At 58.3% G+C, this 57,671-nt stretch carries 43 protein-coding genes and 4 pseudogenes (1 of these 47 running past the window's edge); 26 read left to right on the forward strand and 21 right to left on the reverse strand.

Annotated features, from left to right (window positions below; translation table 11 throughout):
- Positions 1-62: 62 nt before the first annotated feature.
- Positions 63-293 carry a helix-turn-helix domain-containing protein gene (locus tag QSV46_RS41440; RefSeq protein ID WP_409997200.1) on the reverse strand — a complete coding sequence of 77 codons (231 nt, stop codon included), beginning with the start codon at positions 291-293 and terminating at the stop codon, positions 63-65.
- Positions 294-380: 87 nt separating this feature from the next.
- Positions 381-713 carry an autoinducer binding domain-containing protein gene (locus tag QSV46_RS23510; RefSeq protein ID WP_314957275.1) on the reverse strand — a complete coding sequence of 111 codons (333 nt, stop codon included), beginning with the start codon at positions 711-713 and terminating at the stop codon, positions 381-383.
- Between the two features lie 380 nt (positions 714-1,093).
- Between QSV46_RS23510 and ald the strand changes: the two genes are divergently transcribed.
- Complete coding sequence (gene ald, locus QSV46_RS23515; RefSeq protein WP_314957277.1) at positions 1,094-2,206, forward strand: alanine dehydrogenase; 1,113 nt, start codon at positions 1,094-1,096, stop codon at positions 2,204-2,206.
- Positions 2,207-2,513: 307 nt separating this feature from the next.
- Here the strand turns inward: ald and QSV46_RS23520 are convergent, their stop codons facing one another.
- From QSV46_RS23520 to QSV46_RS23540, 4 genes are all read right to left on the reverse strand, one after another.
- The gene (locus QSV46_RS23520) at positions 2,514-4,199 is read right to left on the reverse strand and encodes an MFS transporter (protein ID WP_314957280.1); all 1,686 of its coding nucleotides are present in this window, start codon (positions 4,197-4,199) and stop codon (positions 2,514-2,516) included.
- 552 nt (positions 4,200-4,751) lie between these two features.
- Complete coding sequence (locus QSV46_RS23525; RefSeq protein ID WP_314957283.1) at positions 4,752-5,093, reverse strand: hypothetical protein; 342 nt, start codon at positions 5,091-5,093, stop codon at positions 4,752-4,754.
- Between the two features lie 43 nt (positions 5,094-5,136).
- The gene (locus QSV46_RS23530) at positions 5,137-6,150 is read right to left on the reverse strand and encodes an IS30 family transposase (RefSeq protein ID WP_314957286.1); all 1,014 of its coding nucleotides are present in this window, start codon (positions 6,148-6,150) and stop codon (positions 5,137-5,139) included.
- A gap of 1,005 nt (positions 6,151-7,155) precedes the next feature.
- Positions 7,156-7,632 carry an Lrp/AsnC family transcriptional regulator gene (locus QSV46_RS23540; RefSeq protein ID WP_314957289.1) on the reverse strand — a complete coding sequence of 159 codons (477 nt, stop codon included), beginning with the start codon at positions 7,630-7,632 and terminating at the stop codon, positions 7,156-7,158.
- A 188-nt stretch (positions 7,633-7,820) separates the two neighbouring features.
- Here QSV46_RS23540 and QSV46_RS23545 point away from each other — a divergent pair, with 188 nt between their 5' ends.
- The 16 genes and pseudogenes from QSV46_RS23545 to QSV46_RS23620 all read left to right on the forward strand — a co-directional run bounded on the left by QSV46_RS23545 (position 7,821) and on the right by QSV46_RS23620 (position 31,041).
- On the forward strand, positions 7,821-9,299 hold the full coding sequence (locus QSV46_RS23545) for an NAD-dependent succinate-semialdehyde dehydrogenase (RefSeq protein WP_314957426.1): 1,479 nt from the start codon (positions 7,821-7,823) through the stop codon (positions 9,297-9,299).
- 10 nt (positions 9,300-9,309) lie between these two features.
- Positions 9,310-10,695 carry an aminotransferase gene (locus QSV46_RS23550; protein WP_314957292.1) on the forward strand — a complete coding sequence of 462 codons (1,386 nt, stop codon included), beginning with the start codon at positions 9,310-9,312 and terminating at the stop codon, positions 10,693-10,695.
- Between the two features lie 457 nt (positions 10,696-11,152).
- Positions 11,153-12,253 carry a hypothetical protein gene (locus tag QSV46_RS23555; RefSeq protein WP_314957294.1) on the forward strand — a complete coding sequence of 367 codons (1,101 nt, stop codon included), beginning with the start codon at positions 11,153-11,155 and terminating at the stop codon, positions 12,251-12,253.
- A 507-nt stretch (positions 12,254-12,760) separates the two neighbouring features.
- Positions 12,761-13,900, forward strand: coding sequence for an ABC transporter substrate-binding protein (locus QSV46_RS23560; protein ID WP_314957297.1), 1,140 nt, complete (start codon positions 12,761-12,763; stop codon positions 13,898-13,900).
- The gene (locus QSV46_RS23565) at positions 13,885-15,657 is read left to right on the forward strand and encodes an ABC transporter permease subunit (RefSeq protein WP_314957298.1); all 1,773 of its coding nucleotides are present in this window, start codon (positions 13,885-13,887) and stop codon (positions 15,655-15,657) included. Before QSV46_RS23560 ends, QSV46_RS23565 begins: the two co-directional genes overlap by 16 nt.
- Before the next feature lie 48 nt (positions 15,658-15,705).
- Entirely contained in the window at positions 15,706-16,794 is a 1,089-nt protein-coding gene (locus QSV46_RS23570; protein WP_314957300.1) for an ABC transporter ATP-binding protein, read from the forward strand.
- A gap of 130 nt (positions 16,795-16,924) precedes the next feature.
- Complete coding sequence (locus tag QSV46_RS23575; RefSeq protein WP_314957301.1) at positions 16,925-17,887, forward strand: D-2-hydroxyacid dehydrogenase; 963 nt, start codon at positions 16,925-16,927, stop codon at positions 17,885-17,887.
- Positions 17,888-18,152: 265 nt separating this feature from the next.
- Complete coding sequence (locus tag QSV46_RS23580; RefSeq protein WP_314957304.1) at positions 18,153-19,580, forward strand: FAD-binding oxidoreductase; 1,428 nt, start codon at positions 18,153-18,155, stop codon at positions 19,578-19,580.
- A 531-nt stretch (positions 19,581-20,111) separates the two neighbouring features.
- Positions 20,112-21,308: a M20 aminoacylase family protein gene (locus QSV46_RS23585; RefSeq protein WP_314957307.1), complete on the forward strand. Its 1,197-nt coding sequence runs from the start codon at positions 20,112-20,114 to the stop codon at positions 21,306-21,308.
- 786 nt (positions 21,309-22,094) lie between these two features.
- Positions 22,095-22,709 carry a hypothetical protein gene (locus tag QSV46_RS23590; protein ID WP_314957309.1) on the forward strand — a complete coding sequence of 205 codons (615 nt, stop codon included), beginning with the start codon at positions 22,095-22,097 and terminating at the stop codon, positions 22,707-22,709.
- Between the two features lie 453 nt (positions 22,710-23,162).
- Positions 23,163-24,344: a M20 family metallopeptidase gene (locus tag QSV46_RS23595; RefSeq protein WP_314957311.1), complete on the forward strand. Its 1,182-nt coding sequence runs from the start codon at positions 23,163-23,165 to the stop codon at positions 24,342-24,344.
- Positions 24,345-24,765: 421 nt separating this feature from the next.
- Positions 24,766-26,028 (forward strand): annotated as a pseudogene (locus QSV46_RS23600) (Glu/Leu/Phe/Val family dehydrogenase).
- 1,100 nt (positions 26,029-27,128) lie between these two features.
- Positions 27,129-28,184 (forward strand): extracellular solute-binding protein, encoded by a 1,056-nt coding sequence (locus QSV46_RS23605; RefSeq protein ID WP_314957313.1) that lies wholly within the window; start codon positions 27,129-27,131, stop codon positions 28,182-28,184.
- A gap of 142 nt (positions 28,185-28,326) precedes the next feature.
- Positions 28,327-29,151: an ABC transporter permease gene (locus QSV46_RS23610; protein WP_314957317.1), complete on the forward strand. Its 825-nt coding sequence runs from the start codon at positions 28,327-28,329 to the stop codon at positions 29,149-29,151.
- Positions 29,141-29,941 carry an ABC transporter permease gene (locus QSV46_RS23615; protein WP_314957318.1) on the forward strand — a complete coding sequence of 267 codons (801 nt, stop codon included), beginning with the start codon at positions 29,141-29,143 and terminating at the stop codon, positions 29,939-29,941. The genes QSV46_RS23610 and QSV46_RS23615 overlap by 11 nt, the downstream gene beginning before the upstream one ends.
- A gap of 11 nt (positions 29,942-29,952) precedes the next feature.
- Positions 29,953-31,041 (forward strand): ABC transporter ATP-binding protein, encoded by a 1,089-nt coding sequence (locus QSV46_RS23620; RefSeq protein WP_314957321.1) that lies wholly within the window; start codon positions 29,953-29,955, stop codon positions 31,039-31,041.
- A gap of 370 nt (positions 31,042-31,411) precedes the next feature.
- Here QSV46_RS23620 and QSV46_RS23625 read toward each other — a convergent pair whose 3' ends face one another.
- The 7 genes from QSV46_RS23625 to QSV46_RS23655 form a co-directional block, all read right to left on the reverse strand.
- Positions 31,412-32,683, reverse strand: a complete 1,272-nt coding sequence (locus QSV46_RS23625; RefSeq protein WP_314957323.1) for a M20/M25/M40 family metallo-hydrolase — start codon at positions 32,681-32,683, stop codon at positions 31,412-31,414.
- A gap of 54 nt (positions 32,684-32,737) precedes the next feature.
- Complete coding sequence (locus QSV46_RS23630) at positions 32,738-33,484, reverse strand: ABC transporter ATP-binding protein (protein ID WP_314957325.1); 747 nt, start codon at positions 33,482-33,484, stop codon at positions 32,738-32,740.
- The gene (locus tag QSV46_RS23635) at positions 33,448-33,777 is read right to left on the reverse strand and encodes an ATP-binding cassette domain-containing protein (RefSeq protein ID WP_314957327.1); all 330 of its coding nucleotides are present in this window, start codon (positions 33,775-33,777) and stop codon (positions 33,448-33,450) included. Before QSV46_RS23635 ends, QSV46_RS23630 begins: the two co-directional genes overlap by 37 nt.
- Positions 33,774-34,451: an ABC transporter permease gene (locus tag QSV46_RS23640; protein WP_314957329.1), complete on the reverse strand. Its 678-nt coding sequence runs from the start codon at positions 34,449-34,451 to the stop codon at positions 33,774-33,776. Before QSV46_RS23640 ends, QSV46_RS23635 begins: the two co-directional genes overlap by 4 nt.
- A gap of 114 nt (positions 34,452-34,565) precedes the next feature.
- Complete coding sequence (locus QSV46_RS23645) at positions 34,566-35,411, reverse strand: ABC transporter permease (protein ID WP_314957331.1); 846 nt, start codon at positions 35,409-35,411, stop codon at positions 34,566-34,568.
- Between the two features lie 32 nt (positions 35,412-35,443).
- On the reverse strand, positions 35,444-35,722 hold the full coding sequence (locus QSV46_RS23650; RefSeq protein WP_314957333.1) for a hypothetical protein: 279 nt from the start codon (positions 35,720-35,722) through the stop codon (positions 35,444-35,446).
- Positions 35,723-35,761: 39 nt separating this feature from the next.
- Positions 35,762-36,598 carry an extracellular solute-binding protein gene (locus QSV46_RS23655; protein ID WP_314957335.1) on the reverse strand — a complete coding sequence of 279 codons (837 nt, stop codon included), beginning with the start codon at positions 36,596-36,598 and terminating at the stop codon, positions 35,762-35,764.
- A 169-nt stretch (positions 36,599-36,767) separates the two neighbouring features.
- Here QSV46_RS23655 and QSV46_RS23660 point away from each other — a divergent pair, with 169 nt between their 5' ends.
- Positions 36,768-37,520, forward strand: a complete 753-nt coding sequence (locus QSV46_RS23660) for a GntR family transcriptional regulator (protein ID WP_314957338.1) — start codon at positions 36,768-36,770, stop codon at positions 37,518-37,520.
- A gap of 434 nt (positions 37,521-37,954) precedes the next feature.
- Here the strand turns inward: QSV46_RS23660 and QSV46_RS23665 are convergent, their stop codons facing one another.
- Positions 37,955-39,142 (reverse strand): Xaa-Pro peptidase family protein, encoded by a 1,188-nt coding sequence (locus QSV46_RS23665; protein WP_314957340.1) that lies wholly within the window; start codon positions 39,140-39,142, stop codon positions 37,955-37,957.
- 1,420 nt (positions 39,143-40,562) lie between these two features.
- Here QSV46_RS23665 and QSV46_RS23670 point away from each other — a divergent pair.
- Positions 40,563-41,513, forward strand: coding sequence for a TauD/TfdA dioxygenase family protein (locus QSV46_RS23670; protein WP_314957342.1), 951 nt, complete (start codon positions 40,563-40,565; stop codon positions 41,511-41,513).
- A 91-nt stretch (positions 41,514-41,604) separates the two neighbouring features.
- Here the strand turns inward: QSV46_RS23670 and QSV46_RS23675 are convergent, their stop codons facing one another.
- Positions 41,605-42,519 (reverse strand): polysaccharide deacetylase, encoded by a 915-nt coding sequence (locus tag QSV46_RS23675; protein ID WP_314957345.1) that lies wholly within the window; start codon positions 42,517-42,519, stop codon positions 41,605-41,607.
- A 128-nt stretch (positions 42,520-42,647) separates the two neighbouring features.
- Positions 42,648-43,403, reverse strand: a complete 756-nt coding sequence (locus tag QSV46_RS23680; protein WP_314957348.1) for an SDR family oxidoreductase — start codon at positions 43,401-43,403, stop codon at positions 42,648-42,650.
- Between the two features lie 1,195 nt (positions 43,404-44,598).
- On the opposite strand from QSV46_RS23680, the pseudogene QSV46_RS23685 reads away from it, so the two are divergent.
- A pseudogene (locus tag QSV46_RS23685) lies at positions 44,599-44,879 on the forward strand (hypothetical protein).
- Between the two features lie 880 nt (positions 44,880-45,759).
- Here QSV46_RS23685 and QSV46_RS23690 read toward each other — a convergent pair.
- Positions 45,760-46,831 (reverse strand): annotated as a pseudogene (locus tag QSV46_RS23690) (diaminopropionate ammonia-lyase).
- A 1,213-nt stretch (positions 46,832-48,044) separates the two neighbouring features.
- Here QSV46_RS23690 and panD point away from each other — a divergent pair.
- The 4 genes and pseudogenes from panD (at position 48,045) to panC (ending at position 51,812) form a co-directional block, all read left to right on the forward strand.
- Positions 48,045-48,419 carry an aspartate 1-decarboxylase gene (gene panD, locus QSV46_RS23695; RefSeq protein WP_314957350.1) on the forward strand — a complete coding sequence of 125 codons (375 nt, stop codon included), beginning with the start codon at positions 48,045-48,047 and terminating at the stop codon, positions 48,417-48,419.
- A 112-nt stretch (positions 48,420-48,531) separates the two neighbouring features.
- Positions 48,532-49,641 carry an 8-amino-7-oxononanoate synthase gene (locus tag QSV46_RS23700; RefSeq protein ID WP_314957428.1) on the forward strand — a complete coding sequence of 370 codons (1,110 nt, stop codon included), beginning with the start codon at positions 48,532-48,534 and terminating at the stop codon, positions 49,639-49,641.
- 446 nt (positions 49,642-50,087) lie between these two features.
- A pseudogene (gene panB, locus QSV46_RS23705) lies at positions 50,088-50,995 on the forward strand (3-methyl-2-oxobutanoate hydroxymethyltransferase).
- Positions 50,970-51,812: a pantoate--beta-alanine ligase gene (gene panC, locus QSV46_RS23710; RefSeq protein WP_314957352.1), complete on the forward strand. Its 843-nt coding sequence runs from the start codon at positions 50,970-50,972 to the stop codon at positions 51,810-51,812. The pseudogene panB and the gene panC overlap by 26 nt, the downstream one beginning before the upstream one ends.
- Before the next feature lie 311 nt (positions 51,813-52,123).
- On the opposite strand, the gene QSV46_RS23715 is transcribed toward panC, so the two are convergent.
- The 4 genes from QSV46_RS23715 to QSV46_RS23730 all read right to left on the reverse strand — a co-directional run bounded on the left by QSV46_RS23715 (position 52,124) and on the right by QSV46_RS23730 (position 55,362).
- On the reverse strand, positions 52,124-52,702 hold the full coding sequence (locus tag QSV46_RS23715) for an aminodeoxychorismate/anthranilate synthase component II (protein ID WP_314957354.1): 579 nt from the start codon (positions 52,700-52,702) through the stop codon (positions 52,124-52,126).
- On the reverse strand, positions 52,699-54,093 hold the full coding sequence (pabB, locus tag QSV46_RS23720) for an aminodeoxychorismate synthase component I (protein ID WP_314957359.1): 1,395 nt from the start codon (positions 54,091-54,093) through the stop codon (positions 52,699-52,701). The genes QSV46_RS23715 and pabB overlap by 4 nt, the downstream gene beginning before the upstream one ends.
- 116 nt (positions 54,094-54,209) lie before the next feature.
- Positions 54,210-54,569: a Dabb family protein gene (locus tag QSV46_RS23725; RefSeq protein ID WP_314957362.1), complete on the reverse strand. Its 360-nt coding sequence runs from the start codon at positions 54,567-54,569 to the stop codon at positions 54,210-54,212.
- Between the two features lie 145 nt (positions 54,570-54,714).
- Positions 54,715-55,362 (reverse strand): GntR family transcriptional regulator, encoded by a 648-nt coding sequence (locus QSV46_RS23730; protein ID WP_314957364.1) that lies wholly within the window; start codon positions 55,360-55,362, stop codon positions 54,715-54,717.
- 118 nt (positions 55,363-55,480) lie between these two features.
- Here QSV46_RS23730 and bioB point away from each other — a divergent pair, with 118 nt between their 5' ends.
- Both bioB and QSV46_RS23740 read left to right on the forward strand, forming a co-directional pair.
- On the forward strand, positions 55,481-56,479 hold the full coding sequence (bioB, locus tag QSV46_RS23735) for a biotin synthase BioB (RefSeq protein WP_314957367.1): 999 nt from the start codon (positions 55,481-55,483) through the stop codon (positions 56,477-56,479).
- A 385-nt stretch (positions 56,480-56,864) separates the two neighbouring features.
- Positions 56,865-57,671 carry the 5' portion of an 8-amino-7-oxononanoate synthase gene (locus QSV46_RS23740; protein WP_314957369.1) on the forward strand. It continues 348 nt past the right edge of the window, so the window shows 807 of its 1,155 coding nt (coding positions 1-807); it begins with the start codon at positions 56,865-56,867; its stop codon lies beyond the right edge, outside the window.

Below are 57,671 nucleotides of genomic sequence, written 5' to 3' on the forward strand. Positions count from 1 at the left end.
AGCAATGGGGGCAACGCAAGCGCACCTGTGCAGTTGCACAGGTGTCTATAGCGGCCGGCGCTTTATTTTCGAGATTTTGATTCGGTTAGCAGCACGATGGAAGCGGCTGACCCCGAGCTTCGACGGGCGTTGTCCAGGTGAAATCCCGCCGTTCGCTCGGCTATACCGAGAATGATCCCGATCTCTGCGGCAGATTTACCGCGCGCGGACCATTCGAGACATTCGTACTCGCGAGGAGAGAGCACCACCCCCGACCATGCGATCAATCGTCCAAAACCGCTTCGCGTGTGCATGGAAAAACCACGCAATGAGCCGCAGGGTTTGGGTGTGCTCGATTAACGAGCGGTCGAAAGCCATCCGATGCTCGTCCGTCGCGAAGCTCAACGCGGCGATCGCGTCTGGCCATCGTGGATTGGGAATGTAATCCGCAGCGAATTGCAAATTTGGCGGCCTCTTCGAACAACGTGCGTTCTGAATCCGACCGATTTTACCTCGATTCCAAGGCCCCATCGAAACGGTTTAGGCTGGCGGATCGCCCGGCGTACCACCGGATGGACAGAGTCGTACCCACGCTGCAGATAAAGAGCGATCCAGGAAGATGGATACGCCGAGATTACGTTCGGGGCGTCGCCGGACCTGCTGGCTAAAGCAAGATATGCGAAACAAGACAATCTCAGCGCCGCGGTGACATCGGCCATACTGCTGAGCTTCATTTGGGTGTGAGCATTCGCTCAATCGCTCAGCAAACTTTGAAAAACCCGATCCATCGTTGACGAACCCGAGGGCCTCCCTGAAAGCGCTATTCGCAGCATTGAACCGAGCATCGCTGCGAATGAGGCAAAACAACGAAGAAGTCGGCGCATTCGAGCGGAGATCAATGTGGATTGCGAGTGCCTCTGACTAGCGGTGTGATTAGCCGAGATCCCGGCGGCCACTCTGGTATGCCTGGCGATCGAGCTGTCCCCGCGGCCATTGTTCGAAATCCTGCAAACGAGCCGAGAAGATTGCCGGATTACTGCGCTGTTTGGCGTTCCGGGTTGCAGGTTTGCACCGCTCTTCCGACTAAAAGAGCCGCTCACGAAGGAGATGGCAAATGAAGGTCGGTGTTCCCAAGGAAATCAAGACCCACGAATATCGCGTGGGCCTGACGCCCGGAGCCGTCCGCGAGTATGTCGCCGCCGGCCACAGTGTAGCGATCGAGACCAATGCAGGGGCTGGCATTGGCGCCACCGACGAAGACTATCGCAAAGCTGGTGCAATACTCCTGGGCTCCGCTAGCGAGGTATTCGGGTCAAGCGAGATGATCGTAAAGGTCAAGGAGCCCCAGCCTTCCGAATGGACCCAGCTTCGAGAGAATCAGATTCTGTTCACGTACTTGCACTTGGCGCCGGACGCTGAGCAGGCCAAGGGGCTTTTGAAATCCGGATGTACCGCAATCGCCTACGAAACGGTGACAGATGTATATGGCGGACTTCCACTACTTGCGCCGATGAGTGAGGTTGCAGGTAGGCTTTCGATTGAAGCAGCCGGTGCAGCCCTGAAGCGGTATGCAGGTGGTCGGGGGCTGTTGATCGGCGGTGTGCCGGGTGTGCAGCCGGCGCGCATCGTGGTGATCGGAGGCGGCGTTGTCGGTACCCATGCCGCCCGCATCGCCGTTGGTTTGGGAGCCGAGGTTACAATGCTTGACCGGTCGATTGCTCGCCTGCGCGTGCTGGATGAGCTGTTCGGTGGCAGGGTTCGTACCAGGTTTTCGACGATAGATGCTGTTGAGGAAGAGGTATTTGCCGCGGACGTCGTGGTCGGGGCGGTGCTCGTTCCTGGAGCGAGTGCGCCTAGGCTGGTTACTCGCAAGATGTTGAGCTCGATGCGAAAGGGGGCCGTCATCGTTGACGTTGCGATCGATCAGGGTGGATGCTTCGAGACATCTCGTCCGACGACACACGCCGAACCAACCTATGAGCTAGATGGAATAATTCATTACTGCGTCGCCAACATGCCCGGGGCTGTCCCGCTCACCTCCAGCCACGCTCTGAATAACGCTACACTGCCGTTTGGACTGGCTCTCGCCAACAAGGGATTTACAGCCGTCCTCGAGAACCAGCATCTGCGAGCGGGCCTCAACGTCTATCGTGGCCGGCTAACTTACAAGGCCGTCGCCGAAAGTCTTGGCCTGCCATACTCACCGATCGATCAGGCTGCGGCCTGATCCCCGAGGCCTCCCATGGGGGCATTTCCTCCCTGACTTGGCGGGCCACTCCTTCGGGGGTGGCCCCTTTTTCAGAACCATGTGCGATTCGGCAGGAGAAGTTGACTAGAGCCAGGAAGCGCAATCGAGCGCCTCGACCGGCTGAGAAAAAGCGCCGCCGTCGGCGGGGCGCTTCTGGTAAGTTCATCCTTTGCTCTTTTCAGCTACCGGGCCGCCTGGCTCCTGCGGGAGTTCGTGGTATGTGTCCCGAGCAGGTCGGAACTGGGCTGATGCCATCTCTGCAGCGGGGCCGACATCTTACCTGCAATTAGCTCAATACGCCGTGCTCGTGCTTGCTCTCTAAGTCCTTGGCCGCAGCGCGATCGGGCGCGTCTTCCTTCCAGCGTACGGATCCGAACGGGCGCTCGAGCATGCGCCGCACACGCACAGGCTCTGGACCGATGTGGAAGGCCGTTGCCCGCTGATCCAGCGCGCGCTCCGATTTAGTCGCGCGGTTGCGCTGGCGCAAATAGTCGAGCCACGTTGGACAGTGATAACGCTCTGTCCACAGTTCCGGATCTGCAATATCTCGGGCGATCGACCAGCCATAGGCTCCGTTACGCTGGCGGAAGAGTTGAATGTCTTGCATCAAATTATGGAAAGAGCGGGCGTTCTCCTGCCCGACCCGATATTCTATCTCTACGACGAGCGGTCCACTGCGTCCGCTCAGTGCCAGACGCACTTTCGGATCGTCGAGCATCTCTGGTTCTTCGCCCCGTGCGCTGACGCGTGGCATGGGCAGCCAAAACCCGAGCAGCGGAGAGACAGCCAGCAAAGCGGCCGCCAATAGGAGCGCAACATTTACTCCGGCGATGTCAGTCACATGGCCCCACGCCCAGCTTCCGACCGCGATCCCGCCGGAACTGGCCGCCTGGTAGGCCGCAAGCGCTCGCCCTGTCACCCAGCGCGGCGCTGACAATTGCACGCCAATGCTGAAAAGTACCCACGCCATCATCCATACCGCCCCAGCCAAAACCAGCGCGACGGCCGTCAGAAGTGGTTCGCGGCTTATCGCTACCGCCACAAGAGCACCGCCCATCGAAAGAGCGCAGGCCCGAATGGCGGCCTCCCCCGTCATACGCTTGCGTACCTCTGTGACGCTGAGCGCACCGATCACGGCGCCCAGACCGAAGGCACTGAGAATAATGCCATAGGTTTCGGCACCTCCGTGCAGGAGATCGCGGGCGACCAGCGGCATCAGAGCAATGATTGCGCCCCCGAACAAGCCCATGGCCATGGCGCGAATCAACACAATCTTAATCGATGGCGCATTCATGATGTAGCGAACGCCCGAAACGATAGCGCGATGGAGGCTTTCGGGTGGCACACGCGATGGCTCGGGGGCGCGCTTCCACAGAAATAGAGCAAACATCAATGGCAGATACAACAGGGCGTTAATAGCAAATGCGGCCACTATGCCGGCGGCTGCCACGACAATCCCTCCGAGCGCAGGTCCAACGCTTCGCGCGAGGTTGTAGCTGATGCCGTTTAATGCTATCGCCGCAGGCAAAGCGTCAGAGGGGACTTGCTCGCTTACGGAGGACTGCCAAGCGGGGTCCAATAGCGCCACAGCGGTACCTACCAGAAAGCACAGTGCCAGCAAGAGATTTGGCGTCACGAGATCGAGCCAGGCGAGCGTTGTCAACGCAGTCGCGCCCGTCAACGCGATCCCAAGCGAATATAGGATAATCCTGCGCCGGTCATACATGTCGGCAATCGCTCCGGCCGGCATCGAGATTAGCATAACCGGCAGCATCAGCGCAGTCTGTACAAGTGCCACCATGTCCGCTGACGATGTCATCTGCATCATCGCCCAAGCTGCGCCGACTCCCCGGATCAAAGCGCCAAGATTGGACAGCAAACTTGCGAGCCAAATACGACGGAAGGTGGCATGTCGGAATGGCGCGGTGATACCGTCGGCGTCGAACGTCCGGGGCTTGGGCATGTCCGTCATATCGTTTTTGGCTTACCTCCTAGGCGTCCAGACCAAAATGACTCACTAACTCCCAGCGTCCGGACGCCTGTGGTGAAGAGCGTTTTCAAACGCGTCTGCCCCGCGCACAGTCTAAATCGTCGATGCTGGCTTTTCGAGATGTACCGGGAATTGACTTATTCCTAGCGCGTGCGCGAAGCGCCGCTTCTCGGACCAGCGGGCCAAAAGGCGGCGATCCGCCGCGCCTTAGTATCTTGATAGAGGTAGAAGCGTCACTCAGTCGATCGGACGCGGGGGCTCGAATCGCCTGATTAGAATTCACCGCTGTGATATCTGACATAACTCGCTCACCGGCGATGATTCAGCAACTGATACCGGTCACGTACCGCGTCGATATTGAATGATGTCAGACGAGGTGGGGTTCTTCAGCCAACCCTCAGACGAACCTCCTGAGACCGGAGTCACCGCACATCGGCTCGTCTCGCCAGAGAGCAAAATTCGCGCGACCGAACGATAGAAGGTTCGTTGTCTCGGTCTTGTTTCGACGAATGGTCGGATAAGCACTTTCTCGCCTCAAATATCGACTGCAAAAGAGAATAAGCAGATGAAAGCGGCGATTGTGCGCGTTATGTGCAAGTAAGCGATGAAAAAGAGCGCGAACGCAGACTCGGCGAGTGAGGATGCGATCACTATTCGGCTGGCGGCACTCATTGGGACCACAACAGCCACGGTCATCCTCTTCACGTCGCCAGCATCGGGCGCACTGGAGCGGAGGACCCCGATGTCGCATCCGCGTGTCCTTGTGTCGGCCGTGCCAATAGAATGAGCGGAGCGGTCGACGAACACCAATTGCCCTTTGCTTCTCATCCCGAGAAAAAACTGGGGCGAGATTGCCAACGAAGCATTGAGCGCCATCGAGACATTTGTTCCCCGACCGAATAAAGCCGGCCCGGAGTTATCAGTGCCACTCGGACGCGAGGGTGGTGGATTCACACTCGAAGTGCAACAGTTGAGAGGAGAAGGCCTCTGCCGGGGTTCTGAAGTCAAGGCATTTGCGCGGGGTGTTGTTGTAGGCGGCAATGGACTGACGGAAGCGCTTGGTTGGGAGCTTTTCGAGGTCGGTCTTTCGGGGGATGAAGCGGCGCAAGCGGCCGATGGCGTTCTCGATGCCGCCCTTTTGCCACGGCGCGTGCGGGTCGCAGAAGAAGGTCTTCATCAAGAGGCTCTGCAAGGAAAGGTGAGCGGCGAACTCGGTGCCGTTGTCGAAGGTGACGGTACGGCGCAGTGCCTCCGGTACGGCTTTGAACAGGCGTACGAGATGGCCAGCGACACCGGCAGCGAACTTGCGTTCGATGGGAACGGCGAGCAGCAGGCGCGAGGTTCGCTCGTGGACGGCCAGGATGGCCTGCCGGTATTTGGAGAACATCATCAGATCGGCTTCCCAGTGGCCCGGGACTTTGCGATCGGCGACCTCGGCAGGCCGTTCTGCCAGCGAAACACGGCCTTCGATGAAGCTTGCGGGGCTCCCGCCTCGTTTGCCGCGGTGGCCTCGCTTGCTCTTGCCCCGAGGCAGATAGCGCCGCCAGGTGAAGTCCGTCGTGCGTGTGATCTGGGCGTAGATGAAGCGGTAGATGCTCTCGTAGGAGATCACCCTACGGCCACGTTCCCGGGCCAGCCTGCCTGCGACCTGTTCGGGTGACCAACCGCGGCTCAAGCCTGCCAAGACCTCGCGGCGCAAGCTGGCGTCCCGCTCGAGGCGAGAGCCCTTCCAGCGCCGCGCCCGGGTCTGCTGCTGAGCATAGCTTGGCTTGTAGCCGACTTGCCTGCCACGGTTCCGCCTCAGCTCCCGAGAGATCGTTGATGGCGGCCGATCCAAAGCTGCCGCGATTTGCCCGACCGAGCCGCCATTGGCCGAAAGGCGGGCAATCTCGCATCGATCGTCAAGGGAGAGCTGTTTGTAAGTCCGCCCCATGGCAACACCTCCAGATGGAAGTGTTGCACTTCGTTTGTGAACTCAGGGGGTAGATCAAAAATTAGCAACAAATCCGACGTGGTAAGATCGAAGGGATCGAGCGCAGTCAAAAGCTACCGCGCGCAAAAGGAGATCGGGCGAGCATTCAGCGGTACAGTACGGCGGTCATACAACTTCCAAACGCACCGACATCTTCATCATAGCGCAGGTCAACATTGCACCTTGGATCGAAATGCCAACATTTCGACAAAACGCTTACCAGCTCGATGCGCGGGAACGTGCAATAGCGCAGCGGAGCGATGATACCCTTGACGCCGAATTCTCCGCCTGGATGGCTTAGTCCATCGGTCCCTCGTTGCCTGCGACGATCGATCGTCGCGATTCTCGAAGCTTGATCTCTGACAATTGGGACAGCGATTTCAGCCCTGTTCCGACTACAGCGTGAAGGCATTGGGGTCGATGCCTGCATTTCCGAGCTAGTTCGCGCATTCTTCGGGGGGAATGCTGTCATGGGTTCATCGACGGCGGCGTAGACCGCATCGACAGTTCGGGCGGCGCTCCTCGGAGCAGATGTTTAAGCTTGGGAAGACCCGTTCAATCGGGGTGTTCTGGTTGGGCGAGTAGTTTGGCAGGAAAAACAGTTTGGCGTCGGCGGACCGCATGAGCTGGCGCCCGACTTTGCTTTTCGGCTGCCCAGAGTGTCCGTCACCACGATATCGCCGGGCCGAAGCGCCGGCAGAAGAAACTTCTCGATGCAAGTCCGAACGCCCGCGCCATCGAGTGATCCCTCCGTGAACCATAGCGCGTCAATCACAGAGCGGCCAGGAAGGTCGCAGGCGAACGTCAGCGAAGCGGCTCGCGGCTTTGATTTTTGTTCGAGCTCCAAACAATGATAGCCAAAAAGAGTGGTGGAACGAGAATCGAATTTGTCGCGTTCTATGCGAGTGAACCAAGAGAACTAGCGCAGATGTGGGTGATGGTCGAGAGGCACCAGAGCTTGTCCTGTCACTCCTCGTCGGGAATTTCTACAGGAATCGCAAAACCCGACTTCACGCGGTCTATCACCACCATCGTCTTAAACCCTTTGATATCCGAGTTCTCATAGAAGAAGCGGCGGGTGAACTGCTCGTAATCTTCCATCGTGCGCGCGGTGACGTATAGGACGAAATCGGCGTCGCCAGTGATGTAAAATCCATTGACGACTTCAGCCGAGCCTTTGATGGCCTTCTTGAACTTGTCGATGATGTCCGAGCGCTCGCGTTCTAAAGTCACCATAACCAGCATCTGTATGGGCCTTCCCACCGCTTTCGCCGAAACGATCGACACATCGGCCTCGATGACACCTTCCGAACGAAGTCTCTTCAGTCGTCGTTGACACGCGGTAGCAGAAAGACCAGCCATTTCGCCGATCACCTCTGAGGTCAGACGATTATTTTTTTGAACGATCTCAAGGATGCGGGCGTCCGTTCTGTCGTATTGCATTATCGCGGCTCCGGGTGAATTTCGTCGCAGAATGCCGCGGCGGTGCAGGAAACACAACGATCCCCGGCAAAATGCGATGCAAATCGGTTGGCAACATTAGTATCCTGAATGCTTGGTGGATTTCAACAAGCGACCGCGCAGGACTTTAACAGATGGCCTTTCAAGCTGCCCGGACCATTCATCCGGAGATGGTCGGGATCGCTGCAACATGCCTTCGGAGGCTGCGTCGCCGCGACTTTGTTGCGGGGGCCGCGCTCGTTGATGGTCGCTGGATTACGGGCAACCAAAGAGACGTCGTGATGGATCCCGCTACGGGCGAGGTTATTGCGGACGTTGCTCGTTGCAGTGCCGCGGACATGACGCTCGCAATTGACGCGGCTGAACGGGCCTTTCCGGCTTGGCGAAGCTTATTGCCGGCAAAGCGCGGAGCTGTTCTCAGAGGTTGGGCGTCATTGATGCGCGACCATTCAGAAGACCTTGCCACGTTGGTGGCAAGCGAGCAGGGCAAGCCGCTGGCGGAAGCGCGTTACGAGGTTGAGTACGGTGCTGCATTCCTCGAGTGGTTCGCCGCAGAAGGGGAGCGTGCATACGGAGAGACGATTCCGAGTCATAAGGTTGACAGTCTGCTTCAGGTGCGGATGCAGCCGATCGGGATCGCGGCAGCGGTAACTCCGTGGAACTTCCCCATCGCAATGATCACACGGAAGGCGGGCGCCGCTCTTGCGGCAGGCTGTACGATCATCGTGAAGCCGGCGCCGGAGACGCCGCTGTCCGCTATTGCCCTGGCCAGATTGGCGGAGGAGGCCGGCCTTCCCGTCGGCGTGTTTCAAACGCTAGTGGGCGAGCCCATCGAGCTATCAACGCCTCTGTTGCGCGACACCAGAATACGAGCCCTCTCGTTTACGGGATCTACCCAGGTCGGCCGCTTGCTTCTGGAGGGGGCGGCCCAGACCATCAAGAAAGTCTCGCTCGAGCTCGGAGGACATGCTCCCTTCCTGATCTTTGATGACGTCGACCTCGAGAAGGCCGTGAAAGGTGTGATGGCGGCGAAGTTCGCGACTTCGGGTCAAGACTGTCTCGCGGCAAATCGCATTTACGTACAAAGGGGTATCCACGATCCGTTCGTGGAAACGCTTAGCGCGGCAATGGCTAAGCTCAAGGTCGGTCACGGCTTGAATCCTGGTACCGATATCGGGCCAATGACGAAGCTTTCGGTGGCCGAGAAGTGCCGGGCGCAAATCGTCGATGCGGTCGTAAAGGGGGCGCAAGTCATCACCGCGAAGAAAGATGACAGTTTGGGCCCGAACTTCGTTCTTCCAACTCTGCTCACTCAAGTCACCGACGACATGCTCATCGCGCGTGAAGAAACGTTTGGGCCGGTAGCTGCGGTATTACCTTTCGACTCGGAAGAAGAGGTCATCACTCGAGCCAATTCGGGCGAAATGGGCTTGGCCGGGTACGTGTACACCGACAACCTGCGTCGAGCGCTCCGGCTCTCTGAGAGAATCGAGTGCGGCATGCTCGGTATCAACACTGCTTCCTTTACAGGTCCGCCCATTCCGTTCGGTGGATGGAAGCAGTCAGGACTGGGACGCGAAGGCTCTCGGCACGGTCTATCGGAATACATGGAACTGAAGTACGTGTGCTTCGGCGACTTGGCGGCTTAGGAGGAAATGAATGAACAAGATAAAGACTATCGCTGAACAAGATCGCTCGACTGTTCTCCATCCTTTCACTCAGCTCAAAGACTTCGCCACCGGCAAGATTGGTGATCCGACGATCATCACTGGAGGAAAAGGTATCCGCATCGAAGATGCGCAGGGACACAGTTATATCGACGGCTTTGCGGGACTCTACTGCGTAAATATCGGATACGGCCGGACCGAAGTGGCTGAAGCCATTGCGCGACAGGCTTACCAACTCGCCTACTACCATACGTATGCGGCGCACACCACCGAGGAGCTCGCCACTTTGTCGCACCGTCTCGTGCGAATGGCCCCCGGTAAGCCCAGCAAGGTATTCTACGGTCTGTCGGGATCGGATGCGAACGAAACCCAGGCGAAGCTTGTCTGGTATTACAACAACCTTCGTGGCCAGCCTAAGAAGAAAAAGATCATCTCACGCGAGCGGGGCTATCACGGTTGCTCAGTTATCTCTGGCTCAATGACCGGCATGTCGTTTTACCACGATCATATGGATCTTCCCTTTCCGGGTATTGTGCATACGGGCGCGCCGCACCACTACTGGGGAGCCGAGCCGGGCGAGACGGAAGAGTCGTTTTCTCGTCGGCGGGCGGCGGAGCTTGAAGAGCTAATCGTTAGGGAAGGTCCAGAAACGATCGGCGCGTTTATTGCCGAGCCCGTGCTTGGTACGGGAGGGATCACGCCCCCGCCCGCCGGGTACTGGCGCGAGGTTCAGGCCGTCCTTAGGCGCTATGATGTTCTTCTGATCGCAGATGAGGTTATTTGCGGTTTCGGTCGAACCGGCGCTGATTTCGGCAGCACGCTTTACGAGATGGAACCGGATCTGGTCACGGTCGCAAAAGGCCTGACGTCCGGCTACGTCCCGCTCTCGGCTGCCATTATTGGCGAGAAAGTATATGCCGTCATGGAGGAGGCGGCGGATCGGGTCGGAGCATTTTCTCACGGCTACACCTATTCCGGCCATCCGATTGCGGCGGCGGCTGCCAATGCGGTCCTTGATATCGTCGAGCGGGAGCGTCTCAGCGACCGCGCCAAGACCGTCGGCGCGCATTTCCAGAAGCGGCTCAAGGAAAAATTTGCACAGCTGGAGATCGTAGGCGAAGTTCGCGGTGTAGGCTTGCTCGGCGCGGTAGAGTTTGTTGCCGACCGTCAGACAAAGCGCCGATTTGATCCAGAACTCAAGGTGGGAGCGCGGATCTCCAAGGCTGCTCGCGATCGAGGGCTCATTGCACGAGCTATGCCACACGGAGACATCCTTGGATTTGCTCCTCCTCTGGTGGTATCTGAAGCTGAAATCGATGAGATCGTTGATCTGGCTTACAAGGCTACCAAGCAAGTGATGGATGAGCTCGCGAAGTAAGCCGGCTCGCAACTAGAAAATGTGCTCTTATGTGGAGCCTCGCTGTTTGTTCGTTCTTGGACAGGCAGGTCGGCCAGCGTCACATAGGCATGCGCGTTACGCCATCAGTGTTGTTCTTGCTGAGGCACTCGCGCGGTTCGCGTTCATGACGAAGCTCGTTCCCCTCGCTACCACATATCGGTAAGCTCTTAAACTCAGCCGGCGCCACTCGGCGAAAGCACCCTGCGAAAATATGCAGGTTATCGCTATCAGGCGCAGAATTTCGAGTTTGCCAAGGGCTAGATCGCGGAACTTCGACTTTAGTGGTCCCGTAATATTTTTTAAAATTAGGATGAGCAGAAGCCAAAGTTGACTTCTTTGCCAATGCAGTTGCTGCGGCTCCTGTCCTCTCCAAATGGAGTCAAATAGCTGACGAACCTCGCGCGAGTGGGGCCCAGCTCCGAGGGGGACCGATTGCATGGAGTACACTACTCGCTGTCATAAAGGGGGGGATCTTTCGTCAGTAAGGCGACGTGCCGCAGCCTTTCTAGACAACGTAACTGGAGCGCAAGACCAGGGATGTACGACTCGCCAGAGCTGGATTACCAAGTGGACGACACTCGGCGATGAACAATGTATCATCGGTGATTTGCAGGCAAGCCAAGGCGACAGCAACGAAGCGGCCGAGGCGCGGCTTTGTGCGTTAACAGCATTTGAAGTGGCCAGGCGACTGCTTCATGAGAACGATCCTCAATGCGGGGAAGTGACAGCGAGGATTGAGGCTGGAATTCAATGCCTTGAAGTGGTCCTGGCGAAAGTCGAGCGAGTAACAATTGAAAGCTGGGGCTGTACCGAACTTCCGGCCTATTATGTTCCTGCGGGTAATCATGCCCTACCTGCACCCGCCGTCATTTGCATCAGCATGGAAGATGAATCAGAAGCCACGTTGCTTGCAAGACTTCTGCCCGCGGTGACCGATCGAGGCATGTCGCTCCTGGTCCTATCTCACCGAGATGTCTCCCATCCCGCGCGGGGCCTTTCGCAAACCTTGTTGTCATCCTGCTTGGACTACCTCTCTGGTCGCCCCGACGTCGACGCCGCTCGGATCGGCGTCTATGGAGAGGGACTTTCGGCTGCTTTGGCTACTGACTTCGCGGCCTCTGACCGCCGCCTAGTTGCGGCAGTTTGCGATGGCGGCCTTTGGAATTGGGCGCGCATGCAGGCCTGTGTCGTCTGGATGACTAGAGCTGCAGACGCGCGGGAGGAGGGGAGCGTCACGGCACAGCGCACGCAATTGATCCGACGATTGAGATGCCCAGTTCTGGTAGTTACGGGAGGGCGGGGCGCTGTTAGCGTCTCGGAAGCGATAAAACTACAGACCGAATGTATTGAGGAGCGCATTGATCTGGATCTGACCATGCCCCGGATGATCAAAAGCTCAGGTGGATCCATCGAAAACTTCGTGACTTCCGACGATTGCATCTTCGGTTGGTTAAACCAGAAGCTCGCGTTCAGTGCAGCTCTGCCAGCACAACCAAACGATCTGCCGCAGATCAGTTCACACGTTCTTGGTCACTAATTGGAGAAACGTACCGACAGGCCCCCAGACAAGAGCACCAGCCGAAGGCGCGCAGCGAATCACAGACCTCGTTAGTTCGCAACGTGATGCGCTTGTTTTCGGTCGCGTGGCAGCCCTTTCCCACTTCGCGGCTCCCTTGCGATGTGGACGCCTTTGATTGCTTCACGCCGCACGAATCCGCATGAAAACATCGCCGCGCGGTTTGTTCGTGCAGTATTTAAGCCTCCAGAACCGTTTCATCGCAGGTTTTCGTGCCGACCTTCCCCTATCCTGAACAGAACTTTAGCATATGCTGCACCATCGGTGGACGTAGGCAATGGGCATCCTTCGCAAGTCGACCACTACCCTACAGTCGATTCAATCACCACGTGTGTTTCCGGCGTTATTCGCCCTTACAGGACTAGGCAAGCGCTTTCGGAGCCCACTTCGACCGACGTTAGGTTCTCTCCGCGCGCGGACTGTTGCCTCGTCGCGGCGTTCATGGAACGAGACCAGGAAGGGGAAGCTATGAGCGACTTATTTAAACATCAACCGTCCGGCTTTAGCCGCCGGAGTATGCTTCGTGCTGCCGCCGCCGCAATGGCTATTCCCGCGCTCGCGCGATCGACAGTTGCCTTTGCGCAGGACAAACTTGCCGGTAATGGTCAAGTCATCGCGTTCTCCTGGGGCGGTCTGTTTACTAAAGGCATTCGGAAATATGTCTACGAGCCTTTTACCGAAGCAACCGGCATCAAGGTAGTCGACGTCGTTGCCGATGTTGCCGAGCCTCAGGTTAAGGCGATGAACCAAGCCGGCCGTGTTGATTGGGATACGGCCTTCATACAGGCGTCGACCCTTCCATCGATGGACGAAGCTGGCATGTTCGTCCCCATCAATTATAGCCTTTGGGACGCTGAATCCATAAAGGGGACTGAGCAATCGGTTCGTCTCAAAAGCGCAGTCCCGGTGATCGCATCGGCCATGACGTTGGCCTATGATAAGCGCGCACTTGGAAACAATGGTCCAAAAAGCTGGGGCGATTTCTGGAACGTCAAGGCGTTTCCTGGCCCCCGCGGTCTCACTCAGTTGCCGGCAAATGCAAAAAACAACATCGTGTTCGCGTTGCTGGCCGATGGAGTGCCGAAATCTGACATCTGGCCGCTCACCGACGATAAGATCGACAGGGCCCTTAAGAAGTTCGACGGAATCCGGCCGCACATCAGCAAATGGTGGAGTGCGGGGAGCGAGGCGCCTCAATTGCTTCTCAATCGTGAGATCGCAATGTCGAGTTGCTTCGACGGCCGCGCGATCAGCGCAATTCGTCAGGGTGCCCCTATTCAGATGATTTGGGATGGGGCATACGTGAACTACACCTATTGGACAGTTCTGAAGGGGGGCCCGAACAGCGAAAACGCGCAGAAGCTGATTGCATTCGTAAATCGAGCGGCAGTTGCTGCCGACTTCACCACAGGAACCGGGTATCCCGGCCCGAACATAAATCAGCTCGACCATTTGCCTTCTGATCAGGTCCCGTTGCTCAGCATTAATCCTGAAAATTCCTCCAAGGTGATCCACGAGGATTCTGCTTGGCTTGCGGCCAAGCGTCCCGACGGCAAAACCAATCTCGAGCACATCGGAGACCGGTGGCTGGCATGGCGCGTACAGTGATCCTGCCGACAGGCAACGTCGCGTCAGACTCGTCGGCGGTCGCGCACCCGGCCGGGCCCACGCCATGGGCTTGGCTCCTGCTGCCGGGCGGTATCTTCCTTGCGCTGCTCTTTCTCGTGCCGCTCGCCGGGCTCCTGATGCTTTCGCTCGGAATGCCCAATTGGTCGTTCGCGCGCTTTGTAAGAATCGGTGGGGATCCGGTCTACCGGGCCGTATTGGGCACCACGTTGCAGATAAGCGTATCAGTCACCGCGCTCGCCTTGGTGCTTGGCTACCCCATGGCCTACTCGTTGACGACGAGCAAATCATCGAGCCTGCGGACATTCCTTCTCATCGCAGTTGTGTTGCCGTACTTCACCAGCGTATTGGTGCGCACGTTCGCGTGGATCGTTCTCCTGGGACGCGGCGGGATTATCAATGATCTCCTGCTCAAATTAGGCCTCATCTCCCAGCCGATTTCAATGCTCTACAACCGCGCAAGCGTGATCATTGGCATGACCCAGATAGTCTTGCCACTCATGATCCTTCCTATGTACACGGTCATGTCGAGCATTGATGAACAGCTTCTGCGTGCCGCCAGAGCCAACGGTGCGAGCCCGATTGCGGCGTTTCTGACGGTATTCCTGCCGCTCAGCTTGCCGGGCGTCATGGCCGCAGTGCTGCTCGTGTTTGTCAACTGCCTTGGCTTTTACATCACGCCGGCACTGCTCGGCAGCTTGTCCGATTTCACGATCACGATGCAGATCTATAGCGAGGTGGTTGATCATCTTAACTGGGGCTCCGGATCCGCGCTGTCCATCGTACTTCTGGTCTCGGTGCTGGCGACGCTGTGGATTGGATCCCGCTTCTTTCCAATCAATCAGCTTTTGGGATTGTCCGACGAGAAAACCGGTCAGGATGCCGTTGCCAGCCCCCGCACGCGAAAGCAGTGGCTGATGCAGCTTGGGTCCGCGGCTAACGTTCTTGACCGCTGGCTGCCCTCTCTGCGCGGCTATGGTATATCCATCGTTTCGTCCCTCCTAGGAACGATTCTTCTCCTACCGATACTGGTCGTGGCATATCTCTCGTTCAGTTCGTCCGCCTTTTTCGAGTTCCCCGCGCCTGGTTATTCGCTCCACAACTATCAAGCGTACATCTCCGATGCTGGTTGGTTAAATGCGACATTTACAAGCATACGCGTCGCACTGATGGCGACCTCCATGGCAATGGTGCTCGGGGCGACGCTTGCTTTCGGTCTTGCGCGCGGCCGCATAGCCGGTCGCGGAGCAATGGTTGCTCTCGTGCTTTCCCCTATCATCCTGCCGACCATCGTGGTGGCGATTGCCACTTATTTCGTGCTGGCTCGGGTAGGCCTTCAGGGCACCGAGTTCGGGCTGGCGCTTGGCGAAGCCGTCTACTCGATCCCCTACGTAGTGGTCCTTATTGTCGCTAATCTTCGTGACCTTAACCCGGCGTATGAGCGGGCGGCTCGCAGCCTTGGCGCAGGGCCCGGGGCCACATTCCGCACGATCACTATTCCACTGATTACGCCAGCCTTTATCGTGGCCGCATTTTTTGCTTTTCTGCACTCCTTCGATGATGTCGTGTACGTGCTGTTCCTGGGCATCGGAGTGATCACCACTCTGCCTATGCTTATGTGGCAAAGCATCTCGCAAGGCGTCGACCCCGCCATTTCGGCGGTGGCCACTCTGCAGGTGTTGCTGGCCGCGGCTGTCATCATCGTGAGTGCCTGGCTGCGGCGCAGAAAAAGTGTCTGAGGTACAAGAGCACGCTAACAGGCGAACAGAGCACCAATTGGAGCCCAAATGCTGATGAAAGCCGGGTTGACCAGCGCTGATGTGAAGACCGGTGGGATTGTGCTGCATAGCCTGAACAAACGGTACGGCCGCGCAACAGCCGTTGATAGTGTCAGCCTTACGATATCGCCCGGAGAGTTCGTCTCATTGCTGGGCCCGAGCGGATCGGGAAAGACGACAACTCTGATGATGATCGCTGGTTTCGAGTTGCCGGACAGCGGTCAGATCTTGTTGGATGACAAGGATATCACGCGACTGCCGCCCCACCGTCGCGAACTCGGCGTGATCTTCCAGAACTATGCCCTATTCCCGCATATGACGGTCGCCGAGAATGTCGCATATCCGCTTCGGATGCGACGTATGCCTAAAGCGGAGATCGAAACCCGCGTGCATCGCGTCCTTGACCAGGTGCACCTAACTGCCCTGGCCTCACGATACCCTCACCAAATGTCTGGCGGTCAACAGCAGAGAGTGGCGATTGCCAGAGCAATGGTTTTCGAACCACCTGTCCTGCTTCTCGACGAGCCTCTCGGCGCGCTGGATAGAAAGTTGCGCCAGCATCTCAGGAACGAGATCAAGACCTTGCATAAGGAAGTCGGCAAGACGATGATCTATGTCACCCATGATCAGGATGAGGCTCTTGCCATGTCCGATCGGATAGCGGTCATGCATGAGGGGCGGATACGGCAGGTTTCCGCACCGCAGGACATCTATCGCAGACCCGCCGATTTGTTTGTGGCCAGTTTTGTGGGTGAGGTAAATCTCATCCCCGTCAGGCTCAGGTCTGGCGTCCTTCAGGGGCCTGGCGGTGAGGACTTGGCTGCCGCGCATCGGCCCGAGGCGGACATGGATGCCACGCTTTGTGTGCGACCCGAACATTTGCGCCTCGACAAAGCCGTCGGACATGCACGTGGAGTTCAGGGGCGTATTATCGACATGACATTCATTGGTGATGCGACCATCGTCGAATTTCGCACGGAGTATGGATTGCAGTTGACCTCGAAGGTGCTCAACGTCTCAGCTGAAACACTGCCCGGGATCGGCGATGCGTGTGTCGCCTCTTGGGTCGCGAACGACGCAAGCGTTCTGAAGGAGTAGCTTGTCAACGTCGCTTTGCGAGGTCGACTAGAAATGCGTGGCGTCGCCCCCCGAGTACCCTGAACACTGCGTGACAAGCGACAACAAACGTGCGGCAGCCGGCTAAAAGTGTCGCGTTTCGGAGAACAATATGGCCGATCAAGTTCCAGCACTTACTGTGCTCCTCAACCATCCTGCTGCCGAAACATACGCAGGACTCATAGGTGAGCGTTTCCCGCAGGTTCGCGCAATCAGCGCGCCAGATCCCGAACGGCTGGAGCATTACATAGGTGAGGCAGATGCACTGCTCGCGTCTCGCTTCCCCGTGGAGCTGTTCAATAAGGCGAAGAAATTGCGCTGGTTTCAATGCACTAACGCCGGTGTTGATTCCATCTTGCCCATTCGCGATCGAGCGGGTCACATCACCGTCACCAATGCACGCGGGATTCACGGTGACATCATCACGGACTTTGTGATGGCCGGTGTAACGATGCTGCACTGGGATTTCCGTAGGTTCTTGCAAGAGCAGGCCGAACGAAAGTGGAACCCGCGCTATGTGGCGCCCCTGGCTGAGAAGACGCTCGGAGTAGTCGGACTGGGCTCCATCGGAGCGACGATCGCGCGCCGCGCCAAGAGCGCTGGAATGACAGTCGTAGGCTCAAAACGAAATATTTCCATAGCAGTCGAGGGTGTCGACCACCTGTTTGCCTCCGACAGGCTCGCAGAGTTGCTTCCGCTGTGCGACTTTGTGGTTCTGGCTGTGCCCGCGACCGTAGACACAATCGGGCTCATAGGCGCAGCGGAGTTCGCGTGCATGCGAGGTGATGCCTTTCTCGTTAACATCGCCCGAGGTAACGTCGTGGTGGAGGCAGACCTGATCAGGGCTCTTCAGACGCGAGAAATCGCCGGAGCGATGCTCGACGTCTTCGAGCACGAACCGCTGTCCCAGGACAGCCCGCTATGGGATATGCCAAACGTGATTGCGACGCCTCATGTGGCGGGAAGTCCAACGAATTATACAGAGCGGGTGTTCTCCATCTTTGGCGACAACATTGGCCACTTCCTGAAGAACGAGCCGATGAGGAACGCCGTGGACATGAGGCGCGGCTATTAAGGGACGCTGGATGAGGAGAAGCGGTGCAACCCGACTGTTGAGCCGTCCGATTTCAGTGGCTGTGCGTGCGAAGCGTACGCTGCTGCCGCTAGGCAAGCTCGTCCGCCAGCATTGAGCATCGGAGTGGCCTAAGCGGACAGTCAGGCCAGAATATCCCAGTGCTCTACTTTATCGTGCAGTGGCAAAGGCGGTCGGAATCATTGTTTGTTCCGCAATTTGCATTGCCGACAACTGTAATGTCGGTGCCGCTTCGAAGGTAACGGTCGTGATTATCAGCAGGTCTCCCGCAGCGCCGCTTGCGCTCGAGCTGATCGAACAATTCCGCAGGATCGTCGGCGAGAGGCACGCCATCACCGATGCGGCCGACATCGAGGCCTATGTCACCGAGGAGCGCAATCTGTTCCACGGCCGCTCGCCGTTGGTGCTGCGCCCCGGCTCGACCGCCGAGGTCGCCGCAATCTGCAAGCTGGCCTCCGAGCACAGGATCGCGCTGGTGCCGCAGGGCGGCAACACCGGGCTCGTCGGCGGCCAGACGCCGCATCATGGCGAGCTGGTGGTGTCGCTGCGGCGGCTCGACAAGATCCGCGAGATCGACACCGCCTCCAACACCATGACCTGCGAGGCCGGCGTGGTGCTGCAGATCGCGCAGCAGAAGGCCGCCGAAATGGACCGGCTGTTTCCGCTCTCGCTGGGCGCGGAAGGGAGCTGCACCATCGGGGGCAATCTCTCGACCAATGCCGGCGGCACGGCCGCGCTCGCCTATGGCGTCGCGCGCGAGATGGCGCTGGGGCTCGAGGTGGTGCTGGCGGACGGGCGCGTGCTGGGCGTGCTGTCGAAGCTGAAGAAGGACAACACCGGATACAATCTGCACAACCTGTTCATCGGCGCCGAAGGCACGCTCGGCATCATCACGGCGGCGACGCTGAAGCTGTTTCCGAAGCCGCGCTCGATCGAGACCGCCTTCGTCGGGCTGAAGTCGCCGGAGGCCGCGCTGAAACTGCTGGCGATCGCGCAGAGCGAGGCCGCCAATGCGCTGACGAGCTTCGAGCTGCTGTCGGAGATGGCAGTCGATTTCTCGATCCGCCACGGCATCGACGTGCGCGATCCGCTCGCGCAAAAGCATGCCTGGTACGTGCTGATGGAATTGTCGTCGCCCGGCGCCGACGCCCGGACGCCGCTGGAAACGATCCTCGGCCGCGCCATGGAGGACGAGATCGTCGACGACGCGGTGATCGCGGCCAATCTCACCCAGCGCGCCGGCTTCTGGAAGCTGCGCGACGAAATGTCGTCAGCACAAAAGCCGGAGGGCGGCTCGATCAAACACGACATCTCCGTGCCGGTGGCCACCGTGCCGGCCTTCATCGCCGAGGCCAATGAAGCCGTGGTGAAGCTGATTCCCGGCGCGCGGCCGGTGCCGTTCGGCCATCTCGGCGACGGCAATCTGCACTACAATGTCAGCCAGCCCATCGGCGCCAACACCGCGGACTATCTGGCGTGCTGGCACGAGATGAACGCAGTCGTGTTCGCCATCGTGCTGCGCATGGGCGGCTCGATCTCGGCCGAGCACGGCATCGGCGTGCTCAAGCGCGACGAGCTGCCCGACGTAAAGGACAAGACCGCGATCGAGCTGATGCGACAGCTCAAGGCGATGCTCGATCGGCTTGGCATCATGAACCCGGGGAAAGTGCTGTGAACGCTCCTGTCTCGCGACCGGCAGTGGTCCGACCGCAGACACAGTCGTCGGTCTGGTCGTGGCGCTGTGGTCAGGAATCGAAGAATAGCCGCGGACAGAATCCCGAGTTGCCGCCGCCCATCACGTAACGTGGCTGCATTCTCTGTTCTGAGCGGAAGTGTATCGATCGCCGCACTACGGCAAGAACCTGAGAGCATGAGGAATTGAAGATAGGCTTGGTCCTGCGGCTTCACTTCTCCCTTAATCGCTGTGCAGCGATCATCGATCACCTGGTCAGCCACAGCTTGGCAGAAATCCGCCCAACAGGTACGCCTTGAGGCTGGATTAGAGCGCCGGCATGCGATTTATCGCACAAATCAGTCTTTCGTCGTTCGCTACATTTAGCCATGACTTCGCTACTGGTCCACGTCAACAGAGCTGTTTCTCAGCCGAAGTCAGTGCGCGCCCCGACCGCTGCTCGAAGTTGAACGTCGTAAATGAAAACCATGCCTGTCAGGCGACAAGCGCAGATACGTCCACCGGAGCCTCACAATGCGAACCATCCCAGAGATAAAGGCCGCGGAAGAAGAGACGAGGGCTTTGCGACGCTGGTTCCATGCTCATCCGGAGTTGGCTTTCGAGGAGACCGAAACGTCGGATCTCATTGCCAAGACATTGAAAGAATATGGCATCGAGGTGCACCGTGGCCTCGGTCGCACGGGGGTGGTTGGCGTGCTGCGCGTTGGTGACGGGAAACGCTCGATTGGATTACGCGCGGATATGGATGCCCTGCCGATGCTGGAACTCAACGGGTTTGAGCATCGGTCGCAGTATCCCGGAAAGATGCATGCCTGCGGTCATGACGGGCACATGGCGATGTTGTTGGGCGCTGCTCGCCATTTGGCACGTGCACGAGATTTCGATGGCACAATCGTATTCATCTTCTCCCCAGCGGAGGAAAATGGGTCGGGCGCGAAGGTTATGGTGGATGAGGGGATCTTCAGACAGTTTCCGGTCGACGCAGTCTTCGGTTTGCATAATTGGCCAGGCCTGCCCGTAAATAGCTTCGGGATTAGGCCTGGTCCGATTTTGGCGGGATGCACCAACTTCGACATTCGGATCATTGGCGTCGGCGCGCACGCCGCGTTTCCGCATGATGGAAAGGATCCCATCTTGACGGGTTCACAAATCGCCACGGCGCTCCAGAGCATCATCACCCGCAACAAGAATCCAATGGATGCAGCGGTACTATCTGTCACTCAGTTCAATGGGGGCGAGGCAAGAAACATCGTCCCAGATACAGCCACACTTGCCGGCACGATAAGAGCTTTCAACGAGAAGACATTGGATCTAATCGAGTCCAGGATGCAGACGATCGTCCAAAATATTTCCGCGGCGTATGAATGTAGGGCCGAGCTCATAATCAAACGCTACCCGCCCACGGTGAACACGTCGGCTGAAACACGCTTGGCGGGGGAAGTAATGAAATCGATTGTTGACGAGGCGAAAGTGGACGCGGACGTTGTGCCGACAATGGGCTCCGAGGATTTCGCATACATGCTACAGGCGCGCCCTGGCGCCTTCGCATTTCTGGGGGCCGGGGATGGGGAGCACCGTGAGGAGGGCCACGGGCCGGGTCCCTGCGCTCTTCACAATACCAGTTACGACTTCAATGACGAGATACTCTCGGTGGGATCGACATACTGGGTAGAATTGTCGCGGCGTTGGTTAAGAGCGCGAGCAGCCTAGTTGTCAATGCCGACGTTGTCGCACTGCGATTGATGCGACGGCGCAGAAAGAGAGAGACAGCGCCTTTGCACGAAAATAGCTCGCATGGACTCGAATTTCGCGCCAGATCGATCACATGAATCTGACCACAGCAGAAGCGTCGGTATGGTGAGACAGGTACTCGGAACGGGAGGCTCGTTGTCTTATGTCGATTTGGATCGATATCCGCCGCCTTGCAAGGACAGTACGCGGCAGAATTCGGCTCGCCCGAAAATCACAACTTGATGCTGATGCTCTCTGCTGGTGGCTACTACCAATTGATCCGCCGGGTGTAAGCATCTCGGAGGTATGTGAAATGGAAGAATCTGAGCGAAAGAAAGTCCTGCCGAAAAAGCGCGTGCCCACCTGAAACATGGTGTGATCTGGTTGCGACCTAATCGCCCGAAGAGCGGTGGCCATCTCGGCGAGGAACGAACTCAACTTCGCCCGCCACATGCTGAGGAGGGGTGGGCTCGTTCTCACGTTTGCGCCGATAGCCTAGTTAAGTTAAGTTGATCCGATCCACATAGCCAAGGCTTTCAACGGCCGCTCGATTAAGACGGCGTGCCGCTAGTCGCAGGGACGGTTCGCGCTGGACGCGTTTTCGCAGAATTTCGGCTGCAAGGCCGGAGTCTGAAGTGGAAAGTTGCGTCGGAACCGGGTTTAGCTTAAGCAATGACAGCAGAAACTCCACATGCGTTGGGAATTCTCAAGCTCGAGCGCGGGGTGCCACCCGGCGCGACGCCATCGACTCCGCCGTGTGGCTCGATGCTGAATCCCGCCAGCTTCGACTTTCCGGTCGTCTACGAAACGGTCGAGGGGGCTTGGGTCGAGAACGTCGTACGCGGGGATCCTTCGCTCGAGCCGGCTTTCATCGCCGCCGCGCGGCGTCTGTTGGAGCGGGGTGCAGTCGCGATCAGTTCGACTTGCGGTTTCTCTATCCGTCACCAGGCCGCAGTCGCGGCCGCGGTAAATGTTCCTGTCGGGATGTCTAGCCTGCTGTTGCTGCCAGCTTTGCTTCGGCAGTTGCCGCCGCTGGCCAAGCTTGCTGTTCTAACCTACGACTCCAACTTTTGCAGCGAAGACCTGCTTGGACTCGACGATCCGGACCAGCGGGCAAGCGTCGTGATTGGTGGGATTGAAGGCGGCAAGTTCTGGCACGACGAGCTAAAGCGTCCAGCGCCGCCAACCGATGTAGCTGCCATGGAGGTGGATGTGGCCAATTGCGTCGCGCGACTTCGCGACGCACACCCGCAGATCGCGGTCATTCTATTCGAATGTGCTGCATTCCCGATCGTTGCTCCGGCAATTCGTCGTGTTGCGAGGCTGCCCGTCTACGACGTCGTTGGTCTCTGCCGGCAGATGATGGCGTCCGTTCCTTGAGGCCGTAGCTGCCTTGAACAGTCTCTACGGTCGCCCTTGATGCTATTCGGAATAAGCCATACAGATCGCAGGTCATAGTCTCTCGCGGTCTCCGTGGAAAACACGCCCTTTGATATACCTGCGATCCTTGCGGGAGCGCTAAGCTTTGCATATTGCGAGACTGCCGCTCGTATACATCTTTGCCTTGCAACCGATGCGACCTCAACCCCAAAGAAGCGCTGCGCCCAAAAGAGTTTTCGCCAGTATGCGCCCAGAGATGATCTGTCCGGAATGCCCGGCGGGGTTGCATAGCCGGTTCGGCAGCTTGCCTAGCGAAATTCAACGTGAAATCTGGCGAGATCGGCCGAAACATGCGCGACCGAGCTAAAACTGGTCGATTTCCTTCGTCGCAACGCGCTAGATTTTTCTTCTGAGAACTTACGGGCCCGAAAGTGCGAATAAGAGAGTAGACGGATGAGAGCGCGCACCACCAGCTTTCTATCGGAGTCCGAGCGCGATGCAGTGATCGAGTTAAGGCATGCGATGCATCGTGAGCCTGAACTCTCAAATGCCGAATGGAAAACACAGGAGCGGATTCGGAGCGTGCTCCAGCAATTTGGTCTCAACCGGACCAATACTTTCCACACGACCGGCCTCTACATCGATATTGAAGGCACGGCCTCCGGCCCAAAGCGCTCGATCGCGGTACGCGGCGATATCGACGCACTGCCGATCCAGGAGACACGCGATGACCTCCCTTATCAATCACAGGTCAAGGGTGTTATGCATGCCTGCGGCCATGACATGCACGGCTCGATCGCGCTCGGGGCTGCACTCGCCTTCCATCGAATGCGCGACAACTTCGCAGGTAAAGTGCGCGTCTTCTTCCAGCCGGCCGAGGAGGCCGAGCCGCTGGGGGGACGCACTGTGCAGGACGAGAAACTGCTGGAAGGCTTCGACCACGCCGTCGGCTTTCACGTCGCTCCCGAGATTCCCGCTGGCAAGTTTGGCGCGCGCGAGGGTGCTGTAACCAAGTCGGCCGATCAGTTCAGACTTACCATTACGGGTAAGATGGCCCATGGCGCGGCGCCTCATAAGGGCGTCGACGCGATCGCAATCGCCGCTGCCTTCGTGAACGAGGTACAAAAAGTGGTCTCGCGCGAAATGCCACCCGATGACGGGGCGGTGGTCACAATCGGTACCATTCACGGCGGCGAGGCGACCAATATCATTTGCCCTTCCGTCGTTATGGAAGGGACGATCAGAACTCGCAGCCCAGAACGTAGGGGGCAGCTGTGCCAGCGCGTGCGGGAAGTGGCCGAAGGCGCCGCGGCGATGCACCGTGGCCAAGCGGAGTGCGTCATCCGCTCGGGTGAACCCCCTGTCGTCAACGATGCGGAGATGGTGAGGCGCTTCCGCCAAATCGTTCATGACACGGCCGGCCCTGATGGCTTCAATGCCAGCAAGGAGGTCACAGGTAGTGACGATTTCGGGTTCTACTCGGCGTGCGTACCTTCGATCTATTTTTGGTTCGGTAGCCGCTCGGCGGTCAACGGATCGCCCGTACATACGCCGACTTTCGGAGCCTCGGATGAGCTCATCATTCCGGCGACGGAACTTGCCGTCAAATACATTCTAGATTTGCTGGATACCTGAGATCGGTCGCACCGAATGCCGAGGCAAGACGTCTTCCGGTTGAAGTGCGCGCGATTACCCATGCCGCATGCGAGGGCACCCCATGCCTGATCTGCCGACTTATCGCCCGACTCACCGGTGCATGGAGGAGCGGCTCCGTCCTCGTCTTCATCGAAGTCCGCTGGCCTACCAACACGAAATGAAGTTGAGGCGCTTACGGCTTCAGCCATGTGAGGGCGCTCAAGCTCTGGAATGACGTCTGAAGCTGCTTGTGGCCGCAACTCGGCCCTGCGCGAGGCGACACGACCTTACACCTTCCGAACACGTTCGTTGTCGTCCTCGCGGCGGAGGTACTGGCCTCCCCTTTATTGGGGCGGCCGCTTTTCCTATCGCCACCTGAGATATCCATCGGCGTCATGCCGGATCCACTTTGAGAGTGCCCATGAACAGCTCCATCTATGCCGGCCCCGTATTCGAAATGGCCAAGCAGCAATTCGTGCATGTTGCCGATCACCTGCAAATACCGGAAATGGACAGAGATCGACTACTCTACCCGAAGCGCGCAATCGCCGTATCGTGCCCAATTCACAGGGACGATGGCCGTACAGAAGTCTTTCAAGGCTACCCGGTCCAACATCACCTGACGCTCGGGCCGACCAAGGGTGGAACGCGATTCGCGCCCTCGGTGGACATCGGCGAGGTCGCCGCTCTAGCTGTTTGGATGAGCTGGAAATGCGCGTTAGCGGGCCTTCCGGCGGAGCAAAAGGGGGGATTACCGTTGATCCTTATGCGTTGTCGCCGCGCGAACTGGAAGCTCTATCGCGACGGTATATGCAGGAGATGATCCCTTTCGTCGGTCCGCATACCGATGTCATGGCCCCCGATATGGGCACTAACGAGCAAGTCATGGCGTGGTTTATGGATACCTATTCGATGTATCAGGGGCAGACGGTCAACGAGATCGTCACCGGAAAGCCCGTATCGGCTGGAGGTACACTCGGTCGCCGCGAGGCAACAGGACGCGGCGTAGCCTATCTGGTACGGTCGCGTGCTTGAAATTCTCGGCATTCGCGCCGATGGGGCAACGGCCATTGTGCAAGGGTTTGGCAACGTTGGGGCCATAGCAGCCTACGCCCTGGCTGAAAAAGGTCTAAAGATCATCGGCGTTAGCGATCACACGGCCGCATACTTTGATCCCGGCGGTCTCGACCTTGCCGCCCTACACAGCCATACTTCCGAGCACGGCCACCTTGCCGGCTTTTCCTCTCAGAGCCTCATTGCCCCCTCGGAGTTGCTCGTTCAGAAGTGCGATGTCCTCATACCGGCTGCAATCGAGCAGGTCATTACGGGCCGGAATGCCGGACAGCTCAAGTGCCGAATTCTAGCCGAAGGAGCAAATGGTCCAACGACGCCTGAGGCCGATGCAATCCTGCACACACGAGGCGACGAGATTTTCGTTTTGCCAGATATCCTTTGCAATTCGGGGGGAGTCATCGTCAGCTATTTCGAATGGGTGCAGGACCTCCAGCGACGGTTCTGGGAGCAGGCGGAGGTATTCGATCGTCTGTACCGGATCCTCGAACGCTCGTTCCAGCAAACCACAACGCGCGCGAAACGCGATCGGATCTCAAATCGAATGGCAGCAACGGCCATCGGAATTGACGTGGTGCAAGGAGCAAAGCGAACCAGAGGTCTCTTTCCCTGATCACGTTGTCCTTTGGAGCTGACGAGCTTGATAGGTCATCGAAGAACTGCAGGGCAAAACGCGATCTTGAGCCAGCGAATCGTGGTGCCCAAACGGATATCCGTATGAAAACTGTCTTTTCCCGCCAAGGCGTGTGTCGCACATCTCGGCACGAACTAGTGAGACCAATACAGTCGGGCCTCGAAGCGGAGATTGGCGCTGAGTGCGTTGTGTTGGTGAACTCTCGGCTGATCTGATCGTACCCGAGCATTACGGTCTGCCTACGCCGACTTCGCCGCATCACTCTGCGGAAGTCGCGACCGTTTCGCTTCCGCTCGCGATGACGCTTTGCCGGGCCGGACCCTTCTATTGTCGCTACTCGACTGGCCCGGAAAGCGAGCCGGGACATTTGGCGTGATCTCGGAAACCCGCCGACGGTGGCGCTCAATTGCTGCTGTCCAAGAGCACGCAATTGGGCCGTTCCGCAGCAACCTGTCCCGCGTTGCAAGCCTTCGCAGGGCGAGAACGACCAGGGCGCTTGATCTGAAACCGAGCGATGCTGGCTACCTGGCAGATGTCGAACGAACACTCAAACCTTCTTCGAAATCGAGCTTCGATCGCGTGACGGTCGAAAGGACCATCGCACGATGTGCGGAATGGGATGACAGCTCAGTTGCCGCCTACAATAACGCAAAGACGCTGTATCTGTCCGTTAGACGCAGGATTTCAGCTGCCACAAGCTCGTCATTGCTGAATACTCGTCCGGGAAGTCCGTACTATTCCGTGACGAGCGGGAATTCCGCGCGGTTTAACAGTGGCGGAGGGCGGAAGGTTGCAAAGTCGCCGAAACGGTGCCCAGACGGTTGCCCGCCGATTATCCGACCAGGGTGTTTTCGGTCGAGCTGCCCAGGAAACTCGACGTCGCTTTGCCGGTCGTGGCGAGGAAACGTGCTGGTCGGCGAACGAACGGGACCAGGTTCGGCGCGATCGTTGGACAGCCGTACGCGCCCCGGATTTGCAACCTACTCGGGGCCATTCCGCGGCTCCCCGAATGTGTCGCTCCTTGGACCGGGTAACCAGAACAGTCGATTTCGCTTGAGCTGAAACGGAAGAGGTTGGACATGATAAAGAGGCGAACATTCCTGAAAGTGGCAGCCACGGCCACAGCCGGGGCGCTAGCTGCGCCCTATGTCCACGCTGAGTCGAAGAAATTTTCCGGCATCACGTTGCGCGTAAACGGATATGGCGGGCTTTACGACGAAGCCCTCAAAAAGAGTGTGGCCGCGCCCCTTGAGGAGAGATACGGGCTCAAGATTCAATTCATCGCCGGCACGACATCAGCCGACTTTGTCAAACTGATCGCCAATAGAGACAATCCGCCTTATGACCTGTTTATGGGTGATAGCCCGAACATGGTTGAACTCACCAAGGCAGGCATGATCGAGGAGATCAGGGCGTCGGAGGTCCCGAACGTCAAACGGATTCTCCCGGACTTTCGCGAATTTGGCCATTATGGGGTGCCATTCAGCGTCGCTTCGATTATCCCAGTCTACAATTCAAAGTACATCAAGCAGCCGATTGCCTCGTATTCGGATATTGCGCGACCTGATCTGGTGGGGCGCGCGGTTGTTATGGCTTCCGCCACATACGGCAGCCTTCTGACCCTTCTCGGCTTGGCCGACGAAAATGGCGGCTCGATCGAAAACGTAGAGCCCGCGTTCAAAGTGATGAGCGCCGCGAAGCGCAATATTGTCGCACTCGCGCAGACAAATGTCGCCGAGATCCAGATGTTTCAAAACGAAGAGGTGTATGCTGGCATATTCTGGGATGGTCGCGCTCACGAACTAAGGACCAAGGGCCTTCCCATTGTGACCGTTGTCCCGCCTAAGGGAGTTTACTCGGTCACCACCTACATCAACGTGGTCAAGGGTATTAAATACCCTGAAGCCGCATACGCCTATGCCGAGCAGTTGTTGTCCGATGAGGGCGTCCTCGGTGTACCTCGGGCGCTCCGGTACGGAGTAACAACCGACGTTACTCTGCCAGAAGAGCTTCGCCAGGACCTGTTGTTCAATTCGCAGGCACGCATTGCTTTGAAAAAGAAAGTTGATTGGGAGAAGCTTATCGCGAACCGCAGTGCGTGGACCGAGGAGCTGAACAAGATCATCCGAAGCTAGCTGCCTGGAATCGCTGTGATGTTTCCGGGGTTCGTCGATACCGCGGCGTCATGAATGAGTTGTTACCAATCCCGAAGGGTTTCATATGGAGGAGCCTCTTGCCAGTCGCCGGGTCCTAACCCCTGCGCTCCTGCTAGCTCCAATGATCTTGCTGCTCGTGATATTCTTGATCGTGCCCACGTTCGGATTGCTGAGGGCCAGTTTTCTGTCTGAGAGTCACCTTCTCGATGGAAGCGGCTTTAGTCTGAAGCAATATATCCGCTTCTTTTCCGACTCCTATTACTCTTCGGTGCTATTCGAAACGTTTGTCGACGGGATTATCGTCAGCCTGGTTTGCTTGGCAATTGGATTCCCCACCGGGTACTCGCTTGCGCGGCTTTCGCCTCTGGCAAGGCGGTGGCGCATCATTATCGTCATCATGCCGCTAACGCTTAGCCTTGTGGTCATTGTATTTGGATGGTTGATCATTCTTGGACGTAATGGAGTGATCAACGCACTCCTCTTAAGTTCCGGCATTGCTTCTTCGCCGAAGCAGCTTCTGTTTAGCCGGCCAGCGGTGATAACTGTCCTGGTGCAACAATTCCTTCCATTCATGATCTTGTCCGTCATGAGTGTGGTCACTCAAATAGATCCAGTGCTTGAGCACGCCGCCGCCAATCTACGCGCCAACCGATTCGCGACCTTCCGCAAAGTTGTCATTCCGCTCGCGCTTCCGGGCATATTTGCCGGCTTTAACCTCGTTTTCGTGCTCTCGATCTCGGCGTTCATTACTCCCCGGCTTATCGGCGGAAACCGCGTCGCGATGCTCGGTAGCCTCATCTATGAGCGCATCATGGCAGAACTGAATTGGCCCTCCGGCGCGGCAATGGCGTTCATTCTGCTCGTGAGCGGACTTGGGGTCACAGCGGCGCTGAATGCCCTCGCTGCGTCTCGTCTGGTTACGAAAGGAGGGCGCTATGCGCGTTGATCTTATCGACCGGGCAATGGCGGCGTCCGGGGCGGCCGTCCGCGCGATCGTGTACACGATGCTTGCGCTGCCAGCACTTCTGGTGATTGTTTGTTCATTTACCAGCGGTGACTCATTGAAGTTTCCGCCCACCGGCTTTTCCATGCGCTGGTACCGAGAGGCGTGGCAGAACGAATTGTTTATGACTGCGCTCTGGACGAGCACGTACATTGCCGTGCTTGTTTCCACGATGGCACTAGCGATCGGCTTTGCTGCCGCATTTGCAATCAATCGTTTCGCATTTCCTGGCAAAGGGTTCCTGCAAGCGCTCGCCTTCTCACCCCTGATTATTCCGGCAGTCGTGCTCGGGATCGGTCTGTTGCAGCTCTTCGCCAAGTTGAACCTTACCCAAACGATATATCCCTTGCTGCTAGGCCATCTGGTACTTGCCATCCCCTACGTGATGCGCACCATCCTTGCGAGTCTAAGCTTGCATAATCGCGTACTCGAGGAGGCAGCGATGAATCTACGCGCCTCGCCTTTGAAGGTCATTCGGCGCATCACTCTGCCTCTCATCCTGCCTGGCCTTTTGTCGGCTGCGATCTTTGCCTTCGTTACATCATTCGGAAACGTTACAGTTTCCGCATTCTTGACTTACGGTGGCCACGTCACCTTACCAGTACAGATATTCACCTACGTCGACACCAGCTATGACCCGCTGGTTGCCGCGGTATCCAGCCTAATGATCGTGATAACACTAGTCATTATCCTGGTGATCGAGCGCTTGATCGGCGCCGGCCGGGTCGCGTAGTCGGAGGAGAGATGCTCGCCTTGTCGGAAGGAAAAGAAGACGCCGTGTCCGAAAGGAACGACTTTGTCGTGGAATTGCGCTCTGTTTCTAAGCTCTACGGCGATGCGGCTGCGGTAGCAGACATTTCGCTCAAGGCTCGGCGAGGGGAACTTCTCTGCCTGCTTGGCCCATCGGGGTGCGGCAAAACAACGACTCTTCGCATGGTCGCGGGATTTGTGGAGCCATCCTCCGGCAGTATACACATTAACAACATCGATATGACGCATCAACCGCCTTATCGACGCGATACCGGCATGGTGTTCCAGAGTTACGCGCTTTTTCCGCATATGACGGTTGCTGAAAACGTCGCGTTTGGTCTGGAGAATCTGAGGTGGCCGCGTGAGAAGCGCGACAAGCGTGTTGAAGAAATGCTCGAACTTGTCGAGTTACCTCATTTCGCTCAGCGCTTGCCGAGCCAGTTGTCGGGCGGTCAACAGCAACGCATCGCTTTAGCTCGCGCGCTAGCAATTAAACCAGCGGTGCTCCTGCTCGACGAACCATTCTCGAATTTGGACGCGCAGCTACGAGTTCGAATGCGGGAAGAACTCCAGGAGGTAGTCAGATCCGTCAACGTCACCACCTTGTTCGTAACTCACGACCAAGAGGAGGCGTTGACAATGTCAGATCGGATTGTCGTCATGAATGCCGGGAAGGTTGAGCAGATTGGAACGCCCGGCGAAATCTACGAAACGCCCGCCACGCCATTCGTCGCCAAGTTCATCGGCTGGTGTTCGCTGCTGAAGGGGACGGTCGACGATGCGGGCGCTTTCACGTCGACTGCTGGCCTTCGCATCATCGGCAAGTGGAGTGCTGGCCCTGCTACAGTGGTGATCCGGCCGGAACAACTTAAGTTGTCGGCCGATGGCGCTCCCGGCCAAAGGCAGCAGGCGCGCGTCCTCCATTCTCACTATCTGGGAGGCGCAACACGCGTTGTACTTGATGTCAATGGAGAACAACTCATAATGCAGGAGCGTTTTCCCTTTGGACGTCATCCGCAGCACGGAGACGTGCTTGACATTGCTATTAGCACGTACAACTTGCGCCTAATTGGGGACGCCTAAGAGGGCGGCTTGAACGACTCGCGCCCATTCTGGAACAGGAGCCTGGGAAGGGCTCTCAAGCGCGCGCTCCTTCCGACCGCTCAACGAGGTGTCCCAGGGCCTGATGAAATATGCTGGTGCTCATAAGAGCTCCACGAGCCAAAGGTCGATAGAAGTGGACCTTCAGTGTGGCGTGTTCCTGAGAAGCTGTGTGAGCTTTCGGGACCACGGGGTTAACCGATCCGCGGATGTGGTCTGGAACCCAACGGCAATCGCGAGTCGATCTTGCTCGGGCCAAGCAACGGGCTCGTCCGCCTCGATTTGGATGCCACTCGGCAGCCATCCTATCGCGACGCGGAGAGTCGGACTGCAAGTGGGTGTGATCACGACTCTATTTGTCGTTCCTTGAGAGATAGTCGAACGCTGAAAGGAGATGGCAGCGGACGACGTCGAATATCTCCTCGACGGGAACATGTTCATCGGTTGCACCCATTCCGCGCGGGGCCGGACCGTAGACGACGGCGGGGATCCCGCGGTTGCGCCACAGCCGCGCATCGGTGCTGCCAAGCCCCGGTATAAGCTGCGGCGGTGCCCCGGCGATCGTTTCGGCGTTTTTGGCAACAATTTCGACGAACTCATGGTTGGGTTCAGTCCAGTTTGGCTCGCTGGACATCATGATGTCGTAGCTGAAGCAGTGCGTTTCGCGGAGCTTTTCAATGTGATCCAACGCATCCTTGATGACCACGCCCATCGGGAGACGAAAGTCGACTTCGAACGTGCATTGGGAAGCGATCATGTTGACGTTGGTGCCGGCATTGATCCGACCCACGTTCATCGTCACGCGTCGCGCGTTCTCGGAAGCCCCCCGGCCGAAAGCGCGGTCGTATGTTTCCCCGGCCTCGGTCAAGGCCGCGACGATGCTGGGCGGCTCCTGGAAGTCGAATTCCGCAAACTTGCGTAGATCTGCAATGACGGTCGAGGCCTGATCCACCGCACTCGGGCCCATGTGTACGTAGGCGCCATGTCCGCCGTGCGTTTCAACCTTGAAACGCAGCCACAACATCCCCTTCTCACCGAGGCGCACCGTATGGCGGCTGCTCGGCTCGCCGACGAGGACGGCGGTTCCTGTGATCTCCTCCGGGCAGACGTCGAAAAGGTGACGGGTGCCATTGGGCCCGAACGTTTCTTCGTCGGAGACGACGGCCAGGGTCAGGCGTCCATCGAGCTGCCCGTCGGCCATCGAACGCGCGTAAGTGTACGTGACGATCGATGCCACCGTTCCGACCTTCATGTCGCCCACGCCGCGCCCGTAAATCGCGCCGTCGCGCTCCTGCGCCGCCCAGGGATCAATGCTCCATTGCGCCGGATCGGGCACCGGAAACACGTCAATATGCCCATTAAGGACGAGGTGCTTGTCATGCCGGCCGAAGGTCGTCGTCGCGACGAGATTTGGCATCGTTTCGTCACGGTTTTCCATGCGGTAGGGGACGTCCCGTGCGTCGAGGAAGTCACGGACGCACTGCATGGAGGAGCGCGTGTCGCCGGGAGGGTTCGGCGATTTTGCCCTGACGAGGTCTCTCACGAATTTGGCGATCGCCTCGCGATCCTCCTCGATTTTCGCGAGCAATGCCTGCCGTTTGGTTTTGTTCACGTTGGATGCCATTTCGCTCTTGCCTTTAGTCAAGTCTGTGAAGGCAGGACGTGTCGACCCACACGTTCACCTCATCGCCCTGCACAGGGACCTTGGAATGCCGGAAGAACGACTGCATGAGCAGCTCCTCCCCGAACATTTGAGGACCAGCCGGGTCACACCGCCCGTAAAGACGGCACTCGCCACACAGGCCCGTATGCTGCCGGGACCGTCACCGATGCTCACATGCTCGGGCCTGATCATCAGCGTGGCTCCGCCGCTTTTGCCCGGAACAGGTAGGGAGAGCCCTCGCTTCGACGTAAAAATGTCGTTCTCAATCTGCCCTTCGATGAGCGTGCATTCACCGACGAAATTGGCCACGAACGCGCTCGCGGGCTTTTCATAGATCTCCGACGGGGTTCCCAACTGGGCCAACCGGCCCGCGTTCATAACCGCGATGCGGTCGGAAAACACGATCGCCTCTTCCTGATCATGGGTCACGAGTACGGTCGTGACGTCGATCTTGACGATGAGGCGCTTCAACTCGTCGCGCAGACGAACCCGCAACTGCGTATCGAGGTTCGAGAACGGTTCGTCCAGAAGCAGGACGGCGGGCCGTATGGCGAGGGCGCGCGCCAGGGCGACACGTTGTTGCTGGCCGCCGGACAATTGCCTCGGGTATCGCTTTGCGAGATGGGACAATTCGACCAGCTCGAGCATCTCCGCCACGCGTGCGTCGCGCTCCTTGCGCGGAACGTTGATGTTGACCAACCCGAAAGCGACGTTCTGTTCGACGGTCATATGCGGAAATAACGCGTAGCCCTGAAAGACCATGCCGGTGTCGCGGCGATAGGGGGCAGGCCCGTGGCTTCGCGGCCATCAATAAGGATCGATCCCGCCTCCGGCTCCATGAAGCCGGCGATCATCCGCAGCGTGGTGGTCTTGCCGCAGCCCGAGGGCCCGAGGAGGCAAAGGACTTCGCCCTTCCGAACCGACAGCGTCAGGTCGTCGACTGCCACCGCGTTGCCGAATTCCTTGCGCAGATTCCGGATCTCGACGATCGAGGGTGTGTTCTGGGCCAAGGTGGTCTCTTGCGCGTTGCGTGCCGTGGCGACGATATGGGTCATACGGTCTTGCTCATGCCGAACAACCACTCGACGACCAGGAGAAGCCCGACGGTTCCAAACACAACGAGCGAGGACACCGCCGCGATGATGGGCTCGAAGCTCTGCTCGACATAGGTGAAGATCTGGACCGGAAGGGTTGTCTGTCCGCCGTTGCCGAGGAAGATCGACAGGGTGATGTTTCCGAACGACGTTACGAAGGCGAAGACCGCAGCCGACATCACCGTCGGGGCGAGGATCGGCAGCGTGATCCGACTCAGGACGCGCGGCGGTGATGCCCTGAGGTTCATGGCGGCGAATTCGAGGTTCTGGTCAAAGTGAACGAGGCCGGCAAGTAGCGTTCGTACGACGTAGGGCAGCGTGATCAGCACGTGACCGAGGACCAATCCGAGTATGCTCTGGTTGAGACGGAGCCAGGCCAGCGACTGCAGCAGACCGAGGCCGATCACGACCATTGGAATCACCAGCGGAGAGAGTGCGAGGCCGAGGAGAAGCGTCTTGCCCGGAATGTCTCGACGGGCGACGGCGAATGAGGCGGCCAAACCGATGACAAGCGAAATGATCGTTGCGATCGTCGCCAGCTTGGTGCTGACCCAGAACGCGTTCATAAAGGCATCGTCCGTCACCGCGGCGTAGTACCAGCGAAGCGACAATCCATCCGGGGGAAAACGAAGCACCCGGCCGGCCGTCAGGGACGAGGCGATTACGATGACCACCGGCGCCAGCAGCCCGAGTAGACGGCGGCTCGCACGACGAAGCCACCGGTCGTCAGAAAATAGTCGCCCAACGATTTATGCATGGGCCGACCCCGCGTCTTGCTCCCGCTTGATCCGGATCCTTGATGCCGCCGTCACCACGATTGTCAGTGCCAGCAGAATGAACGCGAGGGCCGAGCCGAAGCCCCAGTTCAGGTAGGTCAGGATCTGGTCGTAGATGATGCTGCCGATCATCTGCACACGCTGTCCGCCGATCAATCTTGGCGTCACGAAAGCGGACACGCTGGCCGTGAAGACGAGACTCGAGCCCGCGATGATTCCCGGCATGGACAGCGGCAAGACCACCCGGCGCAGCGTCACCCATCGCGTCGCCTTCAAATTGGCTGATGCGAGCTCCAGTGCCGGATCGATCTGAACGACGACGCTCATGATGGACAAGATCATGAACGGCAGGAACTGCATGACTAGGACGACGATGACCGCGGGTCCGTTGAAGAGGAGCGTCTTGGGTGTGTCGATGATACCCATCGTCAGCAGCAGCGAGTTGACAACGCCGTTGCGTCCCAGCAGCACCAGCCAGCCGAACACGATGACGATGAGGCTGAGCGTGAGAGGTAATATGACCAGGATGACGTACCAGCGCCGCTTGTTGGGGCTCATGCGGCCCATGGCATAGCCGACGGGAAAGCCGAGAAAGATGCTGATGAACGTGCAGAGCAGCCCGTAGCCGATCGTCTCGAAGATCCGCAAATAAAATGGGTCGAGCAGGGCACGATCATAGTGCTCCAGCGACGGAAAGCCGACGGTCCCAGTGCCCTTGAAGCTGGCTTCCAGAAGTCCCAGCAGGGGGATGATCAGGAAGAGGCCGATGACCAGAATCATCGGCACGACCATCAGCAAGGTGGACGCCCGCCGGCTCATTGAGTGTCTGTCCTGATTCAAATCGGGCGGCGTCAGCGCATCGCCTTGTTGAATTCCTCGGACCACAGGCTGCGCGATTTGGCGACTTTCTCCCAATCGACCTTCTTGAAGCCATCGAGGGTGTCACCTTTGAAGACGAGATCCCTGGCGACCGCGTCTGACACGGAGATCTTCGTCACCGGTGAGTAGCGGAAGAATTCGACCAGCGGACCGATCGCTTCGTCGGACAGCGTCTGATCGATGTAGGCGAGCGCAGCTTCGCGGTTCTTCGAATTCTTCACGAGGCCCACATAGTTCAGCAGGCCAAACACGCCTTCCTTGGGCAGAACGGTCGCAAGGGGGGTACCGCCCTAGCGGATCGAATAGGTGCGCCCGTCCCAGAACGGGCCCGCCCACACTTCTTCCTGCTGGTAAAGCTGGGCGAGGTTTGTTGCCGCGGGTGAAATCGTCGCGATGTTCGCCTTGATCGAGCTCAGGAAGGAGAATGCCGGGGCGAGATTGTTGACGTCGCCGCCGGTTGCGGCACCGATGCCGAGAAGGGTGAGGAGGCCACGGGTGTTCTCGGGACTGATCAGGGCAAGCTTGCCCTTGAGATCAGCACGAGCGAGGTCGTTGTAAGAGCTCAGCGGCCGCTTCACGTATTTCGAATTGCAGGCAAGGATGATTGCGTTGGTGAGATACGGCACGCCGTAGTCGCCAAACTCTCTCACCGATGGCTTCAGCTTGGCAATGTTCTTGACCTCTGCCTCTGTGATCTTCTCGACGAGATCGTTGGCGATGATGTCCGGCATGTTCGGACTGTCGGCCATGATGAGGTCGAAGGGCGGGTTGTCCTTGGACGCGATCAGCTTTGCGACAGCTGCCGATGCCTGACCGGGCTGATATTTGACCTGCAGGCCGGTACGTTCGCGTAGTGGCTTCGCGACGTACTCATTCAGCAGCCGATCGTAGTCGCCGCCGTATCCATTGATGTTGAGTACCGTCCCATCAAATTGCTGCTTGGCTCGCACGACTCCAGGGGCAGCGATCATGCCCGCAACGGCAGTCAAAAACTTTCGGCGATGCATGTCGCCCCTCCCTGAACTCAATTGCGCGGATGTCAGTCGAGGCGAAGGGGCACGCAACATCCGTTGCCACCATCCACTGTCGCGCCGCCGTCCCATCTTCCGCTTTGTCACGGCGCTCATTATAGTTAGTATACTGAGGCGACAAAAGCGCGTTTGTCAAGACACTTCAGATTGAGAACTGCAGGTTTCTCGTGACTTCTCCCGAACGGTCTGGTCAAGCTGGGTAGGCTATGTAATTGAGGTGGACGTCGAGCCCTCGCTCCATTTTTGTGGCCAACCAAGACTTCCAATGAACCCGTCATCAAAGCGAGTACCGTCGCCGGGCGGCGGCCGATTCCTGTATCAGACCGTGACCGACACACTGCGTTCGCGGATTGCATCTGGCGCATATCCACGCGGCGAGCGAATTCCGAGCGTGGACGAGCTGGCGACCGAACTGACGGTGAGCAGCATCACGGTGAGGCGGGCCATTCGCGATCTTACGCTTGAAGGGCTGTTGGTTGGCCGCCAGGGCCTCGGCGTTTTTGTGGCTGACGACAAGCGGATCGTTCGTACGATAGATGGAGGCAAGCTTTCGGCCCTTGACGAGGATATGCGTGCCTCCGGCATCAAGGCTAGCCTCTACGATCGAGGCATCTCAGTCGTGCCTCCTACGGACGAGGTGTTCCTCAAGGGCCTCGTTTCGTCTCATGCGTCACTCTATCGCTTGGAACGCTTACTGCTCGCAGACGGCAAGGTGGTAGGGCTCGATACGCTTTGGCTGCCGAGGGTTCTGGCCGATAAGCTGAAGGAACATTTGCAGGGCGAATTCATCATCCCCCTTCTGCCGCAATACGGGATCATCGTCGACCACACGAGATATCAAATAGAGGCTACGACCGCGACGGAAGCTCAGGCGCAGGTCCTGGATGTGGTGTCGGGTTATCCACTGCTAGTCGTGCGCTACTTTCCTAGCGCCGCGGACGGCCGGCCGATTTTGGCAGGGCAGAACGTGACGCGCGCGGACCGATTCACTTATACCTTTACGAGCCGTGCCGAATAGAGGCCATTTGAGAGCTTTCGTCAGGCTCGCGAGTGAGGGTGTGGAAGAAGAGGGACATCCCGCACGCCCGACAGTGGTGTGCGGATCGTCGCCCTCGAGCGGGCGCGCCGATGCCCCTTGAAGCGCCGCGCCGCCCCAAACGCTGTCCCGGCCCGTTTATCCGCTCACTTCGCGAGGGCCGTTGCAGCCGAGGCTTGTGGCGTTCGCGATGGCTCGCAAATGCCTGTCAGGCAGCGAATGCTCCGGACCTCGCCATCTAAGACTTGGTCCCCTTATGGCTTGGGCGAATGCGCCGACGGGAATGCTGAGAGCAGTGCAAGGATGCCGGACAAAGCCCCGCCCGACAAGTGTACGGCGAACTCGCAGCAAATCGTGCTCCACGGCGGCGGCGAGAACCGCCTCCGCCTAGATGTGCAGCTTTCAGTGAAGGCGTTCTATTTTATGACCAATTGTCTCGGGAACGTTGTCAAGTCCTCCCGGCCAGCTTCAGTCACAATGAACGATTGAGTAATGGTGACCCCGTTGTCGCCGAGCCATAGTCCTGGCATCATGTGAAACGCCATGCCTGGCTCTAGAACAGTGAGATCAGTACTGCGGAGACTCGCGGTCCGTTCCCCCCAAGTCGGCGAGAAACCAATTCCTATCGAGTAACCAAGTCTGGCTTCCTTGTGGAAGCCGTGCCGGGCAATCGTCGCTTGCCAGGTGCGTTCTATATCCGCGCAAGTGACGCCAGGTTTCACCTCCGCCAATGCTGCTTCGATACCTTCAACCACAGCGTTGGAGAGCCGCAGATACGAGTCCGGTGGCGAGCCAAGGAATATCGTGCGACTAATAGGGGCGTGATAGCGTCGGCGGCAGCCAGAGGTCTCCACATTCACGGGAACGTTTGTGCCAATTAGACGATCCGACCAGGGCGCATGCGGTTCGCCTGATCGTGAGCCCGTCAGCAAATAGGCCGGGCTCGACGGTAGAACACCGCCGTATTCCGGCGTGCCGGCGATCATGCGCTGGTAGATCACTGACGCCAGATCGCACTCGCGCATGCCAGGCTTTGCCGCCTCGATAGCATCGGCAATCATCGCATTTGAAATCTTGCCAGCCTCCCGCATGATCGCGAGCTCGGCGGGGCTTTTGCGAATGCGGATCCAATTGATCAGGAGTTCGGCATCAACGAAGCGCACGTTCGGGAGAGAGCCAAGCAGCTTGGTATGGGCCCTTGCTGTGTAGTAGAATGAGCCCGTCTCAGTGCCGATAGCTTTCAGGGTCGGGCAAATCTCTCTGAGTTTTGCGACGAGGAAATCGACTGGATCCCGTTCTGACGATTGCACATATTCGTCGGTATAGGGGTGTATGGCCGTCTCTGGAAGATGCGTCATTCGCCGAGCGGACACCGCATCCATGAACCGGCCAATCCAGACGGGTTCATCAAGCTCGCGATGGACAACCAGCATTTGAAACACGTAATAGGAGTAAGCCTCGTATCCTGTGAGATAATAGATGTTTGATGGCTCGCTGATGAGCAGCGTATCCATCTCTCGGCGTTCCATCTCCTGCTTGACTGACGCCAAGCGACGCGCAAATTCCTCCTTTGCAAATGGAATTCCGTCTCCAGTCGGCCTCATGACATAGCTCCTTCTCTACCAAGACATCATAGCCGATCGTGTCCGAACGGCCATTCATAAGACACTGTCGGGCGCGGCGGAAAGCGGCATGAGCTTCAACCGGAAGCGGGCTCAATGGATCGACAGGTTCGCCGCGGATCGTTGCAAGCTGTACGCCGGCCAACCGTGTTGCATGCGGCCTAGCCGCCTGCCGCTTCTCGCCTATCTCCTGCCCTTTACCCGCTGGCCGAGGCGCGCGAAACCGCAATCCTCCTGGTCCATCTGGACAGTAACGATGTCTCGGTACCATATAGTGCAATCATTTCCTCGCTCACGCTTAAATCCCGCATTTAGAGGCGGTCGTCGCCGGATTTCAGCCGCTGAGCCGGTTGTGACGGTGAAAAGACCATTTTCGAGCCGGGCAGCGAAGACGCGGCCGTCTACTCGGAGCAGGATCGGCAGAATGATATCCATCGATCAGATTGCTTAAGGGTAAACGGAGCGCTGAAGCGCGACAGATTGCATGATTCAACTGCGATAGATCGCAGTATGAATTGCGACCATGAGCCGCGCCAACAGTCGTCGGCAACTTTCCTTAGTGATACCGCTGCCATGCGACCTCATTGCGCGTTTCGCGCCGGACCCTCGGCCGTTCCTACTGCGGAGCCGAGGCCCATGCCAAGTCTGCAAGATCTTCCAAGCAGCTGAGCCTATGTTGGCGAGTTCAATGATGCCGCATGGCTTTGAGTCCTGATGCGTCATGCGCGCGTGGATCGTGAGCTAGCGCACAAAACAATACTCACTCCGGCTGCCACTTCTCGCAGTTCCTTGCTAGGCGGGTCGCATTTGTTAGCCTGAACCGAGCTCGTTTCGGCAGATCTCACTAGCTCCGATGTAACCTTCTAGTGATCCGCCACCGCTTTTGCGCGCTCGTCATGACGCCGTAAAAGTTCGTCGATACTGAGCTTCGGTAAATCGAATCTTTGACACGGCGGACAGCATGGAATGTCAGTTAAATTGCGTCAGGCTCTATTCAGTAGCGGACGCCTAAGCGGGCGGCAGTGCGCGGAACGACAGCAAATTCCTGGAGACGGATCGTCGATGAATGATATGCGCACACATCCTTGGCAGGCGTAACGCTTCGCGCGGTGTCGAGTAGCCCGCTGTGTTGCGAGCGTGTGAAGATCGGCTCAGCGCTATCGTGCGCATATTCCAGCAACTCCCTCGAACGCAATGCAATTGTTACTCGGAGCCAAGAATAACGCCGATTTCGTTTCATTGACCGCGCATCGTTTGCGCTTACATTTTCGGATGTCAACGCGAGGTCATTCAACGACAATCTGCGGCCGAGACTCTGCTGACCGTGCATATTCTCCGTCCTCGCTCCCGCGGCAGGCGAATGGTGGAGCTTCGTTCTAAGGTCGCGCTTTAGAAGGCAGCCATGAGCAGTACGACGAACATAGATAGTGTCACACCGGGGCCAGTCGCCATCAACCGCGCAGCGCGACTTGGCGCCGAGGTTTGCAATATCAGGCTATCGGGAGACTTGTCTGACGATGTGTTGCGGGCGATCGGCCGGTCTATACTGGAGCACAAGGTGATCTTCTTCCGTGATCAACACCATTTTGATGATGCCGAACAGGAGCGCCTTTCTGTTCGATTAGATAGGCTGATCTCGCGCCCTCAACTCAGTGCGGCCGACCAAACACCTTGCATTCTGGCGCCATCTTCGAACGACATTGGTCGCAGCACCCAAGGGCGTGCGGATGTCAGATCTGACGAAGTACGAAATATCGCTGTGCTGCGCGCCGTAATGGCTACGCCTTATGGCGGTGCCATGGTTTGGTCGAATAAGGCGGCCGCTTATGACGATCTTCCGCTATCGATGCGCATGCTCGCTGACGAACTCTGGGCAGTTCACGCCAACGGCGATCGACACGGCTTGGAAGAGCATTCAACCGAGGTGAAAGAAGCGCAATTCGAGGAGATGCTCACCGGAACGATCTACGAAACGACGCTTCCGGTGGTTCTCACTCATCCGCAAACCGGCGAGCGCATGCTCATGCTTGGCAGTTCCGTGTGCAGTTTTGTTGGCCTGCAGACACATACTGGTCAAAAGCTGCTTGACCTGTTCCATTCGTACATCAGGGCGCCGCATAACAGCGTGCGCTGGAAGTGGAGGGACGGCGATGTTGCGATCTGGGATAATCGCCTCACACAGTCTACCAATGATCACTCCACAGCGGGCGGTCGTGATGCGCGCAGCCTCGGTTCCCCTCCTTGTCTCACGCGCGTCAAGGCGCAAAAACCCCAAGCAGCGAGGGGGCGAGCAGCTCAAGGTCGGAAGCCGCGACTTGCGCCCGATTACGCGTTGAGACGGGCCACGCGTTAGCATTACGTCGCTTTGAGGTTGACTCTCAGAACAGGCGACGGCGCTCAGAAGGCCCGAATTGCTCGCTACAGGGCTGGCGCTGTCGCAAGCGCTAGCGTTCCCTGGCGGCGGCGTCCGGGGCGGGGCTGGCGTAATAGGGAACCTGATCGATGCGTGGTCTCCACGTGCCGGACGATATGACCTCTCTGACGTGCAAAGCGATCTCAGACATGGACGCAAACCAGACATCGCCTTTTTCAATCATGTACTTGATCAACGGCTCAATGGCTGTACATCGCGCCAGTCGCCCGCTCACGGACGGATGCCACACACACATCCACATTCCCTTGTATTCCCACGCGGCATCAAATTCTGCCTTGAAGACGTCAGCTGCATGCATGGGAGATTTGATGGCTGCACTATAGCCAAAATCGCACCAACTCATGTAGTGATACCAATCTCCTAATCCTTGGATGCAAGGTATCTCAATTACGGATCCCTTGTCGTTGTGAAGCACGTAAGGAATATCATCGCCGTACAACGACGTGTCATATAGAAAGCCTTGCTCGATCAGAAGGTCGATCGTATGCCTCGAAACACCATTCGAAGATATCATTGGTGTTCTATAGCCGAGCGGTCTGCGACCTGACACGCGAGTGATTATCTCAATGCCCTGCCAAAGTACCTCCATTTCCTGCTGACGCGACATCGCGTTATTGTCGTGGTGGAGGTAGCCGTGATGAGCAATCTCATGCGAATTCTTGAGCATGAGATCCACTGCGGCCGGGTAGTTTTCTATCGTCCAACCAGGTACGAAGAACGTCAGGGGGATGTTATAGCGCCTGAACAAATCGATAATCCGAGGAACGGCAATTTCCGGGTCGTACCGCATAAAGGAGAGTGTCGCGACATGGTTGTCGGCGCTGTCTGGGCGGGCAGCGTGAACGGCGCTGTCTGCGTCGACGTCCCATGTGAAGGCCACTGCGCACCGTGCGCCGTTCGGCCAAGGAATCGGATTTTTTATCACGTCCAACCTCCTTCTATATGCACAAGGCTCCCGTGAGCGCTCGGGGTGAGACTGACGCCAGATCCTCTCGGTGGCTGGCGGCATGCCCGCGACATGGTCATCGCCACCTGCCTACCATTCGCTGTTGGTCAGGCAACTGCCTGTGCACCAGTGATCTCGACCAACGACCCGCACATAAAGGGTGCTTCGTTCGAGGCCAGAAACGCCACAAGCGCCGCCACTTCCTCCGAAGTACCAATTCGCCCAAATGGGACTAATTTATTTAGTTGTTCTACCGTTCGGCCCGCTCGCTTTAGACCCTCCTCTAGCATAGGGGTATGAATCTCACCGGGGCAGACTGCATTGACGCGTATCCCGTCAGGCGCATAGTCCCTGGCAAGGTTCTGGGTAAACGATGCAACTGCTGCTTTGGTCACGTTATAGGCGATGGAGTTGGGGGCGGGGCTTAGAGCCCATTGCGACGAGATATTGACGATCGCCCCCGCGCGGCGCTCGATCATCCCCGGCAGAACGGCTCGGCAAAGATGGAATATTGCATCGAGATTGACTGAAAAACTCAGCCGCCAATCATCCTCCGACAAAGACAGTAGGTTGCCACCGCGGAAAATGCCGGCGTTGTTTACCAACACATCAATGCGCTGATGTCTTGTGAGGATGCCTTCAATCATGAGGCGGCTCGCGCTCTCATCACGAAGATCGATGATGGCAGCTTCCGCCGCTCCGCCACCAGCAACAATGTCGGCAACGACTGACTGCAAAGCTGGAGCGGACATGTCGGCAGCGACCACCGCCGCACCTTCACGAGCCAATCGCCTAGAGACGGCGGCTCCGATTCCACCGCCGCCGCCGGTTACAACTGCGACCTTGCCCCTGAAACGTTCCATCAAGCTGCTCCACATCTTGCCATGATCGGGTAGGTCGCCGCTCCGGCGTTTGAACGCCTGTTACAATCAAGAAGCGATCGGTATCGCCGCTTTATAAGAGACCTTCCGAAGTTTTCTCCGGGATGCACGACCCAAAGACCCGACGGCATTGTCTGTGAACGACGTCAATGCTTCCAACAATCGGGTACGACATTCGCTACCGCAGCGGCAGTCTCGATTGAGGCACGTAGACCCGCTTACACCGAAGATGTTGAGCGGCCTGCAAAGCCACGAGACACTGACCGGTGCCGCCATACGAACTGGCGCCCCAAAGACAGGTGAGATACCGCGCATTTTCCTCAAAGCACTACATTGAATATAGAACAGTTCACATCGGGTCCCCCAAAGCCAAGTCCGACCGAACTGAGATAGGTCCTGCTGTCGTCGGCTGGAAAAGCTCCAACTCGATATCATCTCTTCTTGCGGTAAGACGGCGAGGTTGGTCCTGGTCCGGACGAAAAAATGCACGCTCTCACGAGAATAGCAGCAATAGTGCATTACGTTTGGCGATAAATTTAAGGCGAGGCGAGGGCTGTGCCAAGCGATGCAAAACCACTATGGGGCGGTGACATCGAGGAGGTTCAGTCTCAATGTCTATTAACGCTATTCAGTCTGGGAGCAGGGTCGTGTTGAACAATGCACCCGATCCCTGCTCCCCATTCGGCGCGCTGAACTACGTATCCACAGCAGTTTGCTGGGTGTTTCCGAAGCTCCCTTAGCCGGGCCGTCTGGGCAACGCTCCGCACTTGGCGTTAGCGACCATCGACATCGCAAGCGCGCTTCTCCGCTAATTTTAACACATTTCAATTTCCGAATCGGAAATCCGCATTATCTTCTCTCAGGAGCGGGATGCGCGAGGGCTCGGATGTTGGATGCCAGGACTGCCGCCCTCGTGCGGAGGGTGCTTGACGAGGTATGCAAAAGCCTCCCGCCATGCGCAACCGGTGTCCGAGCCCATCTGGCCTCAAAGATTCTGGAGGCAGCCAGCAACGGCGAGAGTTCGAAGGAACGCCTCGAAGAGGTAGGGCGCGAAGCTCTTTCGAAGGCGCCCACGATGTGGCGCTAGCTCCGCGACCAAGTAGTGATTTGTCAGTCAGGTGAATTTCCAGATACAGTCCTCAAGATCCTGGTGAGCTATCCAGACGGTTTCGCCTCAATGGCCGACCTAAAGCGGGATATGGGGATCCTAGCGACCTGCGGACCGGAGTGGGCCGAGCGCACCAAGAGGTTGGGAGCTTGCGTGCGGAGCTAAATGTCTTTTCGCAACAACTCGTTCAGCGGATTGAGGGTGGCTGGCGCATTACGACAAAAGGACGCGCCATTCTCGACTTTATCGAAGCACGCTCCGTCGCTGCGGAGTCGACGGCAAGGCCGATGCAATCGCTGGCCCCCAGCCGACCCGTGGCACCTCGTGTGCGAAGGGGTGAAGAGAACTGAGAAGGCTCGCCTTTCATCCCTGAAACGTCACCCTCGATCTCCACAGGCGGCGTGTGTCGTTTCGCCGGTTTCCTGGTGGCACGCACGAGCGATGAGCGTTTACTCCGTCCCGTGACGTGTCGTTCGGCGAGACGGCGATTGCAACCGCTCTATCGAGGTGCTTCCACCGTCGGAAGCGGTATCAAGCACGTCGGTGTAGTTACCCGGCGGATATGCCTGCAGTCCGATCAACGGGCCGTGCCAGGCGCGCATCATTGCAACCCAATATCAGCCTGACAGTTGCGGCCGCGGCCGGACGACACCAAGGGCCAGCCTCCGCTGATGAAATATAGCTTTCATTCCTCGTCGGGACCACTGTCGCGGAACGGGGCCCTTAATTACAATGATGTCGGCGAGAGTTCTCCTATCTCTCTGCACTGAGGTAACGCCAACTGAGCTACATTAACAGCTGGCGCAGAGTCCATCTGACGAGATAACGCATGCAGCACAATTGCTCCAGAAGCTGGCATGGCCGAAACGAGAGTCCCCGCCGAAACGCCGCGAACTGCCGCCTGCTCGCGCTGAAAACGAGCGTTCCGCCCGATACAGCAGCAGCAATTATGCACTGCATTGATCTATTCTTTGGTAATTGACCGACGAGCGGAGCGGCCTTTGCTCTCTACTCCTCGCCGGAATTGAGGTCATCATGGGCACTCTTGATCTTGTCTCCGGCAGCTTCCTGGCCCTGTCGGCAGTTGGAGTTGCGCTGCTCTGCTCCAGTCTGCTCGCCCTCGTCTTCACGTGAAGTGAGCTCGTCGCTCCTGATGCCATTTCTGTAAACGCACATTTATGGTCGCGTCTCACGACCGAATTGTCCTGTAACTTCCCCGATATACCCAGTCTAAGGCCGCGCAAACCGGTCGTCCGAAAGCGCTGCAAGCGCCGCCCGCGGTGTGGCAGCAACCCGCAGCAACCCCGCCAGACCAACCCCGCCACTTTCACCCGCAACGACAGCGGGGTCGCTGTCCTCAGGATTGGCCAAAAGATTCATAGCGCTGATTGCGTCCTGGTCATCGACAGTCATAAACGCGTCGGCCGCGCGCGAAAGGATGCGCCAAGCAATGAGCGAAGGCTCGTAGCATTCGAGCATCGCCATTACGGTCGGCTGCCCATGAGCAATCTTAACCGAATGTTCGGCTCGAGCGCTTTCAAAAAGGCACGCTGCGCGTGAGGGTTCGACGACCGTGAAGAAACGGACGATAGTCCCCCAATAAAGCCGATAAGTGTCCGGCGAGGACTGCGGCCACTCCACCAACGCCTGCCTGGACAAAGACGTGGGTCGGAGGCTCGGGCAACTGCCTTAAGGCTTCGCTCACGAGAGCCGTGTACCCCTGCATCACCAAACCGGGGATACGCTCGTAGCCTGGCCAGGACGTATCGGATACGGTCGTCCAACCATTGTTCGCGGCAACTCGCGCAGCTTCGGCCACGGAGTCATCATAGTTGCCATCGACGCGGAGTATCCGCGCGCCAAACCGGGCGATGGCGGCAATACGCTCCTCACTGACGCCCGAGTGAACGAATATGGCGCAGTTCGCCCCAACGAGGTGGGCGCCCTGCGCTACTGACCTACCATGGTTGCCATCCGTTGCGCAGGACACCGTGACCGCCTCTGCTAGCGCCTTCACCTCAGGTCTGTGAATCTCGGCGATGTCGATAGTTCGGCCGAAACGCCGAGTTGCTTCCTCTAACACAAGGCGGATCACGGCATAGGACCCTCCTAACGCCTTGAAACTGCCAAGTCCGAATCGATGACCCTCGTCCTTCAGCTGGATCGCGCCCACCCCGATCTCGCGAGCAAGGCACGGTAGGGAAATCAGCGGCGTCACCTTGTAACCATCGCGGCGTCTAAGAAACCGCTCCACTTCGCGCGCGGCTTCGCAACTTAGCAGATTGGCATCCGAGACATCCAATGGCGGTGCCCAATGCTATGGTTGAGAAGCAACACGGTTTCGACTTTCAGGAATGCAGAGAAGCATCGCGGCGGCGTGCTTTTTGTAGACTAGCCGCTATGCCGGCGATGTCACGCCTTCTCTGAAATCTCCGACAAGTCGGAGGCCCCGCTTCTCGATGAAGCCCCGCCTGTCCGGGCCAGCCGGCGGGTGATGCCTGCGCGTCGAGTTGCGGCCCTCGGCGGCATCTTCGATCGGTTCGGCAGACGGTCAAATTCACAAGCTGCATCAATTGCGGGAAAGCGACCCGCTCGCATCCTTCTTAAGCTGGCCTCGGGCCGTTCTTATTCAATCCGTCCTGATCGTGACGATCGGAAGCGTCAGCCCGACCGACAGAACTGTGCGAGGACCAAAAGGATCGACTTCAACAAGTTTCATCATAGCTCGCCGCCTGCTCGCAAGTTGCCGATCGGATTTGAGACTACGTATGAAGAGCGCGGTCCCGCTGCCGCCCACGGCCTGTTCGTACCCGTGACGTGCATTGTAAGCCGCCATTTGTTATTCGTTGTCCAACGCGCATCGATGTCCTTGGCAGCCGGCCGGTTACGGCGGCCTTCGCGGGCGCGCGGGGGCATGTGCGAGGCGCCCTAAGGGGGCTCCGAGCGGGAGCAACTCGCTATGCCGAGCTTACGAACCACCACGGCATCGGCTTCTGCGAGGAAGACCTGCGTTGATGCAGGAATAGCCGCTTGATATGTGCGCACTCGAGCAGAAGTAGGCGATTTTCTGCTCCGGGAGGGACGTACAGTTTCAGGCGTGGGCGGCGCCCTGCAAGATGATGTGATCAACGGTGCGTCCAATGCAGACTGGCGCGGAAGCGAACGACCTCCGGAAGAGCGCACCTTTTCGCGGAGAACGGCGTCGTGCCGAGGCCCGCGCCTTGCATGACCTGTTTGGTGGGGCTGACTTCAAGCGCGGTCCACCGCGAGAGCTTCGATGCGAGCCGTGTACAACTCGCAAACCAGCTTATCAAGTCTAGCGGCTTTCCGGAAACTTGCGGCTACGGCTCGCACATCACATCGGTGTGGCCTTACGAGGGCCACGGGTGATTTGGTTTGTCTGCACGCAACAATCGCTGATCAACGCCCAAGCCGCTTTATGACTCGATTTGGCTCGGCCTCGGATGACACCTAATTGGATCGGCATTGCCGCGACTCCTTGAGCTGGACGGAAAATGAGAATCACTTTTATGAAAGGCAAAATTGATCGAGCTTCGGTAACTGAAACCGATCTGAACGGGGGAGGATCGATATCCGTTGATCGTGCGTTGCTCGATGCGGCGGGATTCTTGATCAACGAACGCGTCGAGATCTACAATCTCGATAACGGGGCGCGATTTTCTACGTACATCATTGAAGCGCCTCCAGAGTCCGGCGCCATCGACCTGACTGGTGCAACGGCCCGATTGGCAATGCCCGGCGACAAAATTAGCATCGTTGCATATGCCTCATCTGACGAAGCAGAAGCGAAGCTTTTCAGATCGCGCGTTGTGCGGGTCGACCGCAACAATCGTATCGTGCAAGGCTGGAACGCGGGCTGCGAATGCTAGCCCCTTTTGCTCAAGACGGAGAGATAAGGCTTGCTTTGAGATCGCTGGTTCAGTCGTGAGCGAACGAGTGGATTCGAGGCGTTCCGCCAAGAAGGCCGACTGTGGGCCTGCTTTGCATACCCGGGAGGAAAACAGCGGGCCGCGGGGCCCTGAGCCGTGCACAGGAATTGATTTCGCATCTTACGATTACCTGGCGCTCGCGAGTGCGCCACGCATGAGACAGGCTGTCTCCCGTGCGATAGAGGCCGGCACCCCAATCGGGGCGGGCGGCCCGCGGCTCCTGCGGGGCAATTGCCAGGAACACGAGCGGCTCGAGGCGGAAGCGGCTCAGTTCTTTGGAGCAGAGAGGGCCCTTTTTTTCGACGGTGGTTATGCCGCCAATTTCTCGGTTTTGACAACCCTGCCGCAGCGAGGCGATCTAGTTGTTGTCGATTCGCTCGTTCATGCGAGTATCCATGACGGGACGCGAGCGGGCCGGGCCGACTTTCGGATAAGCGCCCACAACGATCCCCACTCGGTGGAAAATACAATCCGTGACTGGAGGGCTCAAGGCGGAATGGGGCGCGTGTGGATCGTGACCGAGAGCCTCTACGGGATGGATGGCGATTTCGCTCCGCTGGAAGAGCTCGTCGCATTGGCGGCCCTGTACGGCGCGTTCCTGATGCTTTGCGAGGGCCACGCTACGGGCGTGTACGGTGAGCAGGGACGAGGGCTCGCCGCGCCCTACGCGGGGCGTGACAATGTAGTTGTCATTCATACGTGCGGAAAGGCGCTCGGGGCCACGGGGGCACTCGTTACTGCGTCCAGCGCAGTTTGCGGCTTCATCATCAACCGCTGTCGCCCGTTCATGTACGCTACCGCACCATCACCGCTAATCGCTGTTGCTGTCCGGGAGGCTTTATTAATCCTACAGCAAGAACCTGAGCGCCGGGAACGTCTCGAAAAGCTGATCTCATTCACGCATCGCGAGATGAAAGCGCGTGGCCTCCCACGCTCATCTAACTCACAGATCATACCCTACATTGTGGGCGATAATGCACATACGAACGGGCTCGCCTCCGCCATGCGGAAGCGAGGCTTCGATGTTCGCGGGATTCGGCCGCCAATGGTGCCGGCGGGTACGGCCCGTCTGCGAATTTCGCTGACGCTGAACGTCAACGAGAGGGACGCGACATCGATGCTGGATGCGCTGGCTGAAGAGACGAGAAGGTATTGCCGCTGAACCTTCGGCTCCTGAAAGGCACGAGCCGAGACCGGAGCAAGACAAAATTCTCCGCGCTCGCCGGTCTCGCCGGCGCGCTGTGGAAGCGGTTCAGGCCGGAGCTGAAGGGGGGATAGCGAACTCGTCCACGCCTGGGAAGCCTCTCGCCAGATCGGATTGTGCGGGGCCTTACGCCCCCCATATCCGCATCGGTTTATCCTTGCCGAAATCGATGGAGGCAGCAGGTGGGTTCGGGCACATGGCGACGCAGATACCCGGGGCCAGACGGAGACGTCTTGACCCAATGATCGCGCGATCATGAGAAGTTCTGGCGTGCCGCACCTAACGTTTGGAGAGGAACGTTGCTTTCTTCGCGCCAGTATTGACCGCTTTCTCGCGCCGCTAGTAGCAAACGCCGACCGTGGAATCCGGCAGCAGTGCCCGGGCAGGATGGATCAGGATCGAAAATGAGCGACGTTTTGAAAGCGCCTATCGAGCGCGTTACTATTCCCGCCCTGCAGAAATGGAGGCGGGAAGGGCGTCGCATCACAATGACAACTGCCTACGACGCAATTACCGCCGCATCGCCGATCCGATCGTGGACATTATTCTTGTGGGCGACAGTGTCGGGAATGTCTGTCTCGGATTTGACAGCACCCTTCCGGTCACCATGGCGATGATGAACCATCACTTAGAGGCGGTCGCGCGCACCGGGCCCCGTGCTCTCCTGATAGCCGATATGCCCTTTCTTAGCTTTCACCTCAGCGCCGAGGAGACAATCCGCAATGCCGGGGGCTTTCTGCAGCGCGGTGCCGATGCCGTGAAACTCGAGGGAGGTGCCAGCCGTGTCGGCATGGTTCGCGCCTTGGTCCGTTGTGAGATCCCTGTTATGGGCCATCTTGGCCTGACACCGCAAAGTGTCAACGTCATGGGCGGATTCAAGGTGCAGGGCCGGAACGCGGATGATGCATTGCGCCTGCTTGATGACGCGCACCGTCTGCAGGAAGCCGGATGTTTCGCTCTCGTCCTGGAGGGAATCCCGGCCGAACTTGCCGCGCGGGCGGCCGAGTCGCTAGCCATACCAACCATCGGAATCGGCGCCGGTCCCGGATGTTCAGGGCAAGTGCTCGTCTTGCATGATGTGCTCGGATTGGCCGAGGGCCGCCGGCCGAAATTCGTTCGCGCGTATGCAGACGGTTTTCAAGTCATGCAGGAGGCGCTATCGCGCTGGGCTGCTGACGTTCGTCTCGGCACTTTTCCGGGACCACAGGAGGCTTATCAGCTGCCTGAAGGTCTTTGCGGCGTGATCGCAAATTGGGCGCCTCGATCTCTCCCTGATGGTTCAGAACATGCAGACAATCACAACGGCCGCTGAGCTCCGCCGCGCTCTCGCAGACTCCCGCAAGAACGACAGACGCATCGGATTCGTCCCGACGATGGGTTACCTGCATGAGGGTCACCTGGCCCTGGTTAAGGCGAGCCGGGCTCGGTGTGCCGTGACTGTGGTGAGCATCTTCGTCAATCCCACTCAGTTCGGGCCAAACGAGGATCTAAGTGTCTACCCGCGTGATTTCTCCCGGGACCAAAGGCTGTGCTCAGAGGCCGGGACAGATTTCCTCTTCGCCCCGGATGCACGGGAGGTCTATCCACCTGAGTTTGACACCTTCGTTGAACCGGGCGAATTGGCGCGGCCATTATGCGGAGCCTTCAGGCCTGGGCACTTTCGTGGTGTCGCGACTGTCGTCTGCAAGCTATTCAACATGGTGCAGCCCAACGTCGCCTTCTTCGGGCAGAAAGATCTGCAGCAATGTGCGGTCGTTCGTCGGATGACAGTTGATCTCGATCTTCCGATCGAGATCGTCATCGTGCCAACAGTTCGAGAACAAGACGGGCTCGCAATGAGCAGTCGGAATCGCTATCTCAACGCTGAGGAACGTCAACGCGCCCTTGCAATCAACCGAGCCCTGCTCGCAGCTCAGGCGGCATTTCGGGCAGGTGAGCGTGACCCCGAGAAACTGGTACGGACTGCCGAGTGGCATCTGCTGTCAATCGATCACCTGCAGTACCTGGAAATTGTCCATGCCCATACACTCAGGTCAGCCGCAAGTCCCCTCACTGGCCCCGCCGCTATTTGCGTCGCAGGGTATGTCGGCCGGACCCGGCTCATCGACAATGTGATCCTGAACCGCTGAACGCGTTCATCCATCTCTTTCGGGGCAGGTTCATAGTTGCTCGCCTGCCGCACGAAATCGCTAGTCAAGATGTAGCCGGCGCTTGCCGTTTTCCGCGGCGATCCCGTCGCCGGGGGCAAGTACAACTTCCACCCGAGGCTAGTTGATCAGCGCGTCCGCGGCCGTTCCGACGATGCCGCTAATGCGATCCGGCTATCCCTGGCGTCTCCACTGCCACGGGCCAGCGGCTTCCTCCATTTCGTGCCGCCTCATCCCAGTGAGGACCTCACCACGAGCAAGGAACGATCGTTCCTGCTATCCGATCGCCACGCTCAGGAAGTCTCTGCAAGTCGCAGAAAGTTCATGAGCAAGACGTGCCCTTGCTGTGTAAGTATCGATTCCGGATGGAACTGCACGCCATAGGTTGGTTGATAGCGATGTGCAATGGCCATGATCTCGCCTTCGTCCGAACGCGCGACCACCGTGAGCTGCGGCGCGCAGGCCTCATCGAGCTCGACAACGAGAGAATGGTAGCGCCCGACGCAAAGTGGAAACGGGAGGTCCTTGAATAGTCCAAGGCCGTCATGCGTTACGTACGAGGACCGGCCGTGCAAAGGGCGACGTGCACGCGCGACGCGTCCGCCGAAAACGCTGCCAATACATTGGTGTCCGAGGCAGATGCCCAGAATTGGGAGCCGCCCGGAAAGTTCGCGAATGACGGCGGTAGATATTCCGGCTTCCATAGGAGTGCATGGGCCGGGGGAGATAACGATTGCGCGCGGCTTGAGGCCAACAAGGTCGCTTACGCGGACCGCGTCGTTTCGGAACACCTCCGTTGCTTGCCCGAGCCCGCGGAAATAGCGCGCGATGTTGAAGACGAAGGAGTCGTAATTGTCAATGATGACGATCACAATGCACCGGGCGTTTCAGCACCAAATGCATCAAAGATGCGCCGCGCCTTGGCGAGCGTCTCCTCGTATTCGGCCTCTGGCTCCGACATCGCGGTTATACCGCTACCGGCGTGAAACACCGCTGACCCGCGATTGATCGTGACAGTGCGGATCGCAATGTTCGTATCCATGTGTCCGTCGAAACCGATGAAGCCGATCGCCCCGCAATAGACCTCTCGCGCCACACCCTCGATCTCCGTAATAATTTCCATCGCGCGGACCTTCGGTGCCCCTGTAATGGAGCCGCCGGGAAAGCAAGCTCGAAGTAAGGAAACGGCGTCTTGGAGCTCTGCAAGTTCACCCGTGACGACTGACACGAGGTGGTGCACTGAGGCATACGATTCGAGCTTGCACAAGGCTGGAACACCGATCGAATCCACAGTGCAAACGCGGGATAAATCGTTCCGCAACAGGTCGACGATCATAGTGTTCTCTGCGCGGTCTTTTTCGGATGCGACTAGCATATGAGCGCGGCGCTGGTCTTCCTTGGAATCCGCGGACCGCGCGATCGTACCTTTGATGGGTCGCGTTTCGGCCTGCCGTCCGTCAAGCTTCAGAAGCCGTTCCGGCGAGCTCGACGCAATGGTGAGCCTGCCGTAGCGCAGCAAGGCTGCAAAGGGGGCTGGGTTTAATGATCGCAGCCGGCAGTAGAAAGAGATGGGATCGAATGAAGTCGAGATCTCAGCGCTGAAGCGCTGCGCAATGTTGGCTTGGAAGACGTCGCCGGCCAGAATCAAATCGATAACACGCTGTACCGCCGCAATATAATCCTCACGACTGAAGTTCGAATGCCATCTGCCCGATGTGGCCAGGGAGTTATTCCGCGGCGCTTTTGGGCCGGCAAGCAGGGCTGCAAACTCATCGGCTCGCCGGTGTGCGCGCTCGCTTCGCCGCACAGGATCCTGCTCCGGCCATCCAGTAGAAACGAGCCAGCATCGGTCGTCGCGATGATCGAAGCTGATGATCACGTCATAAAGATGCAGGATAGATTGGGGCAACTGCTGACCAGGAGCTGCCGGCGCCGGTAATCGCTCCAGCGTCCTGTTCAGATCGTAACCCAAGAAGCCGGCCGCGCCTCCCTGGAACGGCGGGAGATCGGGGCGATGCTCTTGGTGAAACCTGGCCAGCAGGGTGCGAAGAGCTTCCCATGGATCGTCATCGAGAGCCTCTCCATTGCAACTCGCCTGTCCGTCAACGACCGTATAAGTGCTGAAAGGATCGCAGGTCAGATATGAATAGCGCCCCAGTAACTGATGGCTTGCTGCGCTGTCGAAAAACGTAAGGTGCGATCGATGCGCCAGACGTTGCATCGCAATGACGGGCTCGATCCACTGCAGTTCGCGGACGTTCATCGCCCCGTCAGTCACCGGACGGCCGGCGCGCTCGGAGGCGCGCTTTCGATTGTGACCCCGCCCCACCGAGAGCGAGCTCATCTCGGGCCCGCAAAGTCCTGAGATCGACTGTCACATTAATCCTCGCCTGTGGACTCAATGCGCAGAGCCTTCGAACTTATTGCTACCGTTGACACGCAACGCTCATCTGTTGGTACATCGTAGTCGGCCGCGAACCGCAACTCCCTGAGTGGTCGTACCCGTCTGATCGATTCCTGGTAGAGATCATGCGCTTTGTAGGCTGCGAGCTCCGTCTCGTTATCGAACTCACCATAGACCACGACATCGATGTCGTTGCCGAGCTGGTCGGCCTTGCGGTTGGGAGCGACCTCGAGCCGGCGTGCATGTGGGATTGTGGTGAGAACCCTTAGGCTTTCGATGATCCGGTCGACATGGGCCTGATCCTTGGCGCTAAACAAGACGATGTGACGAATCATGGGTGCCGCAGTGAGCGATATCGCTAGATTGATCGCATAACTAGCCTGCGATGGAGCTTGGCGCAACCACTCCTCATGCCACGCGCAAGACCGGGCTGCCGCCAATGTTGCGATGGGTCGTGCTCAGCACCGAACTCGCCAGATCTCATCCTGCGGCGGACGCGGGAAGGGCAAGGCGCTCGATCGTTTGGATGTGGCGTGCAAGCAGGTTGCAGGCGTGCTCGACGTTGCGCCCTCGCAGCGCCTGCAGGATCTGGCGATGATCCTGATTCGACCGCGGGCGCCAGCCGGCGCTTCGTGCCATAGCGAACACCAGTCGAGAATTCGCAAGCTGCAATCCGTCGACACTCGCGAGCAAGCGCGGCATCGCGCATGGCGCGACCAGCGCGCGGTGAAACGCACGGTTGGCCATCTCAGACTCCTCAATCGTCTGGGCGTCGTCTCCTTCAATCAGGACGCGTTCGATCCGTGCCAAATGCTGAGAGGTGAGCTTTGGAGCCGCATTGCGCAACGCGACCACTTCGAGCGCCGCACGCATTTCGGCAATCTCCTTCAATGACTTGGTATCGAGCGGCGCAACCCGTACCCCGCGACGGGGCTGTGCTACGACAAGATGTTGGGCCTCCAGCTGCCGAAACGCCTCGCGCACCGGGACGTGGCTTGAATTGAATTCCCGCGCGACATGATCCTGCCGGAGCGGGGTCTCCGGCTGCAGCTCGCCGCTGATAATGCGCTTGCCGATCTCTTCGGCAATGCGCGCCGCAGTCGTCGCGTTTGGGTCGGGAATAATCATAGATTATCTACCGCAAAACGGGGTGCATGAGCAGGTCGCATGGGTTAGCATCACTCCAGATCTACGGTTCATAGATAGTTTCGCTCATTATCTATGATAGAATGCTAAGGCAAGTTTGATGATTGCTGCGGTGAAGATGGAGCGGCACGGTGGCGGAAATAGCGCGCCGCTCCGCGGTGACTGGGCGCGTGCCGAAGCGGAAGCGCTTTATGCTTTGCCGTTTGCCGAGCTGATGTTTCGCGCGCAGCGCGCTCATCGGGACAACTTCGACCCAAACCACGTCGAGACTGCAAGCCTGCTCAGCATCAAGACAGGCGGTTGTCCGGAAGACTGCGGCTATTGCTCGCAAAGCGCGCATTACCACACCGGCCTGAAAGCGACCCGCATGATGGATTGCGTCGATGTTGCCGCCGCCGCGCAACGCGCTAACGATGCTGGGGCCACTCGCTTCTGCATGGCTGCGGCGTGGCGCAGCCCAAAGGACCGCGACGTCGATTCGGTCTGTGAGATGATCACTGCGGTCAAGGCGCTTGGCATGCAAACCTGCGCTACGCTTGGCATGCTGACGTCGAGGCAGGCCGCTCGGCTCGCCTCAGCCGGGCTCGACTTCTACAACCACAACGTCGACAGCTCACCGGAGTTCTACGACAAGATCATCACCACCCGCACCTTGCAGGATCGGATCGACACTCTCGAACATGTGCGAGCTGCCGGCATCAAGGTCTGCTGCGGTGGCATTATCGGCTTGGGCGAGCGTGTCGAGGACCGCATCGCGATGCTTGTCCTGCTCGCCAATCTCCCGAAGCACCCGGAGAGCGTTCCAATTAACCTCTGGAACGCGGTCGAAGGTGTGCCGGTCAATGACACCGCAGAGCGGCCCGATCCGATCGCACTGGTGCGACTGGTAGCGACGGCCCGGATTATGATGCCGAAGAGCGTCGTGCGGTTGTCCGCTGGACGGCAATACATGAGCGATGAACTGCAGGCCCTATGCTTTCTGGCCGGCGCAAACTCAATCTTCATCGGCGACGTGCTGTTGACGACTAAGAACCCGCAGCGCGGCCGTGATGCGAACTTGCTGGATCGGCTCGGGATCAGGTGCGGGCTTACGAAATGAAAGACGCAAGCGCGCACCCTGTGCCGCAAACTTCAGCGTAAGTGACAATGCAGATTATCTTGATGAAGGGCAAACTCAATCGCGCCCCGGTGTGGAGCCGATCTCGACAGTGACGGCTCGGTTTCGAATGATCGTGTGCTGATGCGGCAGGACTCCTGATTCACGAACGCGTCGAGACCTACAACATCGAAACCGGGCGCACTTGGCGATCTATGTGGTGGAAGCCGATGACTCCTTTGACGAGACGGAAGCAAGAACTTTCAAGCCGCACGTTGTGCTCGTTGATCGAGAAAATTGCATTCTGCAGTCGAAGCCAAGAGGCCGTTGTTTGGGCTCGTTCTAGGCGGCCAACAGACTGTTCTTGCGCGATCCTGGGAGTTGAACAGTGACGTTAAGCCTTGCGGTCAAAGTTGCCGGTTATGTCGCGGCGTTGCAGGCGCTGAACGAGGACGACCGGCTGCGCAGCCTCAAGCCGCGCAGTGGGGTCGATTTCACATCGAACGATTATCTGGCGCTGGCGAGCGCGCCGCGCATGAAAACGGCTATCACGGCTGCGCTCGAGGCCGGCACCCCGGTCGGGGCCGGCGGGTCGCGGCTCCTGCGTGGCAATTGCGACGAACACGAATGTCTCGAGGCGGACGCAGCCCAGTTCTTTGGGGCGGAGGCGGCGCTTTTCTTCCCGGGCGGCTATGTCGCAAATTTTGCAGTTCTGACAACGCTGCCCCAGCTGGGCGATTTGCTTGTTCTCGATTCTCTTGTGCACGCAAGCGTTCATGAAGGAGCGCGTGCTGGCCGGGCCGAGTTTCGTCTAAGCGCCCATAATGATCCGCAGGCGGTCGAAAACACGATTTGTGACTGGCGGGCCAGGGGCGGAATGGGCCGCGTCTGGATCGTGGTTGAAAGTCTCTACAGCATGGATGGCGATTTCGCCCCGCTCAAAGAGCTGATCGCGATGGCGGATCGATATGATGCGTTTGTCGTGGTGGATGAGGCACATGCCACGGGCGTTTACGGCGAACAAGGTCGAGGCCTCACCGCGCCTTATGAAAGGCGCGAGAACCTCTTGGTTGTCCATACCTGCGGCAAAGCACTGGGAGCGGCCGGGGCGCTGGTCACGGCGTCAGGCGTGCTGCGCGACTTCATGGTCAATCGCTGCCGTCCATTCATCTTCGCCACCGCGCCCTCACCATTG

The sequence above is a fragment of the Bradyrhizobium cosmicum genome, from assembly GCF_032290525.1.
Classification (GTDB): Bacteria; Pseudomonadota; Alphaproteobacteria; order Rhizobiales; family Xanthobacteraceae; genus Bradyrhizobium; species Bradyrhizobium cosmicum_A.

What these genes read in the sequence shown, in the direction of transcription:
- QSV46_RS23730 (WP_314957364.1), bottom strand. Translation starts at nt 55,362, where the DNA reads ATGATTATTCCCGACCCAAACGCGACGACTGCGGCGCGCATTGCCGAA.
- QSV46_RS23635 (WP_314957327.1), bottom strand. Translation starts at nt 33,777, where the DNA reads ATGACCCATATCGTCGCCACGGCACGCAACGCGCAAGAGACCACCTTG.
- QSV46_RS23605 (WP_314957313.1), top strand. Translation starts at nt 27,129, where the DNA reads ATGATAAAGAGGCGAACATTCCTGAAAGTGGCAGCCACGGCCACAGCC.
- QSV46_RS23725 (WP_314957362.1), bottom strand. Translation starts at nt 54,569, where the DNA reads ATGATTCGTCACATCGTCTTGTTTAGCGCCAAGGATCAGGCCCATGTC.
- QSV46_RS41440 (WP_409997200.1), bottom strand. Translation starts at nt 293, where the DNA reads ATGCACACGCGAAGCGGTTTTGGACGATTGATCGCATGGTCGGGGGTG.
- panC (WP_314957352.1), top strand. Translation starts at nt 50,970, where the DNA reads ATGCAGACAATCACAACGGCCGCTGAGCTCCGCCGCGCTCTCGCAGAC.
- QSV46_RS23510 (WP_314957275.1), bottom strand. Translation starts at nt 713, where the DNA reads ATGAAGCTCAGCAGTATGGCCGATGTCACCGCGGCGCTGAGATTGTCT.
- QSV46_RS23565 (WP_314957298.1), top strand. Translation starts at nt 13,885, where the DNA reads ATGGCGCGTACAGTGATCCTGCCGACAGGCAACGTCGCGTCAGACTCG.
- QSV46_RS23550 (WP_314957292.1), top strand. Translation starts at nt 9,310, where the DNA reads ATGAACAAGATAAAGACTATCGCTGAACAAGATCGCTCGACTGTTCTC.
- QSV46_RS23545 (WP_314957426.1), top strand. Translation starts at nt 7,821, where the DNA reads ATGGTCGGGATCGCTGCAACATGCCTTCGGAGGCTGCGTCGCCGCGAC.
- QSV46_RS23570 (WP_314957300.1), top strand. Translation starts at nt 15,706, where the DNA reads ATGCTGATGAAAGCCGGGTTGACCAGCGCTGATGTGAAGACCGGTGGG.
- QSV46_RS23620 (WP_314957321.1), top strand. Translation starts at nt 29,953, where the DNA reads ATGCTCGCCTTGTCGGAAGGAAAAGAAGACGCCGTGTCCGAAAGGAAC.
- QSV46_RS23590 (WP_314957309.1), top strand. Translation starts at nt 22,095, where the DNA reads ATGCTGAATCCCGCCAGCTTCGACTTTCCGGTCGTCTACGAAACGGTC.
- QSV46_RS23525 (WP_314957283.1), bottom strand. Translation starts at nt 5,093, where the DNA reads ATGGCGCTCAATGCTTCGTTGGCAATCTCGCCCCAGTTTTTTCTCGGG.
- QSV46_RS23555 (WP_314957294.1), top strand. Translation starts at nt 11,153, where the DNA reads ATGGAGTACACTACTCGCTGTCATAAAGGGGGGGATCTTTCGTCAGTA.
- QSV46_RS23625 (WP_314957323.1), bottom strand. Translation starts at nt 32,683, where the DNA reads ATGGCATCCAACGTGAACAAAACCAAACGGCAGGCATTGCTCGCGAAA.
- QSV46_RS23540 (WP_314957289.1), bottom strand. Translation starts at nt 7,632, where the DNA reads ATGCAATACGACAGAACGGACGCCCGCATCCTTGAGATCGTTCAAAAA.
- QSV46_RS23655 (WP_314957335.1), bottom strand. Translation starts at nt 36,598, where the DNA reads ATGAGCGCCGTGACAAAGCGGAAGATGGGACGGCGGCGCGACAGTGGA.
- QSV46_RS23520 (WP_314957280.1), bottom strand. Translation starts at nt 4,199, where the DNA reads ATGACGGACATGCCCAAGCCCCGGACGTTCGACGCCGACGGTATCACC.
- QSV46_RS23615 (WP_314957318.1), top strand. Translation starts at nt 29,141, where the DNA reads ATGCGCGTTGATCTTATCGACCGGGCAATGGCGGCGTCCGGGGCGGCC.
- QSV46_RS23630 (WP_314957325.1), bottom strand. Translation starts at nt 33,484, where the DNA reads ATGGTCTTTCAGGGCTACGCGTTATTTCCGCATATGACCGTCGAACAG.
- QSV46_RS23575 (WP_314957301.1), top strand. Translation starts at nt 16,925, where the DNA reads ATGGCCGATCAAGTTCCAGCACTTACTGTGCTCCTCAACCATCCTGCT.
- pabB (WP_314957359.1), bottom strand. Translation starts at nt 54,093, where the DNA reads ATGAACGTCCGCGAACTGCAGTGGATCGAGCCCGTCATTGCGATGCAA.
- QSV46_RS23660 (WP_314957338.1), top strand. Translation starts at nt 36,768, where the DNA reads ATGAACCCGTCATCAAAGCGAGTACCGTCGCCGGGCGGCGGCCGATTC.
- QSV46_RS23595 (WP_314957311.1), top strand. Translation starts at nt 23,163, where the DNA reads ATGAGAGCGCGCACCACCAGCTTTCTATCGGAGTCCGAGCGCGATGCA.
- QSV46_RS23530 (WP_314957286.1), bottom strand. Translation starts at nt 6,150, where the DNA reads ATGGGGCGGACTTACAAACAGCTCTCCCTTGACGATCGATGCGAGATT.
- panD (WP_314957350.1), top strand. Translation starts at nt 48,045, where the DNA reads ATGAGAATCACTTTTATGAAAGGCAAAATTGATCGAGCTTCGGTAACT.
- QSV46_RS23585 (WP_314957307.1), top strand. Translation starts at nt 20,112, where the DNA reads ATGCGAACCATCCCAGAGATAAAGGCCGCGGAAGAAGAGACGAGGGCT.
- QSV46_RS23560 (WP_314957297.1), top strand. Translation starts at nt 12,761, where the DNA reads ATGAGCGACTTATTTAAACATCAACCGTCCGGCTTTAGCCGCCGGAGT.
- QSV46_RS23680 (WP_314957348.1), bottom strand. Translation starts at nt 43,403, where the DNA reads ATGGAACGTTTCAGGGGCAAGGTCGCAGTTGTAACCGGCGGCGGCGGT.
- bioB (WP_314957367.1), top strand. Translation starts at nt 55,481, where the DNA reads ATGATTGCTGCGGTGAAGATGGAGCGGCACGGTGGCGGAAATAGCGCG.
- ald (WP_314957277.1), top strand. Translation starts at nt 1,094, where the DNA reads ATGAAGGTCGGTGTTCCCAAGGAAATCAAGACCCACGAATATCGCGTG.
- QSV46_RS23665 (WP_314957340.1), bottom strand. Translation starts at nt 39,142, where the DNA reads ATGAGGCCGACTGGAGACGGAATTCCATTTGCAAAGGAGGAATTTGCG.
- QSV46_RS23610 (WP_314957317.1), top strand. Translation starts at nt 28,327, where the DNA reads ATGATCTTGCTGCTCGTGATATTCTTGATCGTGCCCACGTTCGGATTG.
- QSV46_RS23645 (WP_314957331.1), bottom strand. Translation starts at nt 35,411, where the DNA reads ATGAGCCGGCGGGCGTCCACCTTGCTGATGGTCGTGCCGATGATTCTG.
- QSV46_RS23670 (WP_314957342.1), top strand. Translation starts at nt 40,563, where the DNA reads ATGAGCAGTACGACGAACATAGATAGTGTCACACCGGGGCCAGTCGCC.